The organism is Cryobacterium sp. TMB1-7 (assembly GCF_004402435.1).
In the GTDB taxonomy this organism is placed as follows: Bacteria; Actinomycetota; Actinomycetes; order Actinomycetales; family Microbacteriaceae; genus Cryobacterium; species Cryobacterium zongtaii.
Window position 1 is genome coordinate 1 of the sequence record NZ_SOFZ01000022.1, and the last position, 57,671, is coordinate 57,671.

Annotated in this window: 52 protein-coding genes (1 of these 52 running past the window's edge); 16 read left to right on the forward strand and 36 right to left on the reverse strand. The window is 67.9% G+C overall.

From position 1 onward, the window contains the following. The first annotated feature begins 172 nt into the window (after positions 1–172). Positions 173–1,801, forward strand: a complete 1,629-nt coding sequence (locus tag E3O60_RS08895; protein ID WP_134497834.1) for an HNH endonuclease signature motif containing protein — start codon at positions 173–175, stop codon at positions 1,799–1,801. Between the two features lie 40 nt (positions 1,802–1,841). Here E3O60_RS08895 and dnaE read toward each other — a convergent pair whose 3' ends face one another. The 21 genes from dnaE to E3O60_RS09000 all read right to left on the reverse strand — a co-directional run bounded on the left by dnaE (position 1,842) and on the right by E3O60_RS09000 (position 25,995). Beyond that, positions 1,842–5,309 (reverse strand): DNA polymerase III subunit alpha, encoded by a 3,468-nt coding sequence (dnaE, locus tag E3O60_RS08900; protein WP_134480862.1) that lies wholly within the window; start codon positions 5,307–5,309, stop codon positions 1,842–1,844. A 154-nt stretch (positions 5,310–5,463) separates the two neighbouring features. Next, positions 5,464–6,384, reverse strand: a complete 921-nt coding sequence (locus tag E3O60_RS08905; protein WP_134497836.1) for an RluA family pseudouridine synthase — start codon at positions 6,382–6,384, stop codon at positions 5,464–5,466. An 8-nt stretch (positions 6,385–6,392) separates the two neighbouring features. Then, positions 6,393–6,986 carry a signal peptidase II gene (gene lspA / locus E3O60_RS08910; protein ID WP_088456068.1) on the reverse strand — a complete coding sequence of 198 codons (594 nt, stop codon included), beginning with the start codon at positions 6,984–6,986 and terminating at the stop codon, positions 6,393–6,395. Then, entirely contained in the window at positions 6,976–7,656 is a 681-nt protein-coding gene (locus tag E3O60_RS08915) for a DivIVA domain-containing protein (RefSeq protein WP_088456067.1), read from the reverse strand. The genes lspA and E3O60_RS08915 overlap by 11 nt, the downstream gene beginning before the upstream one ends. A 136-nt stretch (positions 7,657–7,792) precedes the next feature. Beyond that, complete coding sequence (locus E3O60_RS08920; protein ID WP_088456066.1) at positions 7,793–8,089, reverse strand: YggT family protein; 297 nt, start codon at positions 8,087–8,089, stop codon at positions 7,793–7,795. Positions 8,090–8,095: 6 nt separating this feature from the next. Continuing rightward, positions 8,096–8,590: a cell division protein SepF gene (locus E3O60_RS08925; protein WP_088456065.1), complete on the reverse strand. Its 495-nt coding sequence runs from the start codon at positions 8,588–8,590 to the stop codon at positions 8,096–8,098. Between the two features lie 19 nt (positions 8,591–8,609). Further along, on the reverse strand, positions 8,610–9,332 hold the full coding sequence (locus tag E3O60_RS08930) for a YggS family pyridoxal phosphate-dependent enzyme (protein ID WP_134480804.1): 723 nt from the start codon (positions 9,330–9,332) through the stop codon (positions 8,610–8,612). Further along, positions 9,332–10,519: a cell division protein FtsZ gene (gene ftsZ / locus E3O60_RS08935; protein ID WP_088456063.1), complete on the reverse strand. Its 1,188-nt coding sequence runs from the start codon at positions 10,517–10,519 to the stop codon at positions 9,332–9,334. Before ftsZ ends, E3O60_RS08930 begins: the two co-directional genes overlap by 1 nt. Positions 10,520–10,657: 138 nt before the next feature. After that, positions 10,658–11,779, reverse strand: a complete 1,122-nt coding sequence (locus E3O60_RS08940; protein ID WP_134497838.1) for an FtsQ-type POTRA domain-containing protein — start codon at positions 11,777–11,779, stop codon at positions 10,658–10,660. Between the two features lie 22 nt (positions 11,780–11,801). After that, entirely contained in the window at positions 11,802–13,214 is a 1,413-nt protein-coding gene (gene murC / locus E3O60_RS08945) for a UDP-N-acetylmuramate--L-alanine ligase (protein WP_134480806.1), read from the reverse strand. 57 nt (positions 13,215–13,271) lie between these two features. Further along, positions 13,272–14,363 (reverse strand): glycosyltransferase, encoded by a 1,092-nt coding sequence (locus E3O60_RS08950; RefSeq protein ID WP_088456060.1) that lies wholly within the window; start codon positions 14,361–14,363, stop codon positions 13,272–13,274. Beyond that, positions 14,360–15,661: a putative lipid II flippase FtsW gene (ftsW, locus tag E3O60_RS08955; protein ID WP_103460619.1), complete on the reverse strand. Its 1,302-nt coding sequence runs from the start codon at positions 15,659–15,661 to the stop codon at positions 14,360–14,362. Before ftsW ends, E3O60_RS08950 begins: the two co-directional genes overlap by 4 nt. Further along, complete coding sequence (murD, locus tag E3O60_RS08960; protein ID WP_134480809.1) at positions 15,630–17,177, reverse strand: UDP-N-acetylmuramoyl-L-alanine--D-glutamate ligase; 1,548 nt, start codon at positions 17,175–17,177, stop codon at positions 15,630–15,632. Before murD ends, ftsW begins: the two co-directional genes overlap by 32 nt. Further along, positions 17,174–18,271 (reverse strand): phospho-N-acetylmuramoyl-pentapeptide-transferase, encoded by a 1,098-nt coding sequence (gene mraY / locus E3O60_RS08965; protein WP_088456057.1) that lies wholly within the window; start codon positions 18,269–18,271, stop codon positions 17,174–17,176. Before mraY ends, murD begins: the two co-directional genes overlap by 4 nt. Continuing rightward, positions 18,268–19,707 (reverse strand): UDP-N-acetylmuramoyl-tripeptide--D-alanyl-D-alanine ligase, encoded by a 1,440-nt coding sequence (murF, locus tag E3O60_RS08970; RefSeq protein WP_134497991.1) that lies wholly within the window; start codon positions 19,705–19,707, stop codon positions 18,268–18,270. Before murF ends, mraY begins: the two co-directional genes overlap by 4 nt. Further along, on the reverse strand, positions 19,707–21,281 hold the full coding sequence (locus E3O60_RS08975) for a Mur ligase family protein (protein WP_088457977.1): 1,575 nt from the start codon (positions 21,279–21,281) through the stop codon (positions 19,707–19,709). Before E3O60_RS08975 ends, murF begins: the two co-directional genes overlap by 1 nt. A gap of 13 nt (positions 21,282–21,294) precedes the next feature. Continuing rightward, entirely contained in the window at positions 21,295–23,073 is a 1,779-nt protein-coding gene (locus E3O60_RS08980; protein WP_240632446.1) for a penicillin-binding protein 2, read from the reverse strand. Between the two features lie 31 nt (positions 23,074–23,104). Continuing rightward, positions 23,105–23,695, reverse strand: a complete 591-nt coding sequence (locus tag E3O60_RS08985) for a hypothetical protein (RefSeq protein WP_134497840.1) — start codon at positions 23,693–23,695, stop codon at positions 23,105–23,107. Then, positions 23,692–24,684 carry a 16S rRNA (cytosine(1402)-N(4))-methyltransferase RsmH gene (gene rsmH / locus E3O60_RS08990; protein ID WP_088457976.1) on the reverse strand — a complete coding sequence of 331 codons (993 nt, stop codon included), beginning with the start codon at positions 24,682–24,684 and terminating at the stop codon, positions 23,692–23,694. The genes E3O60_RS08985 and rsmH overlap by 4 nt, the downstream gene beginning before the upstream one ends. 133 nt (positions 24,685–24,817) lie before the next feature. Then, on the reverse strand, positions 24,818–25,249 hold the full coding sequence (gene mraZ / locus E3O60_RS08995; protein ID WP_088456053.1) for a division/cell wall cluster transcriptional repressor MraZ: 432 nt from the start codon (positions 25,247–25,249) through the stop codon (positions 24,818–24,820). A 365-nt stretch (positions 25,250–25,614) separates the two neighbouring features. Next, the gene (locus E3O60_RS09000) at positions 25,615–25,995 is read right to left on the reverse strand and encodes a DUF3040 domain-containing protein (RefSeq protein WP_088456052.1); all 381 of its coding nucleotides are present in this window, start codon (positions 25,993–25,995) and stop codon (positions 25,615–25,617) included. Positions 25,996–26,068: 73 nt separating this feature from the next. Between E3O60_RS09000 and E3O60_RS09005 the strand changes: the two genes are divergently transcribed. Beyond that, complete coding sequence (locus E3O60_RS09005; protein WP_088456051.1) at positions 26,069–27,190, forward strand: polyprenyl synthetase family protein; 1,122 nt, start codon at positions 26,069–26,071, stop codon at positions 27,188–27,190. Between the two features lie 75 nt (positions 27,191–27,265). Here E3O60_RS09005 and E3O60_RS09010 read toward each other — a convergent pair whose 3' ends face one another. After that, a complete protein-coding gene (locus E3O60_RS09010; protein ID WP_103431709.1) occupies positions 27,266–27,625 on the reverse strand; it encodes an Rv2175c family DNA-binding protein in 360 nt (119 codons plus the stop codon). A 179-nt stretch (positions 27,626–27,804) separates the two neighbouring features. On the opposite strand from E3O60_RS09010, the gene E3O60_RS09015 reads away from it, so the two are divergent. After that, entirely contained in the window at positions 27,805–29,136 is a 1,332-nt protein-coding gene (locus E3O60_RS09015; RefSeq protein WP_241993232.1) for a LysM peptidoglycan-binding domain-containing protein, read from the forward strand. A gap of 92 nt (positions 29,137–29,228) precedes the next feature. Then, positions 29,229–31,175 (forward strand): Stk1 family PASTA domain-containing Ser/Thr kinase, encoded by a 1,947-nt coding sequence (pknB, locus tag E3O60_RS09020; protein ID WP_134497842.1) that lies wholly within the window; start codon positions 29,229–29,231, stop codon positions 31,173–31,175. Positions 31,176–31,290: 115 nt separating this feature from the next. Here pknB and E3O60_RS09025 read toward each other — a convergent pair whose 3' ends face one another. The 3 genes from E3O60_RS09025 to E3O60_RS09035 all read right to left on the reverse strand — a co-directional run bounded on the left by E3O60_RS09025 (position 31,291) and on the right by E3O60_RS09035 (position 34,435). Continuing rightward, entirely contained in the window at positions 31,291–32,634 is a 1,344-nt protein-coding gene (locus E3O60_RS09025; RefSeq protein ID WP_088456047.1) for a class II 3-deoxy-7-phosphoheptulonate synthase, read from the reverse strand. 94 nt (positions 32,635–32,728) lie between these two features. Continuing rightward, on the reverse strand, positions 32,729–33,418 hold the full coding sequence (locus E3O60_RS09030; RefSeq protein WP_088456046.1) for a 1-acyl-sn-glycerol-3-phosphate acyltransferase: 690 nt from the start codon (positions 33,416–33,418) through the stop codon (positions 32,729–32,731). A gap of 69 nt (positions 33,419–33,487) precedes the next feature. Continuing rightward, entirely contained in the window at positions 33,488–34,435 is a 948-nt protein-coding gene (locus tag E3O60_RS09035) for an ROK family glucokinase (RefSeq protein ID WP_088456045.1), read from the reverse strand. 203 nt (positions 34,436–34,638) lie between these two features. Here E3O60_RS09035 and E3O60_RS09040 point away from each other — a divergent pair, with 203 nt between their 5' ends. Further along, positions 34,639–36,483 carry a long-chain fatty acid--CoA ligase gene (locus E3O60_RS09040; protein ID WP_088456044.1) on the forward strand — a complete coding sequence of 615 codons (1,845 nt, stop codon included), beginning with the start codon at positions 34,639–34,641 and terminating at the stop codon, positions 36,481–36,483. A 75-nt stretch (positions 36,484–36,558) separates the two neighbouring features. Here the strand turns inward: E3O60_RS09040 and def are convergent, their stop codons facing one another. The 3 genes from def to E3O60_RS09055 all read right to left on the reverse strand — a co-directional run bounded on the left by def (position 36,559) and on the right by E3O60_RS09055 (position 41,980). Beyond that, the gene (gene def, locus E3O60_RS09045) at positions 36,559–37,050 is read right to left on the reverse strand and encodes a peptide deformylase (RefSeq protein WP_088456043.1); all 492 of its coding nucleotides are present in this window, start codon (positions 37,048–37,050) and stop codon (positions 36,559–36,561) included. An 87-nt stretch (positions 37,051–37,137) separates the two neighbouring features. Further along, positions 37,138–38,520 carry a MinD/ParA family protein gene (locus tag E3O60_RS09050; RefSeq protein ID WP_240632444.1) on the reverse strand — a complete coding sequence of 461 codons (1,383 nt, stop codon included), beginning with the start codon at positions 38,518–38,520 and terminating at the stop codon, positions 37,138–37,140. A gap of 55 nt (positions 38,521–38,575) precedes the next feature. Further along, positions 38,576–41,980 (reverse strand): pyruvate carboxylase, encoded by a 3,405-nt coding sequence (locus tag E3O60_RS09055; RefSeq protein WP_088456042.1) that lies wholly within the window; start codon positions 41,978–41,980, stop codon positions 38,576–38,578. A 77-nt stretch (positions 41,981–42,057) separates the two neighbouring features. On the opposite strand from E3O60_RS09055, the gene E3O60_RS09060 reads away from it, so the two are divergent. Continuing rightward, positions 42,058–42,870, forward strand: coding sequence for a ParA family protein (locus E3O60_RS09060; RefSeq protein ID WP_088456041.1), 813 nt, complete (start codon positions 42,058–42,060; stop codon positions 42,868–42,870). A gap of 67 nt (positions 42,871–42,937) precedes the next feature. On the opposite strand, the gene E3O60_RS09065 is transcribed toward E3O60_RS09060, so the two are convergent. From E3O60_RS09065 to E3O60_RS09085, 5 genes are all read right to left on the reverse strand, one after another. Next, positions 42,938–43,489 (reverse strand): MerR family transcriptional regulator, encoded by a 552-nt coding sequence (locus tag E3O60_RS09065; RefSeq protein ID WP_088456040.1) that lies wholly within the window; start codon positions 43,487–43,489, stop codon positions 42,938–42,940. 149 nt (positions 43,490–43,638) lie between these two features. Further along, positions 43,639–44,337 (reverse strand): MerR family transcriptional regulator, encoded by a 699-nt coding sequence (locus E3O60_RS09070; protein ID WP_088456039.1) that lies wholly within the window; start codon positions 44,335–44,337, stop codon positions 43,639–43,641. Continuing rightward, entirely contained in the window at positions 44,337–44,750 is a 414-nt protein-coding gene (locus E3O60_RS09075) for an FHA domain-containing protein (protein WP_088457974.1), read from the reverse strand. The genes E3O60_RS09070 and E3O60_RS09075 overlap by 1 nt, the downstream gene beginning before the upstream one ends. Before the next feature lie 122 nt (positions 44,751–44,872). Further along, positions 44,873–45,457: a CDP-alcohol phosphatidyltransferase family protein gene (locus E3O60_RS09080; protein ID WP_240632443.1), complete on the reverse strand. Its 585-nt coding sequence runs from the start codon at positions 45,455–45,457 to the stop codon at positions 44,873–44,875. Between the two features lie 33 nt (positions 45,458–45,490). Further along, complete coding sequence (locus E3O60_RS09085) at positions 45,491–46,399, reverse strand: Ku protein (protein WP_103460631.1); 909 nt, start codon at positions 46,397–46,399, stop codon at positions 45,491–45,493. Between the two features lie 82 nt (positions 46,400–46,481). Between E3O60_RS09085 and E3O60_RS09090 the strand changes: the two genes are divergently transcribed. Together E3O60_RS09090 and E3O60_RS09095 are read left to right on the forward strand one after the other, a co-directional pair. After that, positions 46,482–48,983 (forward strand): ATP-dependent DNA ligase, encoded by a 2,502-nt coding sequence (locus tag E3O60_RS09090; RefSeq protein WP_134497844.1) that lies wholly within the window; start codon positions 46,482–46,484, stop codon positions 48,981–48,983. Beyond that, positions 48,980–49,852: a DUF1295 domain-containing protein gene (locus E3O60_RS09095; protein WP_134497846.1), complete on the forward strand. Its 873-nt coding sequence runs from the start codon at positions 48,980–48,982 to the stop codon at positions 49,850–49,852. The genes E3O60_RS09090 and E3O60_RS09095 overlap by 4 nt, the downstream gene beginning before the upstream one ends. On the opposite strand, the gene E3O60_RS09100 is transcribed toward E3O60_RS09095, so the two are convergent. After that, positions 49,833–50,282, reverse strand: coding sequence for an NUDIX domain-containing protein (locus tag E3O60_RS09100; RefSeq protein ID WP_088456035.1), 450 nt, complete (start codon positions 50,280–50,282; stop codon positions 49,833–49,835). The two genes, E3O60_RS09095 and E3O60_RS09100, sit on opposite strands and share 20 nt — an antisense overlap. A gap of 99 nt (positions 50,283–50,381) precedes the next feature. On the opposite strand from E3O60_RS09100, the gene deoC reads away from it, so the two are divergent. Further along, positions 50,382–51,095, forward strand: coding sequence for a deoxyribose-phosphate aldolase (gene deoC / locus E3O60_RS09105; RefSeq protein WP_134497848.1), 714 nt, complete (start codon positions 50,382–50,384; stop codon positions 51,093–51,095). A 186-nt stretch (positions 51,096–51,281) separates the two neighbouring features. On the opposite strand, the gene E3O60_RS09110 is transcribed toward deoC, so the two are convergent. Continuing rightward, complete coding sequence (locus E3O60_RS09110) at positions 51,282–51,809, reverse strand: adenine phosphoribosyltransferase (RefSeq protein WP_088456033.1); 528 nt, start codon at positions 51,807–51,809, stop codon at positions 51,282–51,284. A 65-nt stretch (positions 51,810–51,874) separates the two neighbouring features. Next, a complete protein-coding gene (locus tag E3O60_RS09115) occupies positions 51,875–52,447 on the reverse strand; it encodes a MarR family winged helix-turn-helix transcriptional regulator (protein ID WP_166788875.1) in 573 nt (190 codons plus the stop codon). Between the two features lie 82 nt (positions 52,448–52,529). On the opposite strand from E3O60_RS09115, the gene idi reads away from it, so the two are divergent. The 7 genes in view from idi to E3O60_RS09150 are tightly spaced (each overlapping or abutting the next) and all read left to right on the forward strand, a layout consistent with a single transcriptional unit that may run on beyond the window. Continuing rightward, on the forward strand, positions 52,530–53,111 hold the full coding sequence (idi, locus tag E3O60_RS09120) for an isopentenyl-diphosphate Delta-isomerase (protein WP_088456031.1): 582 nt from the start codon (positions 52,530–52,532) through the stop codon (positions 53,109–53,111). Then, positions 53,104–54,150 carry a polyprenyl synthetase family protein gene (locus E3O60_RS09125; protein WP_088456030.1) on the forward strand — a complete coding sequence of 349 codons (1,047 nt, stop codon included), beginning with the start codon at positions 53,104–53,106 and terminating at the stop codon, positions 54,148–54,150. The genes idi and E3O60_RS09125 overlap by 8 nt, the downstream gene beginning before the upstream one ends. Further along, complete coding sequence (locus E3O60_RS09130; protein ID WP_088456029.1) at positions 54,147–55,055, forward strand: squalene/phytoene synthase family protein; 909 nt, start codon at positions 54,147–54,149, stop codon at positions 55,053–55,055. Before E3O60_RS09125 ends, E3O60_RS09130 begins: the two co-directional genes overlap by 4 nt. Continuing rightward, entirely contained in the window at positions 55,052–56,701 is a 1,650-nt protein-coding gene (crtI, locus tag E3O60_RS09135) for a phytoene desaturase family protein (RefSeq protein WP_370448640.1), read from the forward strand. The genes E3O60_RS09130 and crtI overlap by 4 nt, the downstream gene beginning before the upstream one ends. Next, positions 56,701–57,027: a lycopene cyclase domain-containing protein gene (locus E3O60_RS09140; RefSeq protein ID WP_370028239.1), complete on the forward strand. Its 327-nt coding sequence runs from the start codon at positions 56,701–56,703 to the stop codon at positions 57,025–57,027. The genes crtI and E3O60_RS09140 overlap by 1 nt, the downstream gene beginning before the upstream one ends. Further along, positions 57,024–57,374 (forward strand): lycopene cyclase domain-containing protein, encoded by a 351-nt coding sequence (locus tag E3O60_RS09145; protein WP_088456027.1) that lies wholly within the window; start codon positions 57,024–57,026, stop codon positions 57,372–57,374. The genes E3O60_RS09140 and E3O60_RS09145 overlap by 4 nt, the downstream gene beginning before the upstream one ends. Then, positions 57,371–57,671 carry the 5' portion of a prenyltransferase gene (locus tag E3O60_RS09150; protein ID WP_088456026.1) on the forward strand. 614 nt of this gene lie beyond the right edge of the window, so the window shows 301 of its 915 coding nt (coding positions 1–301); its start codon is at positions 57,371–57,373; its stop codon lies beyond the right edge, outside the window. The genes E3O60_RS09145 and E3O60_RS09150 overlap by 4 nt, the downstream gene beginning before the upstream one ends.

A 57,671-nucleotide genomic window follows, 5' to 3' on the forward strand; every position in this document is an offset into this window, starting at 1 on the left:
CCCGACCCACCCTCGGCCTCGAAACCCCAGCCAACCGGCTAGCCCAGCTGCTCACAGCAGCACAAACCACCGGCGTTGCTTAGACCGCTTGACTTTGCCCGCGATTTCTGGGGCTTTTCTCACAGCTCGCGGAACCTTTTACAGTGTCAGTGGTAGGTGAGACGATCTCATCATGAGTAACCCCGACCAGGCAGTACCGCCCGCTCCGGATGCTGACCACCGCTCTCCGGAGTCCGCTCCACCTGGCTCCACCCCCTCCCCTGTCGACCCGACCGCTTTCGGGCCGTACGTCCCCAACCCGGCCCTGGACGAGTTGGTCTGCTCGGAGCTGGCCCGCCGCACCGAGCTGATCGCGGCCGAGGCCCGCGCCATTGCGCAGGCGCAGGCCCGGCAGGCCGAGTTCTTCGTCGCCCTGCAGGGCTGGAGTGAGGACCCGCTCGTTTCCTCGCGCCTGCACGGCAACCCGGAGAGCATCCGGCTGGCCGACGTGAACGCGGCCACCCTGACCGAGGACCAAGCCCGCGCGGCCGCCTACAGCCGGTGGGACGACCGGGACGTGGCCCGCCGCACGATTGTCAGTGAGACCGCCTGCCTGCTGCGCCTGTCCGAGCGCACCGTGGAGCACCTGATGGATCAGTCCCTCTGGCTCCTGGCCGCCCCGGCGACCTTCGAGGCCCTCTCCGCCGGAGAGATCAGCTATCGACACGCCACCGCGCTCGTCGACCAGATGCGCACCCTGCCGATGGAGGACCAGGCGGCATTCGAAGAGAAGGTGCTGCCGGAGGCCAAGCGCCTGCCGGTGGGCCGGTTCATCGACAAGGCCCGCCGGCTACGGGAGCGGCTGCACCCGGAGTCGATCGTGACCCGCAGCACGAACGCCCTGGCCGAACGGCACAGCCGCTGGGAGGCCGCCCCGGACGGGATGGGCTGGTTGCATTGGTACGGCACCGCCCACGACACCAAGGCCGCCTACGACCGCATCAACGGCATGGCCGTGAAGCTCAAGCACCTCGGCGACCCCGCACCGAATGGGAACACCGCGTCCGACACCGCTGGCAGCGGAAGCGGCACCGCAGTCGGCCTCCGCCCAGACGCCACGGAAGAGCTCCCGACTCGCACCCTCGACCAACTCCGCGCCGACATCACCGCCGCCCTGCTGCTGGACGGAATCACGCCCGACGGGATGGGCGCCGGCATCCGCGGCACCGTCATGGTCACCGTGCCCGTGCTCACCCTGCTGGGCTTGGACGAGGAACCCGGCACCCTCGAAGGGTACGGGCCCATCTCCCCCGAGGCCGCGCGGGAGATCGCCGGGCACGCACCGAGCTTCACCCGGCTGCTCACCCACCCGGAGACCGGGGTGGTGCTCTCGCTCGGCAAAACCCAGCACAAGAACACCAAGGCCATGAAAAAGTACCTGCGGGTGCGCGATGAAACCTGCCGGTTCCCGGGCTGTTCCCGACCCGCGGTGACCAGCGACGTCGACCACACCGACCCCTGGGCCGGCGGCGGCAACACCGACTGCGACAACCTCGCCCACCTCTGCGAACCCCACCACCGACTCAAACACCTCAGCCAGTGGCGAGTCACGCAGGAAACCGGCGGGATCCTGCACTGGACCTCACCCGGCAAACGCAGCTACCGCACCGACCCCGCCAACCCGGTCGGACCACCCCGGCCACGGCCACCGGTCGTGGGGCCCAAGACCCGGAAGCGGCCCGCCGATGACAGTTACCTGATGCCCCGGCAGCGGCCGAGTCGGAAGCCGACCCCACCGGCACCCGAGAACCCACCGTTCTGACCGGGGCCTCCGCCCGAATCCATCTGGAGCGGGCAGAGGGTCAAGTCAGGCAGTACGGGCCCAGGAGGCTCTTGAGTTCGCCGAAGAGGTCGGCGGTCACGGTGACCCGGCTCGGCAGCTCGAAGACGCGGGCGGTGTCACCCTTGATCAACTTCAGGCGCACCTCTGAGGTACCGCCGTGTCTCTTGAGCACCTCGCCGAGCTGGGTGACGGTATCGGTGGTGGCTCGCGCCTCGAACAGAGTGATCGACAGGGTGCCGTGATCGGACGCCTGACCGAGCTCGGGCGCGAAGATGCTGTACGCGTGCAGGTTCATTCCGTCATCGCGCATGCTCACCCGGCCGCGCACCACCACGACGGAGTCGCTGACGAGGTCAAGGGAGAACTCTTGGTACGCCTTGCCCATGAACATGACGTCGATCTCGCCGCCGAAGTCCTCGACCGAGATGATGCCGTACTGGTTGCCCGACTTCTTGGCGATGCGATGCTGCACATTGGTGATGAGGCCGGCCACGGTGACGGTATCGGCATCCTGGGTGTGCTCGGAACTGATCAGATCGGTGATCGTGGTGCTGGCGTGCTTGGCCAGCGGAATCTCGAGGCCGGCCAGAGGGTGGTCGGAGACGTAGAGGCCGAGCATGTCGCGCTCCAGTGCGAGCTTCTCCTTCTTGCTCCACTCCGGCCGGTCCGGCACCTGATCGGTCTCCTGAGGGTCGTCGAAGAGGCTGTCGAAGTCGAAGCCGACCATGCCGTGCGACTCGTCACGTTTGATCTTGACGGCGGAGTCGACGGCGCCCTCGTGAATCTCGAACATGGCGCGGCGGGTGGCACCGAGGGAGTCGAAGGCGCCGGACTTGATCAGGGACTCGACGGTGCGCTTGTTGGTGACCTGCAGCGGGACCTTGCGGAGGAAATCGTGGAACGACTCGAAGTCGCCCTTCTCGGTGCGGGCGGCCCGGATGGCTTCCACCACGTTGAAACCGACGTTACGCACGGCGCCCAGGCCGAAGCGGATGTCGGTGCCGACGGCGGCGAAGAAGCCGATCGACTCGTTGACATCCGGCGGCAGCACCTGGATGCCCATCCGGCGGCACTCGTTGAGGTACAGCGCGAGCTTGTCGCGGGCATCGCCGACGCTGGTCAGCAGGGCGGCCATGTACTCAGCCGGATAGTGCGCCTTGAGGTATGCGGTCCAGTAGGACAGCACTCCGTAGGCCGCGGAGTGGGCTTTGTTGAAGGCGTAGTCAGAGAACGGTAGAAGGATGTTCCAGACGGTGGTAATGGCTTCCATTGAGTAGCCGTTGGCTATCATTCCGCCGGAGAAGCCCTCGAACTGCTTGTCCAGCTCGGACTTCTTCTTCTTGCCCATCGCGCGTCGCAGCAGGTCGGCCTGACCCAGGGTGAAGCCGGCCAGCTTCTGCGCGATCGACATCACCTGCTCCTGATAGACGATGAGGCCGTAGGTGCCGCCGATGATGTCTTTGAGGGGCTCCTCGAGCTCTTTGTGGATCGGGATGATCTCCTGCTGACCGGTCTTCCGCAGCGCGTAGTTGGTGTGCGAGTTCGCGCCCATGGGGCCGGGCCGGTAGAGCGCGATGACGGCGGAGATGTCTTCGAAGTTGTCGGGCTTCATGCTGCGCAGGAGCGCGCGCATCGGGCCGCCGTCCAGCTGGAACACCCCGAGGGTGTCGCCGCGGGCGAGCAGTTCGTAGGCGAGCACGTCGTCGAGGTCGAGGTCTTCGAGCACCGGGCGGTGGCCACGGTTCGCTTCGATGTTGTCGAGGGTGTCGTCGATGATGGTGAGGTTGCGCAGCCCCAGGAAGTCCATCTTGATCAAGCCCAGGCTCTCGCAGGCCGGGTAGTCGAACTGCGTGACGATCTGGCCGTCGGCCTCACGGCGCATGATCGGGATGATGTCGATGAGCGGGTCGGAGGACATGATCACGCCGGCGGCGTGCACACCCCACTGGCGCTTGAGGTTCTCGATACCGAGCGCGGTGTCGAAGACCGTGCGCGCCTCGGCATCCGTCTCGATGACGGCGCGGAAGTCGCCGGCCTCGCGGTAGCGGGGGTGGTCCTTGTCGAACATGCCGGTGAGCGGCATGTCCTTGCCCATGATGGGCTGCGGCATGGCCTTGGTGAGCTTGTCGCCCATGCCGAACGGGAAGCCGAGCACCCGGCTGGAGTCCTTCAGCGCCTGCTTGGCCTTGATGGTGCCGTAGGTGACGATCTGGGCGACGCGCTCGGAGCCGTACTTCTCGGTGACGTAGTGGATGACCTCGCCGCGGCGACGGTCGTCGAAGTCGACGTCGAAGTCGGGCATGGAGACACGGTCGGGGTTGAGGAAGCGCTCGAAGATCAGGCCGTGCACCAGCGGGTCGAGGTCGGTGATGCCCATGGCGTACGCGACCATCGAGCCGGCGCCGGAGCCACGACCGGGGCCGACCCGGATGCCGTTCTCCTTGGACCAGTTGATGAAGTCGGCGACGACCAGGAAGTAGCCGGGGAAGCCCATCTGGGTGATGACGCCGACCTCGTAGTCGGCCTGCTTGCGCACGGCCGCGGTGATCCCGTTCGGGTAGCGGCGGATGAGGCCGAGTTCGGTCTCCTTGATGAACCAGCTTTCCTCGTTCTCGCCCTCAGGGGTGGGGAACCGGGGCATGTAGTTGGCCGAGGTGTTGAACTTGACCTCGCACCGCTCGGCGATGAGCAGAGTGTTGTCGCACGCCTCCGGGTTGTCCCGGAACAGGTGCCGCATCTCGGCGGCGGTCTTGAGGTAGAACTCGTTCGAGTCGAATTTGAACCGGTTGGGGTCGTCCAGGGTGGATGCCGACTGCACGCAGAGCAGCGCCGCGTGCGCTGTCGCGTCGTGCGCGTGGGTGTAGTGCAGGTCGTTGGTGGCCACCAGCGGCAGATCGAGTTCCTTGGCCAACTTGAGCAGGTCCGTCATGGTGCGGCGCTCGATGTCGATGCCGTGGTCCATGATCTCGCAGAAGAAGTTGTCCTTCCCGAAGATGTCCCGCAGCTCCCCCGCGGCCTGCCTGGCCTCGTCGTACTGGCCGAGCCGGAGGCGGGTCTGCACCTCGCCACCCACGCATCCGGTCGTACCGATCAGACCCTTGGAATAGGTGCTGAGCAGTTCGCGGTCCATTCGCGGCTTGAAGTAGTAGCCCTCCAGCGACGCGAGGGACGAGAGCCTGAACAGGTTGTGCATTCCCTCGGTGTTCTCCGAGAGCAGGGTCATGTGGGTGTACGCACCGCTACCGCCGACGTCGTCGCGGTTTTGGGCGTTGGTGCCCCAGCGCACCCGGGTCTTGTCGCGACGGTCGGTGCCCGGCGTGATGTAAGCCTCGGTGCCGATGATCGGCTTGATCCCGGCATCCGTGGCGGTCTTCCAGAAATCGAACGCGCCGAAAACGTTGCCGTGGTCGGTGACGGCGATGGCCGGCATCTTCTGTTCAGCGGCCGCAGCGATCAACGGTTTGACCCGCGCGGCGCCGTCGAGCATGGAGTACTCGCTGTGCACGTGAAGGTGGACGAACGAATCATTCTGCGGCGACACGACTGCTCCAGCTGCTCTGGGGTTTATCTGATGACGAAGTGGGGGGTGCTGGTCTTCCAGCCTAAGCGCCGGAGGACGCCCCTGTCCTGATCAACGCAGCCTAATCGCCGCGCAGTAAGCGCAGAGCTTTGGCCAGGTCGTCCGGGTACTCGGCGTTGAAGGTGACCCATTCGCCGCTGGTCGGGTGATCGAAGGAGAGCTGCTTGGCGACCAGCCACTGCCGGGTGAGGCCGAGCCTGGCCGAGATCTTCGCGTCGGCCCCGTACATGGCGTCGCCGACACACGGATGCCGCTGGGCGGCCATGTGCACCCGGATCTGGTGGGTTCGACCGGTCTCCAGATGCACCTCGAGCAGGGACGCGGAGGGGAAGGCTTCCAGGGTCTCGTAGTGAGTGACGGAGTCCTTGCCTCCGGCGATCACAGCGAACTTCCAGTCGGAGCGCGGGTGGCGCCCGATCGGCGCGTCGATGGTGCCGCTGGACGGGTCTGGGTGGCCCTGCACGACGGCGTGGTAGATCTTGTCGACCTCCCGGTCGTGGAAGGCCCGTTTGAGGTGCGTGTACGCGTGCTCGGACTTCGCAACGACCATGAGGCCGCTGGTCCCGACGTCGAGACGGTGCACGATGCCGGCCCGTTCGGACGCACCTGAGGTGGCGATGCGGTAGCCGGCGGCGGCGAGGGCGCCGAGCACCGTCGGGCCGGTCCAGCCCACGCTGGGGTGCGCCGCGACGCCGGATGGCTTGTTGACGACGACGATGTCGTCGTCGTCGTGCACGATCGTGAGATCGGGTACCGCGATGGGCACGATGACGAGGTCCTGCTTGGGCGCCCAGCTCACGTCGAGCCAGGCCCCAGCACGCAGCTTGTCCGACTTGCCGACCACGACGCCGTCCTGGGTGACCCCGTCGGACTCGGCGATTTCGGCCGCGAAGCTGCGGGAGAAGCCGAACAGCTTGGCGATGCCCGCGTCAACGCGTACACCGTCCAAACCATCGGGCAGGGGAAGGGCTCGGTTTTCCATGATGCCGTTCAGTTGGAGGGGGTGAGGGGCGCGGCGCTGCCGGCGGGCACGGTGCTGACGGCCGGTTCGGCGGCATCCGGGTCGGATGTCGGGGTGCGACGGCCGTCGAGGCCGATGCCACGCAGGGTGAGCAGCATGAAGAGCGCCATGCTCACCACGATGCAGCAGTCCGCGATGTTGTAGATGGCCGGCATCATCCACGGGGTGTAAATGAAATCTACGACGTGCCCGAGGCCGAAAGACGGCTCCCGGAACAGTCGGTCGGTCAGGTTGCCGAGCACACCGCCGAGCAGGAGACCGAAGACGATCGCCCACAGGCTCGAGCGGATGCGTGGGGCGAACCACACGACAAACACGACGACACCGGCCGCAATGAGTGAGAACACCCAGGTGAGGCCGGTGGCGAAGGAGAAGGCCGCGCCGGGGTTCCGGATGAAGTGCAGTTGAAGCACATCACCCAGAACCCGGGCGGTCTGACCCTCGGTCATCGAGCTGACGACGAGGGCCTTGCTGATCTGATCAAACGCATACCCGCCCACAGCCACGAGGGCCAGGACGATAAGTGCGCGGTAGCTGACCTTCGACGGGTTGTTACGCGCCAAAGCCCTGGAAGCTCGCCTTCGGCGAGTTGCCCGAGTCCTTGCCCGCACCCGCGCCGACGGGCGACGTGGAGTCGAGGTCGCGCAGCTGACCCTCGATGTAGCTCTTCAGCTTCTGGCGGTACTCGCGCTCGAAGGTGCGCAGTTCCTCGATCTTGTTCTCGAGGACGGCACGCTCCTTGTCGAGGACGTTGATCTGGGCGCGCTGCTTGGCTTCGGACTCCGCGATCACGCGGGCAGCCGTGGCGTGGCCCTCAGCGATCAGGGCGTCACGCTTCTCGGCGCCTTCCTTGACGTGCTCCTCGTGCAGGCGGCGGGCCAGCTGCAACAGGTTCGTCGTGCCGGCGGTCTCGTCGATCGGCTCGGCAACCGGCGCCGGGGCGACGGGTGCTGCAGCGACGGGCTCGGGCACGACGGCAGCGACGGGCTCTGCGACGGGCTCAGGAGTGTTGACGGGCTCAGCGGTCTTGGCCGCGGCGGCACTGACCGGAGCAGCAGGTGCGACCTCGCCGCCGGAGAGACGGGCCTTGAGGTCCTCGTTCTCCTGGGTCAGGCGTCGCAGCTCGACAACGACCTCGTCGAGGAAGTCGTCAACCTCGTCCTGGTCATATCCCTCGCGGAACTTGGTCGACTGAAACCTCTTGTTGACTACATCTTCCGGAGTTAGCGCCATGGCTTTCCACCTCAAAACTTAATTGCGAACAGTTGTGCGAACACGTGCTTACGACCAACTGGCACTCGGTGTTGTACCGGGCCGGTTGGCCGTCATCGATCAAGAATACATGCCGAGGCCCTGGTGAGGCTGCGTGTCAGAACCGAATCGCCGTAATCCACATGCCGATGATGCAGCACAGCATGGTCAGGCTCCAGCCAAAGTCGAACGCGATCGGGCCGACGCGGAGCGGCGGGAAGATCCGACGGAAGAAATTGATCGGCGGGTCGGTGAGTGTGTAGACCAGCTCAATGAGAACCAGGACGAACCCGTGCGGCCGCCACGACCTGTTGATTCCCCGGACGAGGTCGACGATGAATCGGCCCCACATGACGAAGAAGTACAGCAGCAGGAAGTAGTAGGCGATCCCCAGGACCAGGTTGACTACGGACACGTCGGGTTATGACTGGGCGAAGAAGGAGGAATCGGCGTCCCCCTCCTCGACGGCGTTGTCGCCGGAGATGACGACGTGCGACGGCGACAGCAGGAAGACCTTGGCCGTTACGCGCTCGATCTTGCCGTAGAGGCCCTGAGACAGGCCGCTGGCGAAGTCGATGAGACGGCGCGCATCGGCATCGCTCATCTGGGAGAGGTTGATGATGACCGGAATTCCATCACGGAAGGACTCGGCGATCACCTGCGCGTCGCGGTACTGGCGCGGGTGGACGGTAAGGATCTCGTTCATTTCGGACACGACAACATTCTTGGGGGTGGAGGTCTTGTGCAACGGCGTGACCGGTGCGCGGCCGGCGTTCGCCGGAGCAGCGTGGGACGACGCGACATGGGCTGACTGGGTGGGGAGAGTGGAGACGGGAGCCGCTGCCGGCGCCTCATATTCCAGCTCTTCGTCTGCCAGACCCAGGTAGACCATGGTTTTCTTGAGCGGGTTGGACATCTCGACCTCCGTGTTGGTATTACGACGTTTTCAGATTAACCGCTGCCGGGCGATTCCCGGTGATTGCGGTGCCAATTCGCAGGTGTGTCGCGCCTTCGGCGATGGCGGCCGCGTAGTCCTGGGACATTCCCATCGACAGGTACCTGGCGTCGGGAGCGATGCCGCGCATCTGGGCGCCCAGCTCGCTGACCAGGGCGAAGGAGCGCTTCGGTTCCGCGCCGAGCGGCGCGACGGCCATGAGCCCGAGCAGCCTCAGGCCCGGGGCCGACAGAACCCGCTCCACCAACGGTGCGAGGTCCGGAATCGACACCCCGCCCCTGGCCGGGTCCTCGGTGAGGTTGACCTGCACGAAGCAGTCCACCTCGGCACCGGCCTCGAGGGCGCCCGTGTGCTCCGCCACCGGGGTGGCAAGGCCGGTCACGAGGGACTCCCGGTCCACCGAGTGGATCACCGACGAGTAGGCCCGCACCTGGCGGGCCTTCTTGCCCTGCACCTGACCGACAAAGTGCCAGCGGATGCCGGCTCCGGCCAGTTCGGCCGCCTTGGCCTGGGCCTCCTGGTGCCTGCTCTCGCCGAGGTCCCGCACCCCGAGCTCGAGGAGCTCCCGGATCAGGGACACCGGTTGGAACTTGGTCACCACGACCGTGGTGATGTCGTCCACCGAGCGACCGGCGAGCCGTGCGGCGTCGGCTATGCCGCCGCGCACGTTCGCCAGCCTTTGGGCGAGGTCCGGTTCGCTCATTACTTCAGGAAATCGGGGATGTCCAGGTCGTCTGAATCGTCCTCGAAGGCCGGGTCGGCGACCGGAGTGCTCGCAGCGGGGTCGCTGGACCAGACCGAGCCGCTGGGCTCGGCGACCGGGGCGTTGTCTGTTGCGGCAGAGGCACCGGCGATGGCACCGGCGGCGCCACCGGAGACTCCCGCTGCCACACCGGCAGCGACCAGGTCGGAACGACGGACCTCGGCAACCTTGGCACCGGGCTCACCGCCGTCGAAACCCGCGGCGATGACGGTGACGCGCACCTCGTCACCGAGGGTGTCGTCGATGACGGCACCGAAGATGATGTTGGCTTCGGGGTGCACGGCCTCCTGCACCAGGCGGGCGGCGTCGTTGATCTCGAAGATGCCGAGGTTCGAGCCACCCTGGATGGAGAGCAGCACGCCGTGGGCGCCATCGATCGACGCCTCGAGCAGAGGAGAGGCAACGGCGAGTTCCGCCGCCTTGATGGCCCGGTCCGCTCCGCGCGAGGAACCGATGCCCATGAGGGCGGAGCCGGCTCCCTGCATGACCGACTTGACGTCGGCGAAGTCGAGGTTGATCAGGCCGGGTGTGGTGATCAGGTCGGTGATTCCCTGCACGCCGGCGAGGAGCACCTGGTCAGCGGTGGCGAAGGCCTCGAGCATGCTGATGCCGCGGTCGCTGATTTCCAGCAGGCGGTCGTTCGGCACGACGATGAGGGTGTCGACCTCGTTCTTGAGCGAGGCGACACCGGTCTCGGCCTGAGCCTGACGACGCTTGCCCTCGAAGCCGAACGGCTTGGTGACGACACCGATGGTCAGAGCGCCGATGGACTTGGCGATCCGGGCGACGACGGGGGCGCCACCGGTACCGGTACCGCCGCCTTCGCCGGCGGTGACGAAGACCATGTCGGCTCCGGCCAGCGCTTCTTCGATTTCCTCGGCGTGGTCCTCGGCGGCGCGACGGCCGACCTCGGGGTCCGCTCCGGCGCCGAGACCCCTGGTGAGGTCGCGGCCGACGTCGAGCTTGACGTCTGCATCGCTCATCAGGAGTGCCTGGGCATCCGTATTGATGGCGATGAATTCGACCCCTCGGAGGCCGAGCTCGATCATGCGGTTGACGGCGTTCACGCCGCCGCCGCCAATTCCAACAACCTTGATGACTGCTAGGTAGTTCTGATTAGTTGACACGTCCGGCCTCCGGTGGAACCCTAAACCTCTACTCGAGGCTTAAAGTTATTCTGAGTATGCAATTCTAAATTCGAAGTTAGGTGCCACCGCTGATGGCTTGGGGAGGCGCGCCCGCGTGTCGCGAATACCCGGTCGGTTTCAGCGAACGACGGCGCTGTCCGGCGATGACACGTCGTATTCGGTCACGCTGCCGACGGGGTGGCTCACAAGGAGGGCCGCCAGAACGAGCGCCTTGTACTCGCTGCGCTCAGCGTTGCCCCAAAGGACCCGCGCTCCCCCACCCAGGGTGAGCGTCACGTCGTCCTTGGTGGCGGCTGTCACGCTGTCCAACTGGCCGCGGATGCCCTCTGGCAGTGCTCCGACCACGGCGACCGCGGCCTGGAAACCGGCGCCGCTGGCACCGCCAGCGGCGTCGATGAGGGGGTAGCCCTGCGGCCGGTCCGGTCCACTCTGGATGACCACACCGGCCGCGTCGACGAGGTCGAAGCCGGCGGCGGACGTGATAGCGCCGACGGGCTCCCGTTCGACGATGCGCACCACGAGGGTATCCGGCGGCCGGCTCTCCGTGACGTAGCTGCGGATGAGGCTGAATTCGCTCAGTTGCCCCTTCACCTCGGCGAGGTCGAGGAGCGGCAGCGGGGTACCCAGCTGCCCCTCGAGCGCCTGCGCCACGTCGGCGGCCGGGATGCGGTTGGTTCCGGTGATCTCGATGGTGCGCAACGCCATCAGCGGGGAGAACACGCCGACCAGGACGAAGGCCACCAGGGCGACCACGGTGCCGCCGGCGGCGAGCCAGAGATTGCGGCGGTGGCGGGAGCGGGAGGTGAAGCGACGCACCTCGTTGCGCTCGTACTGCTTCCGGGCTCGCCGCGCCGCTCGCAGCCGGGCCCGGGCCGCTCGCGCGGTCAGCGGGGGCTCCTGTCCCAACGATTGTGGAGTCGACGTCTCCGGAGCGTCCGGTGCGGCGGCGGCCTTGACGCCTCGTTGAGGCAGACTGAAGCCGCCGGGGCGCCGCCGTGTCGGTGGGGTATCCGTCGCTGGGGTGTCGGACGCAGCGCTGGCCGGCAGGACGATGGGCTCGGTCAGCGCCTCAGGCTCGGCACGGGTGGGCGCGGCGCCGGGGCCGGCGGCCGGCCGTTTAGGCCCGCGGGCAGGCTGCTGGCGCGGCTCAGGGGCACGCGGCGGTGTCGCCGCAGCTGGTTTCGCTGCAGCGGGCTTCGGTGCCGCTGGTCGCGCCGCAGGGCCTGCGGGACGCTTCATGCGCGAGCGCCTGGACGGTGACTCATCCGCGCGTACCCGCCGCCGACTCGTCCGCGAGAGATTCGAGCAGCTGCGGAACGATGCGGTACACGTCACCACAGCCGAGTGTCACGACGAAGTCGCCGTCTCTGGCGATGGTGCCGAGGTAGTCGGCAGCATCCTGCCACTCGGGGATATAGGCGACGTGGGCCGGGTCCTGGAAGCGTTCGGAGACCAGCGCACCGGTCACGCCGGGTTCGGGGTCTTCCCGTGCGCCGTAGACCGCCAGCACGATGGTCTCGTCGGCGTATTTCTCCAGGGTGTCGGCGAATTCCTGGGCGAACAGCCGGGTGCGGCTGTACAGGTGCGGCTGGTGCACGGCGATGATCCGGCCGGCTCCGACCACCGTGCGTGCGGCGGACAGCGCCGCGGCGACCTCGGTGGGGTGGTGGGCATAGTCGTCGTAGACGCTCACACCGCGCACGGTGCCGTGCAGCTCGAACCGGCGCTCGGTGCCGCCGAACGCCGAGATCGCCGCCAGGGAGGCGGCCGGCTCGAAGCCGAGCCCCACGAGTACGGCGAAGGCGCCCGCCGCGTTGATGGCGTTGTGCCGGCCGGGGATGCGCAGGGTGGCGGAGTAGTCGACGCCGTCCCAGGTCACGGTGAAACTCACCGGTCCGCTGGTGCCGATGGAGTGCACCCGCGCCGTGGCGCCCTCGGCCTCGCCGAAGGTGATGATGCGCTTGTCGGTGAGCCGGGCGGTGACGTGCACGGCGCCGGGGTCGTCCGAGGAGACCACGACGAATTCGTCGGCGTTCTGGGCGAATTCGACGAAGGCCGCTTCGAAGGCCTCGAGCGAGCCGTAGTGGTCGAGGTGGTCGGGGTCGACGTTGGTGATCAGCGCGACGCCGGTGTTGTAGAGCAGGAACGAGCCGTCGGACTCGTCGGCCTCCACGACAAAGAGGTCGTCGGCGCCGCTGCCGGCGCTGACGCCGAGGGATTCGATCACCCCGCCGTTGACGAAACTGGGGTCCTGGCCGATGCCGAGCAGGCCGGTGACGATCATGCCCGTCGAGGTGGTCTTGCCGTGCGCGCCGGCGACCGAGACAAGCCGGTGCGAGCGGATCAGCCAGGCCAGCGCCTGGGACCTGTGCAGCACCGGGAGACCGCGTTCGGTGGCGAGGACGTACTCGGGGTTGTCCTGCCAGAGTGCGCCGGTGACGACGAGGCTGTCCGCGTCGCCGACGTTGGCGGCGTCGTGACCGATGGTGATGGTTGCGCCCAGCTCGCGGAGCGCGTGCACATTATCGGAGTCGCGTGAGTCTGAGCCGGTCACGGTGTGGCCCGCGGCCAGGAACAGTCGGGCGATGCCGCTCATTCCCGAGCCGCCGATGCCCACGAAGTGCACAATGCCGAGGTCTTCGGGAACTATCAGGGTCAGGTCAGGCTTGATCACGTGAAGGTCTTTCTGGCTGGCGGTGCGCGGGGTGGTGCAGGTTCTGCGGGTTCAACGTTACGCGGAGTGCGGTGCGGTCGCACCCGCCGCCTCGTCGATGAGGTCGATCGTGCGCGCGGTGCCGTCGAGCACGCCCGCGGAGTGGGCGGCGACGCTCATGCCGTGGATGCGCTCGGGCTCGGCGAGGACCGGCAGCAATTCAGACCGGACCCAGCCCGGCAGGAAGGCGGCGTCATCGACGAGGATTCCGCCGCCGGCGGCCACGACGTCGGCGGCGTTGAACCGCTGTTCGCCGTTGCCGACCGGGTACGGCACGAACACGGCGGGGATCCCGAGGGCGCTCAATTCGCAGACCGTGGCAGCTCCGGCGCGGGAGACGGCGAAGTCGGCGACGGAGAGCGCCAGATCCATCCGGTCGCAGTACGCGATCATCCGGTAACCCGGCAGGTTCGGATCGTCGACCTCGGCGGAGTTACCGGTGATGTGGAGTACCTGCCAGCCGGCGTCGGTGAGGACAGCCGCGGAATCCACGACGGTGCGGTTGATGCGGCGGGCGCCGAGCGAGCCGCCGGTGACCAGCAGGATCGGCCGGTCGGCGTCGAGGCCGAAGAAGGCCAACCCGGCCGCGCGGGAGCCGGCCCGATCGAGAGTCTCGATTTCCCGGCGCAGCGGCATGCCGACGACCCTGGCGTGGCGCAGCCGGGTACCGGCGAAGGCGACCCCGACCGAACGGGTCAGTAGGGCGCCGACCCGGTTGGCCAGCCCGGGCTTGGCGTTGGCTTCGTGGATGGCGATCGGTACGCCGGCCCGGCGCGCGGCCAGGTAGGCCGGCGTGGCGACATAACCGCCGAAGCCGACGACGACATCGACGCGGCGGTCGCGCAGGATGGTGATCACGTCGTTGATGGCGCGATTGAATCTCGGCGGGAAGCCGAGCGCCGCGCGGTTGGGCCGCCGGGGGAAGGGCAGCCGCGGGACTATCAGCAGTTCGTAGCCGCGTTCGGGTACCAACCGGGCCTCGAGGCCCTCGGCCGTGCCGAGGACGAGGACCGTCGCGTCGGGCTCGCGCAGGCGGAGCGCGTCGGCGACCGCGAGCAGCGGGTTGACGTGGCCGGCGGTACCGCCCCCGGCCAGCAGATATGTGGTCATCGGGTGGTTCCTCGTTTCGGTGCGGCACCGACGGGCGCCGGGCGTGCGGGCGCGGCCGCAGGGTCGCGGGTCTTGGCGTCCTCGCTCAGGTTGTGGTCGCTTCTGGCGAAGGACAGCACCACCCCGATCGCCGCGAGGGTGGTCAGCAGCGCCGTGCCACCGGCGGAGATCAGCGGCAGGGGCACACCGAGGACCGGGAGGACTCCCAGCACGACACCGATGTTCACGAGGGCCTGGCCGATGATCCAGACCATGACGGCCGCGGTGGTGACCTTGATCTGCATGTTGGCCGTACCACGCATGATGCGGATGAATGCGAACGCCAGCAGGACGAACATCAGCAGGACGACGATGCAACCGATCAAGCCGAGTTCTTCGCCGATGATGGCGAAGATGTAGTCGTTGTCGGCGGCGGGCAGCCAAGACCACTTGGCCTTGGAGTTGCCCAACCCCACGCCGAACACTCCCCCGTTGGCCAGGGCCCAGGTGCCGTGCAGGGGCTGCCAGCACGCGGCGGAGATGGTGCCCTTCAGCTCGTCGCAGCCCTCCGCGGCGAAGCTGAGGATGCGGGTCATCCGGTTCTCGCTGCTGATGGCGAGCAGGATGCCGGCGACAGCACCGACGATCAGGGGCAGGGCGAGCATCCGCAGTCGCAGCCCGGCGAAGAACAGCGCGCCGAACAGGATGCCGGCCATGATGATCACGGTACCGAGGTCACCACCGATCATCACGAGCATGACCGCGCCGCCGCCGACGCCGAACACGGGGATGTACACGTGTCGCCAGTCGTCGAGCTTGTCTTTCTTCTGCGCGAGGATCACGCCGAGCCAGATCACCAGGGCCACCTTGATGGCTTCGGAGGGCTGGAACTGCACACCCGCGATGGAGAGCCAGTTGGTGTTTCCCGCCACGGTGACGCCGAGCGGGGTGAAGATCACCAGGCACTGGAAGAAACAGGAGATACCGAGGGCCGGCCAGGCGACACGTTTCCAGAACGTCACGGGTAGCCGGCTGATCACGAGCATCAGCGGGATTCCGAGCACCGCGAAGATTCCCTGCCGAAACAGCCCACCGAAGAATCCGGCGTCTTCCAGGTAGGAGTCCACCGACGAGGAGGACAGCACCATGACCAGGCCGAAGACGACCAGGAAGAGCGTGGTGCCCAGCAGGAGCAGGTAGTTGGTGGATTCGGCCCGGAACACCCGGCCGAGGTTGATCCGCGTCAGGCTACTGCCGCGGTCCTGGGAACTGTGGTTCTCGGCGGCCTCAGGCACCCGGGTACGAGGACGAGTCTTCATGCGACCCACCTCCCAAATAATCGTGTACGGCCTGGGCGAACTTCGACCCGCGTTCCGCGTAGCTGGCGAATTGGTCCATGGATGCGGCCGCCGGGGCCAGCAGGACCACGTCCCCGGCCGTGGCGAGGGATGCGGCCAGAACGACCGCGGACGGCATGACCTCCCCAGTGTCATCCGAGTCGATCTCGAAGACGCGCAGGGCGGGGGCGTGTCGTCTAAATGCCGCCAGCACTTCCTCGCGCTCGACGCCGATCACGACGGCGCCGCGCAGCCGGCCGGCGTGCTTGGCCACCAGGTCACCGATGTCGACGCCCTTCAGCAGGCCGCCGACCAGCCAGACGACGGAGTCGAACGCCGCCAGCGAGGCATCCGCCGCGTGGGGATTGGTCGCCTTGGAGTCGTCGACCCAGCTGATGCCGTCGCGAATCGCCACGACCTCGATGCGGTGCGCGTCGAGACTGAAGGTGGCCAGGGCCGCCCGGATGGCCTCCGGCGACACGTCGAAGGACCTGGCGAGGGCGGCGGCGGCCAGGATGTTGGCCACCACGTGCGGCGCGGCCAGCCCGGCGGCGGCGAGGTCGGTGATGGTGGTGAGCTCGATGGCGCTGTCGAAGCGGTCCTCGAGGAACGCCCGGTCGCAGAGGATCCCGTCGACGATTCCCAGGTCGCTGGGTCCCGGCACGCCCAGGCCGAAGCCGATGGCCCTGGCGCCGTCGCTGACGTCGGCGTCTTCGACCATCCGCATCGTGGCGAGGTCGGCCTTGTTGTACACGCAGGCGACGGTGGTGTTCGAGTAGACCTTGGCCTTCGCATCGCGGTACGCGCTCGCGGAGCCGTGCCAATCGATGTGGTCGTCGGCGATGTTGAGGCAGACGCTGGAGACCGGGACCAGGGCGCCGGGGCCGGTCAACGGCAGGTGGTGCAGCTGGTAGCTGGACAGCTCGACGACGAGCACGTCCCAGCCCTGGGGGTCGCGGATGGCGTCGAGCACGGGCACGCCGATGTTGCCGCAGGGGGCGACCCTGTGGCCGCCGGCAGCGAGCATCGTCGCGGTCATCTGCACTGTCGTGGTTTTGCCGTTGGTACCGGTGACGAGGATCCAGGGCGCGGCGGGACCGACCTTGTCGCGCAGCCGCCAGGCCAGTTCGATGTCGCCCCAGACCGGGATGCCCTGTTCGGCGGCCCACAGAAGCAGCGGGTGGTCAGGGTGGAATCCCGGCGACACGATGACCAGCTCGGGATTGTGCTGAACCAGGGCCGGGGGCGCGGCGTCAAGGTCGGCGGTGACCAGGGGGACGCCGAGGACCTCGAGCAGGCGCGCACGCTCGTCGGGGGCGCGGCCGGCGACGACGAGAACCTGCGCGCCGAGTTCGGCCAGGGTGTCCGCCGCGGCGAATCCGGTCATCCCGAGGCCGAGGACGGCTACCCGCAGGCCGGACCAGTCGGAGTGCCAGCTGGTCAGGGCGTTGAGGCGATCGGGTTCGGTGGCCGGGTCGTCGAAGGAGTGGGCACTCATACGCGGGCCAGCCACTCGAGGTAGAACGTTCCGACGCCGGCGGCCACGAGCAGCCCGCCGATGATCCAGAAACGCACCACGACGGTGACCTCTGCCCAGCCCTTGAGTTCGAAGTGGTGATGGATCGGGCTCATCAGGAAGATCCGTTTGCCGCGGGTGACCTTGAAGTACGCGCGCTGCACGATGACCGAGCCGGCCTCGATCACGAAGAGACCGCCGATGAGCACCAGCAGCAGTTCGGTGCGGCTGAGGATCGCCAGCGCGGCCAGCGCACCGCCCAGGCCGAGCGAACCGGTGTCACCGAGGAAGATCTTCGCCGGCGAGGTGTTCCACCAGAGGAAGCCGATGAGCCCTCCGACGATGGCGGCGGCCACGATGGCCAGGTCGAAGGAGTCCGGGCCGGCGTAACACTTGTACATGTCGGCGATGTCGGATCCGCCGGTGTTGCAGGACTGGTTGGACTGCCAGAAGCCGATGATGATGTACGAACCGATCGCGAAGACCAGGGAGCCGGTGGCGAGGCCGTCGAGACCGTCCGTGACGTTGACGCCGTTGGAGGTGGCGGCGACGATCAGGCAGATCCAGATGATGAACGCGGCGATGCCGATGAAGGTGCCCAGCTTCATGAAGTCCAGCGGCAGGTCCCGGATGAACGAGATGTGCGTGGAGGCCGGGGTCTGACCGTATTTGTCGGGGAACTGCAACGCCATCCAGCCGAATGCGCCGGCGACCACGACCTGGCCGGCGATCTTCTGCCAGCCGCCCAGGCCCAGGCTGCGTTGGTTGCGGGTTTTGAGGTAGTCGTCGAGGAAACCGACCAGGCCCAGGCCCACCATCATGAACAGCACGAGGAGGGGTGACGCCGTCAGCGGCCGTTGTTGCAACCACATCGCGAGGAAGTAGCTGACCAGGACGCCGACGATGATGATGATGCCGCCCATGGTGGCCGTGCCGCGCTTGGCGTGGTGGCTCTTGGGTCCGTCATCGCGGATGAACTGGCCCCAGCCGAGTTTGTGGAACAGCCTGATGAACAGCGGGGTGAGCAGCAGGGTGAAGACGAGGGACATCGCTCCGGCCAGGAGAAGGGCTATCACGAGTACAACTTTCCCAGTCGGTCTCCGAGGAAGCGGAGTCCGGCTGAATTTGATGATTTGACGAGCACGGTGTCGCCGGGTTTCACGGTGTCGCGCAGCAGGTCGAAGGCCTCGTCGGCGGTCTCGACGTAGGCCGATTCCCCGTCCCAGGAACCCTCGTTGATGGTGCTGATGTGCATGCGGCGGGCGGCACGGCCGACCACGATCAGTTGGGAGATGTTGAGGCGTACCGCCAGGAGTCCGATCCTGTCGTGTTCCTCGCCGGAGAGCTCCCCCAGCTCGCTCATCTCGCCGAGCACCGCGATGCTGCGGCCGTCGGATTTCCGGATCTGGGCGAGGGTCTTGAGGGCCGCGGTCATCGAGTCGGGGCTGGCGTTGTAGGCGTCGTTGATGACGGTGATGTCGTCCTGTCCACCCATGACCTCCATGCGCCAGCGTTCGGCGACGGTGACGGATTCGAGCGCGGTCACGATGTCGTCGATGGGAACCCCGAGGGCGTCGGCGGCCGCGGCGGCGGCCAGGGCGTTCATCACGTGGTGTTCGCCGAGGACCCTGAAGGACACCGGTCGGCTCTCGCCGCCGGGCAGGTGCAGGGTGAAGCTCGTTCCGGTTCGGCTGCCGTGGACGGCGGAGGCACGTACGGTGGCGCCGTCGCTCTCACCGAACCACACCACGCGGGCGGCGGTGACGGCGGCCATGCCGGCCACCCTGTCGTCGTCCCTGTTCAGGATTGCGATGTCGTCGGCGCCGAGGTCGGTGACCATCTCGGATTTGGTGCGCACCGTGGCTTCGATGCCGCCGAAACCGCCGGCGTGGGCCAGGCCGACCTTGAGCACGATGCCGATGTCCGGCCGGGCCATCCGGACCAGGCGCCGGATTTCACCCTCGGCACTGGCTCCCATCTCTGCGACGAGGAACTGGGTGTCGCCGGTGACTTCGAGCATGGTCAGCGGGGCGCCGACCTCGTTGTTGAAGGAGGCGCGCGCGGCGACGGTGGGGCCGACGCTTTCCAGGATGGCGCGCAGGAGGTTCTTGGTGGTGGTCTTGCCGTTGGATCCGGTGATGCCGATGATCTTCAGTCGGCCGGCGGCGCGGACTCTGGCGATCACCGTGGTGGCAAGGTCACCCAGGGCGACGACCGCGTCGGGAACCAGCACCTGGGCGACGGGCAGGTCGAGCACCCGCTCGACGATGATCACGGCGGCGCCGCTTGCGACGGCGGCCGGCGCGAAGAGATGGCCGTCGGTCTCCTCCCCCGGCTTGGCGACGAAGATGTCGCCGGCGGAGACCTCGCGGGAGTCGGTGTGCACGGCCCCGCTGACGACTGATTCGCTGGTCAGGGCGTCAGCGGCAGACGGGTCGACGAGGTGCCCGGCGTAAAGGTGCAGAGTGCCGTTCATGGCTGCGGCAATTTCCGCCAGGGTCAGGGCGATCATTACAGCCACCCGGCTTCCTGCAGTGCGAGTCGGGCGTCATCCCTGGCTGAATACGGGAGCTTCACTCCGGCTACCTCCTGGTAGTTCTCGTGGCCGGGCCCTGCGTAGAGCACGACATCGCCCTCCGCGGCCAACGATAGCGCGCGGCGGAAGGCTGTGGCGGGGTCGGGGACCTCGTAGAGTTCCCCCTCTGGCACGGCTTCCCGTGCCGCGGCGAGCAGGGTCGCCCTGATGGTGGCCGGGTCTTCGAATCGCGGATGGAAGTCGGTGATGACGACGGCATCCGCACCGCGGGCGGCAATCGCGCCCATAGCGGCGCGCTTGGTCTTGTCCCGGTCGCCGTCGGCGCCGAAGACCATGATGATGCGCCCGGCGGTGGAGTCGCGGATCGCCCCGAGGGTGTTGAGGAAGGCATCCGGGCTGTGGCCGTAGTCGATGTAGACCAGCGGGCCCCGGTCGCCGGAGATCAGTTCGGCACGCCCAGGGATGTAGGCGTTGATGCCGCCGTCGCGGGTGAGGGCATGCTCGATGGCGGCAAGGTCGAAGCCGCTCTCCACCAGCATCACGATGGCCAGGGCCGCGTTGGCGGCCATGTACCAGCCGAGCAGCGGCACTCGGGTCTGCAGCCGACGGCCATCGGGGCCGTCGAGGGTGAATTCGGTGAAGCGGGCACCGGTCCGCACGACGTTCATGCGCCAGTCAGCATCGGCCGGGCTGCGGTCGGCGTCGGCCGACCCGACCACGGGGTTGTTGCCGAGGGTAGTGACCGGGATCCGGCTCTCCGACGCGATGCGGCGGCCCCACTCGGAGTCCACCGTGACCACTCCGCGGCGGGAGCGGTCGGGCTGGAAGAGCTCCAACTTCGACTCGAAGTATTCCTCCATGGACGCGTAGTCGTCGAGGTGATCGTGGGAGAGGTTTGTGAACCCGGCGACATCGAAGACCAGGCCGTCGACCCGGTGGCGGCTGATCGCCTGGGCGGAGACCTCGATGCCGACGGCCCGGACCTCGGCTTCGCGCATCCGGGCCAGCAGTGCGTGCAGTTCGCTGGCCTCCGGAGTGGTCAGGGAGCTGGTCACGGCGATGTCGCCGATCCGGCGTTCCGCTGTGGAGGTGAGCCCGGCGACGACACCGAGCTGACTGAGGATGGCGAACAGCAGATAGACGACGCTGGTCTTGCCGTTGGTGCCGGTGACGGCGAACAGGTCCGCAGGGTTATCGACTGTGCGGTGGATCCAGGCCGCCACGGTGCCCAGCGCGGCGCGGACATCCGCCGTCACGAGGATCGGGAGGCCGCAATCGGCGGCCAGCAGTGCACCGGCCTCGTCGGTCAGTACGGCAACGGCCCCGGCTTCGCGGGCCGCCCCTATGTGGGATGCCCCGTGGATCATCCGTCCGGGCACGCCGACGAACAGGTCGCCGGGCTGCACCGTGCGCGAGCTGAGGCTCACGCCGGTCAGTTCTACGCCCGCGGTGTCGCCGCGGACGTCAAGCTCAAATTCATCGACCAGTCCGGACAACGATCGCGGGACCGGATGCTGAGGACGGAGAGCCGAGGGTGCCAAATCGGTCACGAGGCTCACTTTCTTACCAGGTACCGGGGAGATCAGGCGCGGCGGCGCCCGAGGGAACTGCCCGGTACTTTTTCAGCACCTGACTCATGACCTCTTGAAAGACCGGAGCGGGGGCTGCTGACGAATTCATGTTAACAGGGTCGGCCAGACTCACCGAAACGACGTACTGCGGATCGTCGGCCGGAGCGAAGCCTGAGACCGATACCAGGTAGCCCTTGGAGTACCCGCCGTTGCCGTCTGGCATCTGTGCGGTACCGGTCTTGGCGGCGGCCCGGTAGCCCGGGATTTCCCAGGTGTCGGCCAGCCAGGCCTTCTGGTACACCATTTCGAGGATGTCCGCAGTGTCGCGGGCCGCCTCGGCTGACACGACCTGGGTGCCCTCCGCCGCGGGAACGTCGGTGAGGGTGCCGTCTGCGGCGCGGCAGCCGGAGACCAGCTGCACGGGCATCCGGACGCCGCCGTTGGCGATGGTCTGGTAGATGCTCGACACCTGCAGGGCCGTCGTGGTCAGGCCCTGGCCGAACATTGTGGCGTATTGGGTCTGGTTGTCCCACTCGTCGGCCGGGTGCAGAATGCCGGGGTCTTCGCCGGGGAAGCCGGTCTCGGTTTCGGTGCCGACCCCGAACTTGGTCATGTAGTCGTAGCGCTGCTGATTGGTCAGACGCTCGCCGAACTGCGATGTGCCGGTGTTGGACGACTCGATCAGTACCCCGGTGAGGGTGAGGTTGAGGTCGGGGTGTGATGAGCTGTCATTGATGTTGGCGCCGTTTTCCGGCAGGTAACGGTAGGGGGCGACGACCTGGGATTCGGGCGTCGCCACGCCGGCGTCGATCACGGATGCCGCGGTGAGGGCTTTGAAGGTGGAGCCGGGCTCGTAAGAGGCCGTGAAGGCGCGGGAGCCGCGATCCTCTGGGTTGGTCGTGGCGCTGACATCGTTGGGGTCGACACTCGGGTAGTCGGCCACGGCGACGAGCTTGCCGGTCTTGACCTCCTGCACGATGACGTTGCCCCACGCTGCTCCGGTCTTCTGGGCCTGCTCGGCGAGCACCTTCTGCACAAAAAATTGCAGGTCGGAGTCGATGGTGGTGATGACGTCGCTGCCGTCGGAGGCGGGCTCGGTGGTCACGGTGCTTTCCGGCAGCCGCACGCCGTCGGCGCCGCGCTCGTAGGTCTCCGAGCCGTTGTTGCTGGCGAGGCAGGAATCCTGGCCCACTTCCAGGCCTGCCTGAGCCTCGCCCGCCGACGAGACGAAGCCGACGAGGTTGCCGGCGACGGCGCCGTTGGGGTAGACCCGGCCCGGGTTCTGCTGGAAGGTGAGCCACGGGATATCGAGGGCGGACAGAGCCCGGAACGCATCGACGCCGACCTGCCTGGCGACGAGCGCGTAGTCCGATTTAGGGTTGTCGGCGAGGGCCTCGGTGATGAGGGCCTGGACCTTCTCGGTGGGCATACCCACGATGGCGCCGATGTCCGCCACGGACTGTGCCAGTGGCACCGTGGTTTCGACCCCGTCGACGGTGCGGGTGAACGGCGAGGCGTTCTTGGGCGACAGTGCCACGTCGTACCGCATCACGGTCCCGGCCAGCACCACGCCGTTGGCGTCGAGGATCTCACCGCGCGAGCCGTAGACGGTTCTCTCGACCGACCGGTTGCCGAGGGAGTCGGCGCTGAGGGTGTCAGCGCGCACCACCTGGATATCGACGAGGCGAACGACGAACACGCCGATGATGGCGACGAGTACAACGATGGTCGCCGCGATCCTGCGCTTGCTGGACATGTGTGTTCTCGCCACGTGGTGGTCCTCCCGTATCGGACTGCCGTGTCTATCGAGTGGTCGGCGACGGCAGGCCGTCGGCTACCGTAACCGCCGCAGGGGCGGTTCCGGCGGCAGGCGCGCCGGAGGCGACGCTGGTTCCCTGGCCGCCGGCGGGCAGCTGGGTGACGAGGGGAACCCCGGTGAGCAGGGAGTTGGGAACGAGGCTGGCGGCGCCGGCCGCTCCGCCGCTGGCGGAGGTCGGCGCCCCGAGAACGGCGCCGTCGGACAGCCGCAGGTAGGCCGGGGTGGAGTTGCTGACCATGCCGAGTGCTTCGGCGTTGGCGGCGAGGCTCTGCGGCGAGGACACGCGGATGAGGTCTTCACTCACGCTGTCGGCGGTGCGGCCGAGTTCGACCTGGCTGGCTCGCAGGGCCGAGATCTCATAGGCACCCTGAGAGATCCCCACGCTCAGCAACAGCTGAGCCACGATGACGGCACCGACACAGGCCACCGCCGACAGCGCGTAGACGACGCGGGGACGCGTGTGAGTGCTGGGGCTCACGACCTCGATGTGGCGGCGTTCGTCGGCGCCGCTGCGTTCGGTGAAGTCGGGGCGCAGCGGTTCTGTTGTCAGCACCCGGGCCAGGTTGTCGCTCATTCGGCTCTCCTCAGTCGTTCGGCGGCACGCAGGCGAACCGATGTTGCACGGGGGTTGATGGCTTTTTCTTCTTCGGAGGCCAGTTCGGCGCCCCGGATCAGCAGGGTGAACAGCGGTTTGTGCTCCGGGAGTTCCACGGGGAGGCCGGCAGGGGCGCTCGACTGCGATGCGGCAGCGAACATCCGCTTGACGATGCGGTCTTCGAGCGACTGGTAGGCCATCGAGACGATGCGGCCGCCGACGGCCACCGCCTCCATCGCGGCGGGGATGGCGCGTTCGAGGACGGCCAGTTCCTGGTTGACCTCGATGCGGAGCGCCTGGAAGACCCGCTTGGCGGGGTGCCCCATGCGCTGCACGGCAACCGGAGTGACCTTGGTGATCACCTCGACAAGCTGGGCGGAGCGCACGAACGGGGTCGTCGCCCTGGCCTCCACGATCGCTTTGGCGTATCGGCCGGCAAGTTTCTCTTCGCCGTACTCCTGGAAGATGCGGCGGAGGTCGCCCTCGCTGTAGTCGGCGAGGATCCGCTCGGCGGTGAGCGGCGACGTGCTGTCCATGCGCATGTCCAGCGGAGCATCCTTGGAGTACGAGAAGCCGCGTTCGACCTGGTCGAGCTGCATGCTGGAGACGCCGAGGTCGAAGAGGATGCCCTGCACCTCGCTGATACCGAGGCCGGCCAGCGCGTCGAGGATTCCGTCGTAGACGGTGTGCACGAGGTGGATGCGGTCTCGGAACGGCTTGAGGCGTTCCTCGGCGATGGCCAGGGCGTCGAGGTCGCGGTCCAGGCCCACCAGGGTGAGACCGGGGAACCGGGTCAGCATGGCCTCGGCGTGACCGCCCATGCCGAGGGTGGCGTCGACGAGGATCGCGCCGGGCGCGGCCAGGACCGGGCCGAGCAACTCGATGCTGCGCTCGAGCAGCACCGGGGTGTGGATCTCGTTGAGCTGCGGCCGTTCGGCCGAGGCATCGGGGGTCTTGTCGCTGTTCATCTCGTTGTTCGTGTCGTTGTTGTTGTTGTTCATGGCTACCGGGGCCGGATCCTGGAGCCTGATCCCCATCCGTTCCGCCTGGCACCGGGGAAGTGTGTCAGGAGGGCAACGGCTGGGAGTCAGGAACCAGGAGCTAGAAGAGTCCCGGAATCACCTCCTCCGTGATGTTGGCGAACGAGGCTTCCTGCTCGATGAGGTAGAGGTCCCAGACCTCGGTGTCCCAGATCTCCACGCGGTTGCCCACGCCGATCACCGTGAGGTCGCGGCCCAGGCCCGCGTAGGCCCTGAGGTTGGCGGGGATGGTCACCCGGTTCTGCTTGTCGGGTGTTTCGGCGCTGGCTCCGGACAGGAAGACACGAAAGAAGTCGCGCCCTTCTTTGCTCGTGATGGGCGCCTGGCGGATCTTTTCGTGCACCTCATCAAAATCACGCGAGGTGAAGACGTACAGGCACCGTTCCTGGCCGCGCGTCATGACGATGCCGGTCGAGAGTTCCTCGCGGAACTTGGCCGGCAGGATGACGCGTCCTTTTTCGTCGAGCTTGGGGGCATAGGTCCCGAGGAACATTCATCACCCCTCTCTTCCGGCCAAGGTCAGGTGTTGCTCCACTTTACTCCACTATCAACCACCGCGTCTGGAAAATGCGCGATATTGTTGCGAACTTGCTTGATTATTCCCTGAAAACATTGGGAATGATCGGGTGGAGGAAAATCCCACGCTTTGGGGCCGTTTGGGGACATTTTGGGCGCAAAAAAGGACCGACCTGGTGGCCGGTCCTGTTTGGTGAGACGAAGTGGGTGAAAAGGGAGGGTTCGGGGTGGCGGGCGACGGGAGCCGGGAGCCGGGGAATGCAGAACGCCCGCCGTCTGGGTGAGGGCGGGCGTTGCTGGTTATCGCTGAGTGGTTACTGCTGAGTGGTTACTGCTGAGTGATTACTGCTGGCCGTCCTGTCGACGGTCCCAGCGGTCATTGAGCTTGTCCATGAAGCCCTGCTGGCTGCGAGCTTGAGCCGGACGGCGGGGCTGGCTGGACGACGGCCTCGTCGCCCGAGCTGTGCGGCCAGGCGTGATGGCCAGGAGCACACCTCCGAACATGATGATGAATCCGACGATACCCAGCCACAGCTGTTGCACCGCGACACCGGCGACAAGAGTCGCTATCCCGACGACGCCGGCGAGTACTCCGAGCACAATAGAACGGTAGTTGGGGCGGAGGCGGGTGCCTCCAACGCTCGCCACGAATTCGGCATCGTTGTGATAGAGACTGCGCTCCATCTCTTCGAGGAGTCGCTGCTCTTGTTCTGAAAGCGGCATCTCATTCCTCCAATTGGGGATCGAGCGGATTAGACCCTAATTCTAGTCCCGCCGAGATGGCTAGGCTAGGCAGGTGACCGAAAGCACTCGACTGGTCGATCTGGTTCATTCTCGTATCGACGAATTCATCAATACGCGTGAGTCAATTGTGACGACCATCAGCGGCGACCTGGCTGTGCTGGTCGACTTCTCACGGCAGTTTCTCAGCGGCGGAAAGCGCTTCCGGGCCCAGTTCGCCCACCTCGGTTGGCAGAGCGTTACGGCCTCCCCCGGGCACCCCGCGGCGGGCGCTCCCGCCGGCGTGCAGGGCGGGACCGCAGGCATCGTGTCGGTCGCCTCGGCGTTGGAGGTTTTCCACGCCGCGGCGCTCGTGCACGATGACATCATCGACAATTCCGACACCCGCCGCGGTGCGCCATCCGCTCACCGCCGCTTCGAGAGCCTGCACGGCGCCGAAGGATGGGCGGGCAGCCCCGGTGACTTCGGCCGGGCCTCGGCGATCCTGCTCGGCGACCTCCTGCTGGGCTGGAGCGACGAGCTACTCGACGAGGGCCTCGACGACGCCCCCGACCGGGTCAGCGCCCGTCGCGCGCGGCGGGAGTTCAACCTGATGCGCACCGAGGTCACGGCCGGCCAGTATCTGGACATCCTCGAGGAACGCGCCTGGCTCACCCAGCCGGAGGCGGAGCTCCTCGACCGCGCCGTGCGGGTGATCATCTTCAAATCGGCCAAGTACAGCGTTCAGGCTCCCCTCGTGATCGGCGCCGCTCTCGCTGGAGCCACCGACGACCAGCTGGACACCCTGCGTGCTTTCGGCCTGCCGCTCGGCATCGCCTATCAGCTGAGGGACGACCTGCTCGGAGTCTTCGGGGACGCAGCAGTGACCGGCAAGCCCAGCGGGGACGACCTGCGCGAGGGCAAGCGCACAGTCCTGATCGCTCTGGCGAGGGAGCGCCTGGACACGTCCTCGCTGCACACCGTCGACCGGCTGCTCGGCCGGCCCGACCTGACGCCGGATCAGATCTTGTCGTTGCAACAGATCATCGTGGACAGCGGAGCCGTCGACAGGGTGGAGACCCTCATCCAGCAGAACGTCGGCCAGGCGCTGGAGGCGTTGACCGGTTCGGACGTGGCGGCCGGGGTCGCGGCAGAGCTGACCGACTTTGCCGGGACGGTGACGCGGCGCGTCTTCTAGTAGCGCGGCGCGTGTCTCAGCACCCCGCCACCTCGTCTAACGACGGGGGCGCGGGGGCGTGGATCGAAAGTGCGATCAGGCCAGGGCTTGAGCGACGCGACGGACCTCGGCCTTGCGGCCGGCCAGAAGTGCGTCGATCGGGGGAACTCCGAGGCTGTCGTCCACCTCGAGCAGCCACTCCATGGCCTGGTCGTCGGTGAAACCGTCGTCGGCGAGCACGATCAGGGTGCCGCGAAGCTCACCGACCGGCGCGCCGTCACGGATGAAGGAGGCGGGCACGCTGACCTTGCCGTCGCGGCGGACGGCCAGCAGGTGCTTGTCCTCGATGAGCTGCCGAACCCGGCTGTGGCTGATACCGAGGACCTCTACGAGGTCGGGAATGTCGAGCCAGTCTGGGCCGGAGGCGGATGTTTGAACAGAAGACGATTCGGTCACTCCTCAAGCTTCCCATGATTCGTCATCGCCGACAAACCCCTGCTTCGTCGCCAATTCCTGACACTTCCTGCGGCGTACCCGCGTGGTTAATTGACTCGGCATTCCATCTGTGTCAGCGTTGAGGACACGTCAGCTCTCACGGAGACAGCTGTCGACGAGTAGTCAACGAGCGGAGCGTCATGTCGGTTAGAGCCAGCAAGATCGAAACGGGGACGGTCCGACCGGACTCCCCCGTCGAGACCAGCTCAGCACGGCACCGTCCGGCTCCGACCGGAATGCGGCGGTCCATCGGCGCCTTCGCCAGCATTCCCCTTGTTGTGGTGAGCACCCTCGCGATCGTGCTCAACCTGGCATCACCGGCCCAGGCCGCCACCGCCCTCAAGAAGCCGTTGAAGAGCCGCACCACGGTGCCGCAGGTCGCCGTGAAGCCGGCGCAGGCCGTTCAGCCGGCCACGGCGACGCCCGCACCCAGCCAGTACACCGTCGTCGACGGGGACACCATCAGCGCCATCGCCGGCAAGTTCGGCCTGTCGACGGCCTCGGTCCTGGCCCTGAACGGGCTGGGCTGGTCCGCCGTGATCTTCCCCGGCCAGGTTCTCACCCTGTCCACGGCGCCGATCGCCGTCGCCGCCACCCCTGCCCCTGTCGCGACCGAACTCACCAGGTACACCATCAAGTCCGGCGACACGCTCAGCGGCGTCGCGGCCGCCCACGGGGTGCCCACCGACGCCCTGTTCAGCGTGAACGGTCTCGGCCGCAACAGCATCATCTTCCCCGGCCAGGTCATCGTGCTGCCCGCCTCCGGTTCGGCCGCTGCCCCCGTCACGACGGTCGCCTCGACAACTGTCAGGGCCTCGACGCCCGGCAGCCACACTGTGGTGGCCGGCGACACCGTGGACAAGGTCGCCACCGGCGCCGGCGTTTCGGTGCAGGCGATCCTCGAAGCCAACGGCCTGGGCTACTCGAGCATCATCTACCCCGGCCAGGTGCTGACCCTCCCCGGCGCCGCATCCGCGAGCCCAGCACCCACAAGCACCGCACCGGTCCTCAACGCTGTCCCCGCCGTGGTCATCACACCCGCTCCGGCCCGCGGTACCGTGACGCCCCTCACAGCGGACATGGCCGCGAACGCCCGCCTGATCATCTCCGTCGGACGGGACGCCGGCGCGAGCGATGCCGCCCTCGTCGTGGCTCTGGCCGCCGCCGCGCAGGAATCCGGCATGCGCAACATCGACTACGGCGACCGCGATTCGCTCGGCCTCTTCCAGCAGCGCCCCAGTTCCGGTTGGGGCACCGAGGAGCAGGTCATGGACGCGGAGCGGGCCACCCGGGCCTTCTTCGGCGGATCGGTGAACCCGAACCCCGGCATCACCCGTGGGCTCCTGGACATCCCGGGCTGGGAGGCCATGACGGTCACCCAGGCGGCACAGGCCGTTCAGCTGTCCGGACACCCCGACCTCTACGCCAACTGGGAAGCATCCGCCCGCAGGTGGCTTGCCGACCTCGGCTGAAACCGGCGATCCGAAGGATCAGTGACCGAATCGTGTCACGCCGCGCTGCGGGCCGTCCAGAGGAACGCCCGACTTTTCCGTAGACTCATCGGGTGACCGAAAGCCCCACAGACCCCATGATCGGCCGTCTCATCGACGGCCGCTATCAGGTGCGCTCCCGGATCGCCCGCGGCGGTATGGCCACCGTGTACCTCGCCACCGACCTGCGCCTCGAGCGCCGGGTGGCCATCAAGATCATGCACGGCCACCTGGCCGACGACAATGCGTTCCGCAGTCGCTTCATCCAGGAGGCCCGCTCCGCGGCCCGACTCGCCCACCCCAACGTGGTGAACGTGTTCGACCAGGGCCAGGATGCCGACATCGCCTACCTGGTGATGGAGCACCTGCCCGGCATCACGCTGCGTGACCTGCTCAAGGACTACGGCAAGCTCACGCCCGAGCAGACCATGGACATCCTCGAGGCGGTGCTCTCGGGTCTCGCAGCCGCACACAAGGCCGGCATCGTGCACAGGGACGTCAAGCCTGAGAACGTGTTGCTCGCTGACGACGGTCGCATCAAGATCGGTGACTTCGGCCTCGCCCGCGCCGTGAACAACAACACCGCCACCGGTCAGGCCCTGCTCGGCACCGTGGCCTACCTCTCCCCCGAACTCGTCACCCGCGGCATCGCCGACGCCCGCAGCGACATCTACGCCCTGGGCATCATGACCTACGAGATGCTCACGGGCGAGCAGCCGTATGTCGGTGAGGCTCCCATGCAGGTGGCGTACCAGCACGCCAACGACACCGTGCCGATGCCCAGCCTGGTCGCGCCCGGCACTCCCACCGAGCTCGACGAACTCGTGCTCTGGGCGACGGCACGCGACCCCGAAGAGCGTCCCCGTGATGCCAGAGTGATGCTCGACCAGCTTCTCGACGTGGAAAAACTCGTGAGGCCCCAAGGCGACACAGCCATGCAGGCCACCATGGTGCTCCCCCGGGGCATCGCGGCCGCATCGGCCGACGCCGAAACCCAAATCCTCGGCCGCAGCCCTCTGGCTGTCGCGCCCGCCGCCGCAGTCACGCCAGCAGACGACGACGAACCCGACAACACCGCCCAGCTCGCGGGCAGTGCCACGAAGCGCCGCCGCCGGGGTTACTGGTTGTTCGCCCTGATCGTGTTCCTGGCCGCCCTGGCCGGCGGTGTCGGCTGGTACTTCGGTGCCGGTCCAGGTTCGGAGGTCCAGGTTCCTTCCCTGGTTTCGGTGAGCCCGGAGGAGGCTACGGCGACACTCGAAGGGCTCGGCCTCGTCGCCGAGCAGGGCACCGAATACAGCACCGAGATCCCGGCCGGGCTGATCGTCAGCACCGACCCCGGCGACGGGGCCCGAGTTGCCCAGGGCAGCACGGTGACCCTCAACGTCTCGCAGGGACCCGCGCCGATCACGCTGCCGCCGCTGGCCGGTCTCAGCGCGGATGCCGCCGCCTCGGCCATCGCCGAAGCGAAGGCCGTTCCCGGTGAGGTCGACGAGGTGTTCAACGGCGACGTCGAGGAGGGCCTGGTGCTCTCGGCCAGCCGGGAGAGCGACGGCAGCGACATCTCGGCGGGCGGTGACTACTTCGAGGGGCTCAACGTCAATCTCGTGGTGTCGCTCGGACCCATCCCCGACGTCGGTGGGGAGTCGCTCGATGACGCCGTCAGCATCCTCGAAGACAAGGGCCTCGTCGCCACAGCAGGCGAGGAAACCTACAGCGACACCATCGCAGAGGGCGACGTCATCTCGGTCGCCGCTGCCGAGGAGGGTCCGATTCGGGCAGGCTCGACTCTCATCCTCACGGTGTCCCGCGGCCCAGAGCCGGTGGAGATCCCTAATGTGGTGGGGATGGCCTGGAGCGAGGGCAAGCAGGTGCTCACCGACCTCGGCTTCAAGCTGAACTACAACCTGGCCGCGGATGCCATTGCGGCGATCATCAGCATCAAGTCGACGGATCCGGCGGCAGGTACCCTCGCGGCCAAGGGCAGCTCCATCACCCTGACCCCCACCAACCCCTTCGGCTAGACCTACCGTCTCCTGCTGGCGTCAGATGCGAGATGCCCCGCTACGGACGAGTTGCCCCGGGATACGGGAGCAGCTCGTCCGGAACGGGGCAGCTCGGTGGTGCTGGTCGTGCGGGTTAGCGTGCCGCGAGCTCCTCGGCGACCAGGAACGCCAGTTCGAGCGACTGCATGTGGTTGAGCCGCGGGTCGCAGAGCGACTCGTAGCGGGTCGCCAGGGCGGCCTCGTCGATGTGTTCCGAGCCACCGAGGCACTCGGTGACGTCGTCGCCGGTGAGCTCCACGTGGATGCCGCCGGGGTGCGTCCCCACGGCGCGGTGCGCCTCGAAGAAGCCCTTGACCTCGTCGACGACGTCGTCGAAACGACGGGTCTTGTAGCCGGTGGGCGTGGTGACGCCGTTGCCGTGCATCGGGTCGGTGACCCAGAGCGGCATGGCGTCGCTGGCCTTGATCGCCTCGAGCAGCGGCGGCAGGGCGTCGCGGATCTTGCCGGCGCCCATCCGGGTGATGAAGGTCAACCGGCCGGGCTCGCGGTTCGGGTCGAGCTTGTCGATCAGGCGCAGCATGTCGTCGATCGAGGTGCTCGGGCCGAGCTTGACGCCGATCGGATTGCGCACGCGGGACAGGAAGTCCACGTGGGCGCCGTCGATCTCCCGGGTGCGTTCGCCGATCCAGACGAAGTGCGCCGAGGTGTTGTACGGCGTTCCGGTGCGTGAGTCGATCCGCGTCATGGGGCGCTCGTAGTCCATCAGCAGGCCCTCGTGGCTGGTGTAGAACTCGGTGCGACGCATGGCCTCGAAATCGGCCCCGCAAGCGATCATGAACTTGATGGCGCGGTCGATGTCCTTGGCCAGGCCCTCGTAACGCTGGTTGGCCGGGTTCTTGGCGAAGCCCTGGTTCCAGCTGTGCACCTGGCGGAGGTCCGCGAAGCCGCCCTGGGTGAAGGCGCGAATGAGATTGAGGGTGGACGCCGACGTGTGGTACGCCTTCACCAGCCGGTCGGGGTCGGCCTCGCGGGACTCCGGGGTGAAGTCGTAGCCGTTCACGATGTCGCCGCGGTAGGCCGGCAGGGTGACGCCGCCGCGGGTTTCGAAGTCGCTGGAGCGGGGCTTGGCGAACTGACCGGCCATGCGGCCCATCTTCACCACGGGCATCGACGCACCGTAGGTGAGCACGACAGCCATCTGCAGCACTGTCTTCACCCGGTTGCGGATCTGCTCCGCTGTGGCGCCGCCGAAGGTCTCGGCGCAGTCGCCGCCCTGCAGCAGGAAGGCCTCGCCGCGGGCCGCCTCGGCCAGGCGGTCGCGCAGGATGTCCACCTCGCCGGCGAAGACCAACGGCGGCTGGGTGGCCAGCTCGGCGGAGGCGGCCGCGACGGCATCGGCATCCGGCCAGGCCGGCTGCTGCTTGATGGGAAGGGTGCGCCAATAGTCCAGTCCGGCGATCACAGATTTGTCTGCCATTACAACCGGTTCGGTGGGGTCTACCACGGGACTGAGCCTGTTTTCTCTAATGCGGCCCGCACGAGCGCGGGTCTGGGATGAACGATATTCGAGCCTAGCGTGAAAGGCTGGCGCGCTTCTCTTTGACACTGGTGGCGTACACGTCGACGTACTCCTGGGTACTGAGGCGGCGCAGTTCGTACATCAGCTCGTCCGTCACGGAGCGCAACACGAATCTGTCACCCTCCATTCCCTCGAACCGGCTGAAGTCCAGCGGCTCCCCGATGACGATGCCGATCCGGCGCACCTTGGGGATGCGGGTGCCGGTGGGCATGGCCTTCTCGGTGTCGATCATGGCCACGGGGATGACGGGGACGCCGGCCTCCAACACCATGCGGGCCACACCCGTGCGACCCCGGTACATCCGGGCGTCCGGGCTGCGGGTGCCCTCGGGATAAATACCGAGCGCTCCCCCGCCGTTCAGGACCGCGAGGCCTGTGTTCAGGGAGTCCTCCGACGCCTTGCCCCCGGAGCGGTCGATGGGCAGCTGGCCGGTGGCCTTGAAGAACTGCTTGGTCGCCCAGCCCTTGAGGCCGGTGCCGGTGAAGTACTCGCTCTTGGCGAGGAAGACCACCCGGCGCGGCACCACCAGAGGCAGGAAGACCGAGTCGATGAAGGACAGGTGATTGCTCGCCAGAACGACACCGCCCTCCTTGGGGATGTTGTCCAGCCCGATCACCCAGGGCCGAAACAGGCCGAGCAGCAGCGGTCCGGCCACAACATTCTTCATGAACCAGTAGAACATCGGTGTCCTTAGATAAGCGGATGCCGGCCGGCGCAGTCGCGCAACACGCGGTGGAGAAACACAGCCAGCCTACTCACCGGTGACGTGTCGGCGGGCGAGGTCGGCGGCACCGACGACGCCGGCGTCGTTGACGAGTTCCGCGATCGCGAACTCTGCCTCGGGGTGATAGCCGCGGGCGGGCAGGTTGGCCAGGTAGGCGGTGCGGATGGGCTCCAGGAGCTGCTCGCCTGCCGCGGCGACACCGCCGCCGAAGACGAACACCTGCGGGTCGAGCACCGCGGCGAGGCTGGCGCAGGCCTGGCCGAGAGAGGTGCCCAACTGGCGCAGCGCCGCGAGGGCGCCCGGGTCGCCGTCCTGGATCAGCCGGCCGATGTCCTTGCCGGTGAGCTTGCCGCGCTTGCCACGGGCGGCGGCCAGGCCCAGGCCGATGCCGCCGGCATCCGCGAACTCGTTGGCGATGCGGGCCAACGCACGGCCGGAGCCGTACTGTTCGATGCACCCGTGCGCGCCGCAGCCGCAGGGCAGGCCGTCGGGAACGACGCGCATGTGGCCCAGCTCGGCGCCCACGCCGAAGCCACCGCGGAACAGGCGGTCGTTGGAGACGATGGCGCCGCCGACGCCGGTGCCGATGGTGAGGGTGACCATGTCGCTGTACAGGCGGCCGGCGCCGAAGCAGAATTCGGCCCATCCGGCGGCGTTGGCGTCGTTCTCGACGATGATCGGCAGCGACAGGCGCGACTCGAGCTTCTCGCGCATCGGTTCGTTGCGCCAGTTGATGTTCGGGGCGTAGTACACGGTCGACTGGGCGGCGTCGATGAACCCGGCAGCGGCGACACCCGCAGCGATGACGTCTTCGCCGGCGGAGAGATCCTTGATCATCTCCACGACAGCGTTTTCGATCTCGCTCGGGTTGGCGGCGTCGGTCGGTCGACGATCCGATTTGATGATGGTTCCGAATTCGTCGACGAGGGCACCAGCGATCTTGGTTCCGCCGATGTCAATCCCAATGGCGTGCACGAGCGCACCTTTCGTTGGTGGAGCAACAGGAAGTTCTTCAGGTCGGCTCAAAAAAGGGAACGGGGCACGCAGCGACCTGATCGACCACGCAAGGCACCCCCTAGAGTGTAGTAAATGACTACGCCGCCGGGAGAATCGCAGGTTCGTGTCGATTCAGCGGCTAGAGTGGTCGCACTTACCCGTCCGGTGCCAAAGGAGTTACCGTGAAACAGTTCGATGAGCCCGCCGTCGTTCCCTCAGACCCGAACGCGAACGTCACCGACCTGTTGGTCGACCGTCTCGCCTTGACCCCGCAGCTGGTTCTGTTCTCCCGGCCCGAGAACGGCGGTTGGCTTCCGGTTACGACCGCCGCCTTCCACGCCCAGGTCGTCGCCCTGGCCAAGGGGTTCGTCGCCGCCGGTATTCAGCCCGGCGACAAGATCGGCCTGACCTGCAAAACCCGCTATGAATGGACCCTGATCGACTTCGCCGTCTGGTTCGCCGGCGCGGTGCTCGTGCCGGTCTACGAGACGAGTTCGCCCAGCCAGGTGCAGTGGATCCTCAGCGATTCCGGCGCGACTTCGTTGATCGTGGAGACCGCGGACCACTTCGCCCGTTTCGATGAGGTGCACCCCGACCTGCCCGACGTTGAGACGGTCTGGCAGATCGACCTGGGCGACCTGGACAAGCTCGCCGCCAGGGGCGTCGATGTTCCGGATGCCGAAATCGAGCGACGCCGTCGTCTGGCCGTCGGCTCCGACATCGCCACCCTGATCTACACGTCAGGCTCCACCGGCCGGCCCAAGGGCTGCGTGCTCAGCCACGCCAACTTCGTTGAGACCAGCCGCAACGCCGGGATCGCCCTCAAGCCCGTTCTCACCGACGAGAACGGCGCATCCACCCTGTTGTTCATCACCACGGCGCACGTCTTCGCCCGCTTCATCGCGGTGCTCTGCGTGCACGGTGGCGTCCGGGTGGGTCACCAGCCGGACACTCGGCAGCTGCTGCCGTCGTTGGGCAGCTTCAAGCCGACCTTCCTCCTCGCCGTCCCCCGGGTCTTCGAGAAGGTCTACAACTCCGCCGAGCAGAAGGCCGAGGCCGGCGGCAAGGGGAAGATCTTCGAGGCCGCCTCCGAGGTCGCCGTGGCGCACTCCAAGCTGGTCGAGGCCGGCGAGCGGATCCCGCTGGGCATGAAGATCAAGTTCGCGCTGTTCGACAGGCTGGTCTACAGCAAGCTGCGGACCGCGATGGGCGGCAACGTCAAATTCGCCGTCTCCGGCTCCGCGCCGCTCGGTGCTCACCTGGGCCACTTCTTCCACAGCCTGGGCATCGTCATCCTCGAGGGCTATGGCCTGACCGAGACCACGGCCCCCGCCACGGTGAACCTGGCCACCAAGTCCAAGATCGGCAGTGTCGGCCCGGCGCTGCCCGGTGTCTCGGTGCGGGTGATGGACGACGGTGAGATCGAGGTCAAGGGTGTCAACGTCTTCACCGAGTACTGGAAGAACCCGGAAGCCACCGCCGCCGTCTTCGACGACGGCTGGCTGAAGACCGGTGATATCGGTGCCCTCGACGACGACGGGTTCCTCTCGATCACCGGGCGCAAGAAAGAGATCATCGTGACCGCCGGCGGCAAGAACGTCGCTCCGGCAGCCCTCGAAGACCCGATCCGGTCGAACCCGCTGGTCGGCCAGGTCGTCGTGGTCGGCGACCAGAAACCGTTCATCGCGGCGCTGGTCACCCTCGACCCCGAGATGTTGCCGGTCTGGTTGAACAACAACCACGAAGACGCCGGGATGTCCCTCATGGACGCGTCGGTGCACCCGAAGGTCCTTGCCGAGGTCCAACGGGCGATCGACCACGCCAACGAGACGGTGTCCAGGGCGGAGTCCATCCGCAAGTTCGTGGTGCTGCCCATCGAACTCACCGAGGCGGCCGGCTACCTCACGCCGAAGATGAGCATCAAGCGGGACGTGATCCTCCGGGACTTCGCCGCCGAGATCCAGAACCTCTACGGTGCGAACCCGATGACGGCAGCCGTGCCGGTGCGCGAGACCGCACAAGACTAGGCGCGCACACACGAACGAGCTGCCCGGCTACAGCGGGGCAGCTCGTTCGTCTGTGTCGGCTACAACCTCTACAGGTTAGAACCAGTCGGACTCGCGCACTTCCTTCATCGCCGCACGGCGGTTTTCCTTGTCGAGCCGGTCCAGGTAGAGCAGCCCGTCGAGGTGGTCGGTCTCGTGCTGCAGAGCCTGCGCCATCAGGCCCTCGCCGGATACCGCGACGGGGTTGCCGGCCAGGTCGATGCCGGTAACCCTGGCGAACGGGTAGCGCTTGGTCGGGTACCACAGGCCGGGCACCGACAGGCAACCCTCGTCGACCATCGCCGGCTCCCCCGCCAGCTCCACCAGAACCGGGTTGAGGATATAGCCGATGTCCCCGTCGATGTTGTAGCTGAAGGCACGCAGGTTCACGCCGATCTGGGCCGCGGCAACGCCGGCCCGGCCCGGCAGCTTCACGCTGTCCACCAGGTCTTCGACGAGGCTGCGCACCCGGGCGTCGATGGTGCCGATCGGCTCTGAGCGGGTCTTGAGGACGGGATCGCCCAGCAGGCGGATCTGGCGTTCGGGCACGGGGAAACTCTCTTCAGGATGAACGGATGGATCAGATGGATCGGATGGAACGGATGGAACGGATGGAACGGATACTGTGCGAGGGAGTCAGGCGCGGCGCTCGGCCGGCAACCCTTCGACGACGAGGGCAGCGAGGGTACGCGCGGCCAGTCGGGTGATCGGCTTGAGGTCCTTGAAGGACACCACACTGCCGGCGGCCAACTGCGGGTCGTACGGGATCCGCACGATCTCGCGAACCCGGGACCGGAAGTGCGACTCGATCTCCTCGAGCTTGACCAGGTTGGTGCCCTGGGTCGCGGTATTGAGGGCGACGATCGCGTTGCGAACGAGTTCACCGTAGCCGTTGGCCTCGAGCCAGGTCAGCGTTTCGGAGGCCAACCGGGCCTCATCGACACTGCCGCCGGACACGATCACGATGGAATCGGCGCGCTGCAGGGTCGCGCGCATGACCGAGTGCACGATCCCGGTGCCGCAGTCGGTCAGGACGATCGAGTAGAACCGGGCCGCCAGGTCGGCGACGACGTTGTAGTCGTTCTCGTCGAACGCTTCGGACAGGAGCGGGTCGGTGTCGCTGGCCAGGATGTCCAGACGGGTCTCGTCCCTGGATACCAACGCCGAGAAATCGGTGAAGCCGCCGATGGAGGCGGCCTTGGTCACGACGTCGCGCACCGTCGACCTAGTCTGCTTGGACACCCGTTCGCTCAGGGTGCCCCGGTCGGGGTTGGCGTCGACGGCGATGATCCGGTCTTCCCTGGCGTCGGCCATGGCCATGCCGAGCAGTGCGGTGACGGTGGTCTTGCCCACGCCGCCCTTGCGGGTGAGGATCGGGACGAACCTCGCGCCGCCCTCGAACTGCTTCTGGATGCGTTCGTCCATGGCCCGGTGCGCGCGCACGGCGGCCGAATCGCCCAGGTTGACCAGGTGGAAGGTGGCGTTGTAGACGAACCGGTTCCAGCTGCCGTTCGGCGGGCGCCGGGTCTTGCGGTTGATCTCCAGCAGCCGGTCGGAGGTGAGCATCGATGCGGATTCCGGGGCGACGGCGTCCGTTCGGGTGCGGTCGCGCCGGCTGGCCGTTGCCGCGCTCGTGGGTCCGGTGTTGCGGGACAGCGCTGCCGCTGCGGTGCCGCTCGCGCCCAGCGGAGCTGTGACGCCCCGCGCCGGCTGCGGGGTGACGATCTCGATGGTGTGAGTGCCGGGGTGTGCGCCCGCCGTCGGGGTGGCCGGGTCGTGCGCGGCGCGGGGCGCTACCGCGGACCTGGGCAGGCCGGCGGCGCCGAGCGAGACGAAGCTCTCCGGCAAGGCGGCGGCGAGGTTGTCGAAGGTGTGCGGCGGGAGTTCGCTGTGGTACTCGTCACCCGGTCGCGCTCTGGCAGCACCGGACTCCGGCGACCCGGCCCCTGCCGGGGCCGGGCTCAGCTGGCCGTCGCCTTCATCGTGCGGTTGGGCATCGTCTGTCCGTCGATCTGTCACAGCAGACTCCTCGTTTTTTCGCGGGCCACGAATGGGCCCCAAATCAGGCCTCAGCCTAGCGTGGCCGCACCACTACGAGCAGGTCTCCCGCGTCGACCTGCTGGGTGGCGGGGATCGCGACCCTTTCGACGACGCCGGCGATGGGTGAGGTGATGGCTGCTTCCATCTTCATGGCCTCGATCGACGCGACGCTCTGGCCGGCGGTCACGTGGTCGCCATCGGCGACCTGCAGGGTGACCACACCGGAGAACGGTGCGGCGATCTGGCCGGGCTGGTTGGCGTCGGCCTTCTCGGCCGCCTTACTGACCACGGCGATGCTGCGGTCACGCACGAAGACCGGACGCAGCTGCCCGTTGAGAATGGTCATGACGGTGCGCATGCCCTTCTCGTCGGCCTCGCCGATCGCCTCGAGCCCGACGTAGAGCCGCACACCCTTGTCGATCTCGACCGAGTGTTCGGTGCCCTGCCGCAGACCGTAAAGGTAGTCGACAGTGTCGACCACGGACAGGTCGCCGAAGAGTTCGCGGATCTGTTGGAAGGTCCGGGTGGGAGCCGGGAAGAGCAGCTGGTTGAGCATGGCGCGTCGAGTGGGGCTGTCGGCGTCGAGGGCGGTACGTTCCTCGTCGGTCAGCTCGGTCGTGCTCACCCGGATGCTGCGGCCCTCGAGCACCTTGCTGCGGAAGGGCTCCGGCCAGCCGCCCGGCAGGTCGCCGAGTTCGCCGGCCATGAAGCCCACCACGGAGTCCGGCACGTCGTACTTGGAAGGGTTGGCTTCGAAATCGGCCGGGTCGGCGTTCACGGCCGCGAGGTACAGGGCCAGGTCACCGACGACCTTGGAGGACGGAGTCACCTTGGGCACGCGGCCCAGGATCTCGTTCGCTGCCGCGTACATGTCTTCGATGAGCTCGAAGTCATCGGCGAGGCCGAGCGCGATGGCCTGGGTGCGCAGGTTGGACAGCTGCCCGCCCGGGATCTCGTGCTTGTACACCCGGCCGGTGGGGGCGCGGAGGCCCGATTCGAAGGGGTGGTAGACCCGGCGCACGTCTTCCCAGTACGGCTCGAGGTCGCAGACGTTCTGGAGGGAGATGCCGGTGTCCCGTTCGGTGTGAGCGAGCGCGGCCACGAGGGAGGACGCCGACGGCTGGCTGGTGGTGCCGCCCATCGGGGCGCTGGCCACGTCCACGGCGTCGGCTCCGGCCTGGGAGGCCGCCAGCAGGGTCGCCAGCTGGCCGCCGGGGGTGTCGTGCGTGTGCACGTGCACCGGCAGGTCGAAGCGTTCGCGGAACGCGGTGACGAGCTTCGCGGCGGCGGCGGGCCGCAGCAGCCCGGCCATGTCCTTGATGGCCAGGATGTGCGCGCCGGACGCCACGATCTGGTCGGCCAGGCGCAGGTAGTAGTCGAGCGTGTAGAGGTCCTCGGCAGGATCGAGCAGGTCGCCGGTGTAGCAGAGCGCCACCTCGGCAACGCTGTCGCCGGTGTTCAGCACGGCGTCGATGGCCGGACGCATCTGGTTGACGTCGTTGAGAGCGTCGAAGATGCGGAAGATGTCAACACCTGAATCGCTGGCCTCGCGGACGAACGCATCCGTCACCTCGGTGGGGTACGGGGTGTAGCCCACGGTGTTGCGGCCGCGCAGCAGCATCTGGATGTTGATGTTCGGCAGGGCCTCGCGCAGGGCGCCGAGACGCTCCCACGGGTCTTCGCCGAGGAAGCGGAGGGCCACGTCGTAGGTGGCACCGCCCCAGGCCTCGACCGAGAGCAGTTCGGGGGTGAGCCTGGCCACGTAGGGAGCCACGGCGACGAGGTCCTTGGTGCGCACCCGGGTGGCCAGCAGCGACTGGTGGGCGTCACGGAAGGTCGTGTCGGTGACGGCCAGCGCCGTTTGGGCGCGCAGGGCGCTGGCGAAGCCGACCGGGCCGAGCAGCTGCAGCTTCTGCCGCGAACCCTCCGGCGCCGGAATGGACAGGTCGAGCTTGGGCAGCTTCTCTGCGGGGTTCAGCAGGGTCAGGGGCACACCGTTGGGCTGGTTCACGGTGACGTCGGCGAGCCAGTTGAGGATCTTCGTGCCGCGGTCCTTGGAGGCCCGGCCACGCAGCAGCTGCGGACGCTCGTCGATGAAGGAGGTGCTCAGGTCGCCGTTGGCGAAGTCGGGGTCTTCCAGCACGGCCTGCAGGAAGGCGATGTTGGTGGAGACGCCGCGGATGCGGAACTCGGCCAGCGCGCGCTTGGAGCGGGTGACGGCGGACGCGTAGTCGCGGCCGCGGCAGGTGAGCTTGGCGAGCATCGAGTCGAAGTGCGGGCTGATCTGCGCGCCGGGGTTGATGGTTCCGCCGTCCAGGCGGATGCCGGCGCCGCCGGGCGAGCGGTAGGTGGTGATCTTGCCGGTGTCCGGGCGGAATCCCGCGGTGGGGTCCTCTGTGGTGATGCGGCACTGCAGGGCGAAGCCGCGCAGTTTGATCGTGTCCTGGCCCAGGCCGAGGTCGGCCAGGGTCTCCCCTGCGGCGATGCGGATCTGGGACTGCACGAGGTCGACGTCGGTGACTTCCTCGGTCACGGTGTGCTCCACCTGGATGCGCGGGTTCATCTCGATGAACACGTGCTGGCCGGCGCGTTCGCCGACGGTGTCGAGCAGGAATTCGACGGTGCCGGCGTTGACGTAACCGATCGACCTGGCGAAGGCCACGGCGTCGGCGTGCAGTCGCTGACGGATCTCCTCCGGCAGGTTGGGGGCCGGTGCGATCTCGATGACCTTCTGGTGGCGGCGCTGCACCGAGCAGTCGCGCTCGAACAGGTGCACGGTCTCGCCCGTGGCGTCCGCAAGGATCTGCACCTCGATGTGGCGGGGCCGGAGCACCGCCTGCTCGAGGAACATGGTGGGGTCACCGAAGGCGCTGTTGGCCTCGCGCATGGCCTCTTCGAGGGAACCGCGCAGGTCGGCCATGGAGGCGACGCGGCGCATGCCGCGTCCACCGCCGCCGGCGACGGCCTTGGCGAAGATGGGGAAGCCGATCTCCTCTGCGGCCGCGATGAGCTCCTCGACGTCTCGCGACGGCGCGCTGGACTTGAGGACGGGCACACCGGCAGCGATGGCGTGTTCCTTGGCGGTGACCTTGTTGCCGGCCATCTCGAGCACGTGCGAGCCCGGCCCGATGAAGGTGATGCCGGCGGCCTTGGCCGCTTCGGCGAGCTCGGGGTTCTCGGAGAGGAATCCGTAGCCGGGGTAGATGGCGTCTGCGCCGCTCTCCTTGGCCACCCGGATGATCTCGGACACATCGAGGTAGGCGCGGACGGGGTGTCCGGGTTCGCCGATCTCGTAAGCCTCGTCGGCCTTCAGCCTGTGCAGTGAATTGCGGTCTTCGAACGGGAAGACGGCGACGGTTTTCGCGCCCAGTTCATAGGCGGCGCGGAACGCGCGGATTGCTATCTCTCCACGGTTGGCGACGAGGATTTTGGTGAACATAGAGACCTTTCGATCCGGGAGCGGCACACAGCTGACGGTTAGGTTCTCTAAGACTAGTGAAGGTAACGTATCTACTTGTGCACGTACTTAGCGTTAGCTCCCTCAAGGGAGGGGTAGGCAAGACCACGGTAACCCTTGGTCTGGCTTCTGCCGCCTTCGCCCGCGGTGTTCGGACCCTCGTGGTCGACCTCGATCCGCAATCAGATGTCTCTACCGGGCTCGACATCCAGCTCGCCGGCCACCTCAACGTCGCCGACGTGCTGGCTTCGCCGAAGGAAAAAGTCGTTCGGGCCGCCATCGCGCCCAGCGGCTGGACCCGCGGTCGCCCCGGCACGATCGACGTCATGATCGGCAGCCCCTCCGCCATTAATTTCGACGGCCCGCACCCCAGCATCCGGGACATCTGGAAGCTCGAGGAGGCCCTCTCCACGGTGGAGAAGGACTACGACCTCGTGCTGATCGACTGTGCCCCCTCGCTGAACGCGCTCACCCGCACCGCGTGGGCCGCCAGCGACCGGGTTGCCGTGGTCACCGAGCCCGGCCTGTTCTCGGTGGCCGCCGCCGACCGTGCCCTGCGCGCGATCGAGGAAATCCGTCGTGGCCTCAGCCCCCGGCTGCAGCCGTTGGGCATCATCGTCAACCGCGCCCGCACCGCGTCACTGGAGCACCAGTTCCGGATCAAGGAACTGCGCGACATGTTCGGACCGCTGGTGCTCAGCCCGCAGCTTCCGGAGCGCACCAGCCTGCAGCAGGCCCAGGGCGCCGCGAAGCCCCTGCACACCTGGCCGGGCGACAGCGCCCAGGAGATGGCGCACTACTTCGACCAGCTGCTGGACCGGGTCCTGCGCACCGCACGCATCGGCGAGTACGCGGAAGTCCCCGCGCGCTAAGAGCTCTCGAGCTGTGAGAAAGCCCCGAAACGCGAGCGTTTCGGGGCTTTTCTCACAGTTCCTGCGGCTAGGAGACCTTGCGGGAGACGCGACGGGCGGCGAGCTCGTCGGACGGGTCGGCCGTCTGGGTGTCGAGTTCGACGAGGGTGGTTTCCACCTCGCGCAGGACCTTGCCGACGGCGATGCCGAAGACACCCTGGCCGCGGCTGACGAGGTCGATGACCTCGTCGTTGGAGGTGCAGAGGTAGACGCTGGCGCCGTCGCTCATGAGGGTGGTCTGGGCCAGGTCGTTGACGCCTGATTCGCGCAGCTGGTTGACCGCGGTGCGGATCTGCTGCAGGGAGATGCCGGTGTCGAGCAGACGTTTGACGAGCTTGAGTACCAGGATGTCGCGGAAGCCGTAGAGTCGCTGCGAGCCGGAGCCGGCCGCACCGCGAACCGTGGGCTCCACGAGTTCGGTGCGGGCCCAGTAGTCGAGCTGGCGGTAGCTGATACCCGCGGCGCGCGCCGCGACGGCGCCCCGGTAGCCGGAGTTCTCGTCGAGCTCGGGCATCCCGTCGGTGAAGAGCAGCCCCTGACCGTACCGAGACGAATCATCTCGGGGATTGAGTTCACTCATACAGAACGCCTCTCGGGGGTGGATGCGAACCTTCAGGCCGCACTTCAACGTTAGCGAGACCGGCGGCCCCTAGCGATGACATCCGCCCGAACGTGTCGGCGTGTCGAGAGAACGCTGGTTCTCGGTGCGTTGAACTTTCAGTCTACGACTTATTTGGTCAGGCGGCCCAGGGCGGAGCGGATCAGGCTGCCACGGATCACTTCGAGCTGCCCGGCGATCTCCACGGCCATTTCGGCCGCCTTGGCGCGGCTGGAGGCGTCTTTGCGGCGGGCCAGCGGAACCAGGGCGCTCTCGATCAGGCCGAGCTCGCGTTCGGCCGCACCGCGGAAGCCGCGGAGGTGCCTGGGTTCGATCCCGCTCTGCTGCAGGTCGACCAGGGCGCGGAGCACCTTGAGGGCGTCGTCGCCGTAGTGTTCGGCCGGCACGATGATCGACGCGGTGACGGCGTCGTGCAGAAGAGTGGAGGAGGCTCCGGACTCGCGCAGGAGGTCCTCGCGGGTGAAGCGTCGCGCGATCACGAGCATGCTCGGACCGGGTGCCCCGCCGCCGGGAAGAACCGGTGACAGGCCCGCGTCGAGGTCGTCGAGGTAGGCGCGGATCACCTTCAGCGGCAGGTAGTGGTCGCGCTGCATCGACAGAATCAGGCGCAGCCTGTCAACGTCGCCGCCGTTGAACTTGCGGTAGCCGGACTCCGTGCGTGCCGGGGAGACAAGCCCCTGTTCCTCAAGGAACCGCAGTTTGGACGGGGTCAGGTCCGGGAATTCCGGTGTCAACCGGGCCAGGACCTGGCCGATACTCAAGAGTGACGTCGCGCCCGGCAGTCTGGCCTGGGCGGAGGACGCCGACACTAGTCGCTCGCCAGGTGAACGAGGTCGAGCCGCGAGGCGTAGAACGTGAGGCGGAATTTGCCGACCTGAACTTCGGATCCGTCGGTGAGGACGGCCAGGTCGATGCGTTCGCCGTCAAAATACGTGCCGTTGAGCGATCCCAGGTCTTTCACCTGGAAGATGCGGCCGTTGCGCAGGAATTCGGCATGGCGACGCGACACCGTGACGTCATCGAGGAAGATGTCGGCATTCGGGTGTCGTCCCACCGTGGTGACATCGGCATCCAGGAGGAAACGCGCACCCGAATTGGGACCGCGGCGCACCACCAGGAGGGCTGACCCTGAGGGCAGCGCCGCAATGGCCTCCTGCTCCTCGACGGTGACGTTGGCGTCGAGCGCGGCCAAGGACGCCGCGAACTCCTGGCTGAACGTCATCGTCGTGTCGACGTTGCCCGTGGCATTCTCAGGCGCCACCTTACGCACGGGTTCTTTCTTGTCGTCGGGATCGACCACGGTGCACCTCCTACTGGGTAAATCGTATCGGATGGAACGGACCTTCAAGCGCGCGGAAGCCGAATCACCCGAACCGTTTCAATCGCGTAGATGGCCCCGGCCCACCAGTAGAGGTAGGCGCCCCAGAGACCGAACGCCCAGCCGACGGGCTGCGACCACCAGGACAGCTCGGGGAACGCCTGGCCGAGCATGATCATCGGGAGGGCATAAAAGAGGCAGAACGTGGCCACCTTGCCCAGCTGATGCACAGGAAGCGGGCCGAAACCGTGGTTGGCCAGCACAACTCCCAGTCCGAGCAGGAACACATCGCGACCGACGACGACGGCAACGATCCACCACGGCACCAGATCGCGACAGGCGAGCCCGACGAGTGCGGCAAAGATGTAGAGCCGGTCCGCGGCCGGGTCGAGCAGTTGGCCGAGCCGGGTGATCTGGTTGAACCTTCTCGCGATCACGCCATCGAGGTAGTCGGTGAGGCTGGCCACCGCGAGGACCAGGAGCGCCCAGGCGTCTTCACCGCTCACCAGCAGGGTGAGGAAGACCGGGACGAGCGCCAGTCGCAGGAAACTGAGCAGATTCGGCACCGTCAGCACCCTGGAGCTGAGGTGAGGTGGAACGGGCCCGGTCACGACACGAGTCTATCGAGCGGCCACGGAAGAGGCTCAGGCTTCTTTCCTGGCGGCGGGCTTCTTCGTGGCGGCCTTGGTCTTGGTGGCACCGGTCTTGGTTGCTGCCGTCTTGGTTGCTGCGGTCTTGGCGGCACCGGTCTTGGCGGCACCGTCCCCGGACCGGCTGCGGTCGACGCTGCGGCGCAGCGCCTCCATCAGGTCGAGCACCTCTCCCCCGCCGGCCTCCTCGTCGGCGCCGCCGAAGGTGGCCTCGGTGTCGATCGCGTCACCCTTCTCGAGCTTCTCTTCGATGAGGCGGCGCAGTTGGGCCTGGTACTCATCGGTGTAGTCGCCCGGGCTGAAATCGGCGGCGAAGGAGTCCACCAGGGCCGCGGAGAGGTCCAGCTCACGGTCGGAGATCTTCACGGCCTGCTCAAGCGCCGGGAACTCGGCCACCCGCACCTCGTCGTCCCAGAGCAGGGTCTGCAGCATCAGAACGCCGTCGCGCACCCGGAGTGCGGCGAGCCGCGTTTTCTGCCGCAACGCGAAGTGCACGATGGCGGTGCGGTCGGTCTGCTCCAGGGTGCGCCGCAGCAGCACGTAGGCCTTGGGCGAGGAACCGTCTGGCTCGAGGAAGTAGCTGCGGTCGAACATGATCGGGTCGAGCTGGTCGCTGGGCACGAATTCGACGACGTCGATCTCGCGGCTGCGTTCCTCGGGCAGGGACTTGAGATCGGCATCGGTGATCACGACGGTCTTGTCGCCGTCGGTGAAGGCCTTGTCGATGTGCGCGTAGTCGACGACCTTGCCGCAGACCTCACAGCGGCGCTGGTAGCGGATGCGTCCGCCGTCAGCGTCGTGCACCTGGTGCAGTTCGACGTCGTGGTCTTCGGTGGCGCTGTAGACCTTGACCGGCACGTTGACCAGCCCGAACGTGATGGCGCCCTTCCAGATTGATCGCATCGTTCGTCCTCCAGAGCCCAGTACACACCCGTCCTATGGGGTGAGGCTAGACCGGTGGGCGGGCGTGGAGCAAGCTGGGCACATGGCAACTGGCGCGGGGGCTGCGGGGAATGGCGCTGTGAGCGCCGACGGCGCTCAGCGGGAGGTCGTGACGGTGGGTGGCCGCCGGGTCACCCTCACCCATCTGGACAAGGTGATGTACCCGGAGACCGGCACCACCAAGGCCGACATCCTGGGCTACTACGCGGCGGTCGCGGATGAGCTCATCCGCCATGCGCGGGACCGGCCGGCGACCCGCAAGCGCTGGGTGCACGGCGTGGGCACGCCCCAGGAGCCCGGGCAGGTGTTCTTCCAGAAGAACCTGGCCGAGGGCACGCCGGACTGGGTGGAGCGCCGGGAACTCGCTCACAAGGCGCGCACCACCGTGTACCCGCTGGTGAACGACCTGGCCACCCTCACCTGGCTCGCCCAGATCGGCACCCTGGAGATCCACGTGCCGCAGTGGCGGTTCGACGTGGCGGGCGCCCCGGCCCGCCCCGACCGGCTGGTGCTGGACCTGGACCCCGGCGAGGGCGTCGGCCTCGCCGAGTGCGCGGAGGTGGCCCGGTGGGCCAGGGCCCTGCTGCTGGACATGGGCCTGGACACCCTGCCGGTGACCAGCGGGAGCAAGGGCATCCACCTGTATGCGGCGCTGGACGGTAGCCACACCTCTGAGCAGGTGGGCCAGGTGGCGCATGAACTCGCGCGGGCGTTGGAAGCGGACCATCCAGGAGAGGTGCTCAGCGCGATGACCCGGTCGCTGCGGGACGGGAAGGTCTTCGTGGACTGGAGCCAGAACAGCGCGAACAAGACCACCATCGCGCCGTACAGCCTGCGCGGACTGCTGCGGCCGCTGGTGGCGGCACCGCGAACCTGGCGGGAGCTGGAGTCGCCCGGACTGGAGCAGCTGGATTACCGGCAGGTGCTGAAACGACTGGAACGACGCTCCGACCTGCTGGGCCCGGTGGCGGACGCCATCGACGCGGGCGCCGGCTCGGCCTCACGGACCGACGAGGACCGCCTGCACCAGTACCGCAGCAAGCGCGACGCCCGGCGCACCCCTGAGCCCGTGCCGACGGCGACACCGCCGGCGCCCTCCGGTGGTGGCGGGGCATCGTTTGTGATCCAGGAGCACCACGCCAGGGCCCTGCACTTCGACCTGCGCCTGGAACAGGGCGGCGTGCTGGTCTCGTGGGCGCTGCCCAAGGGCGTGCCGGCCGACCCCACCCACAACCACCTGGCCGTGCACACCGAGGATCACCCGCTGGAGTATCTCGAGTTCCAGGGTGATATTCCGGCGGGAGAGTACGGCGCCGGCACCATGTCGATCTGGGATTCCGGCACCTATTCGCTGCAGAAATGGCGGGACGATGAGGTAATCGTCACCCTGCACGGCAAACCGGACGGCGGTCTGGGCGGTGCCGAACACGAGTTCGCGCTCATCCGGACCGGCGGTGCGGGGTCGCGCAACTGGCTGATCCACCTGATGAAACCGAAACGATCGATCCCGGCCGGCTGGGGTCCTGCCGAGGCCCGATACTCCCCCATGCTCGCCAGGCTGGGCAGCCTGCGCGAGCTGTCTGCGGAGTCCGACTGGGCCTACGAGATGAAGTGGGATGGCATCCGGATGCTGGCCTACCTCGACGGCGGCGGGAAGGTGCGCTTCCTCACCCGGAACGGCAACGACGTCACGGCATCCTTCCCCGAGCTCGTGGACGACCTGCGAACGGCCGTGGGAACCGTCGGCGCCGTGCTCGACGGGGAGGTCGTGGCCCTGGACACCACAAACCGGCCCGACTTCTCACTGCTGCAGACCAGGCTCGGGCTCACCGATGAGGGTGATGTGCGCCGGGCGCAGCGGCGGGCCCCCGTGCACTATTTCGTCTTCGACCTGCTCGAGAACGACGGCGCTGCTCTGGTCGACCAGCCGTACGCGGAGCGCCGGGCGGCTTTGGAGGCCGGTGTGACGGCCACCGGAACCGTGCAGGTGCCGCCGTCCTTCTCCGGCGACGCCGCCACGGTGCTGGCCACCAGCCGGCAACTCGGCCTGGAGGGACTGATCGCCAAGGAGACCGGCAGTACCTACACGAGCGGACGCCGCACCGACCGGTGGGTGAAGATCAAACACGTCAGGGCACAGGAGGTCGTGATCGGCGGCTGGCGGCCCGGAAACGGGCACCGCGGCGACACCTTCGGCTCGCTTCTCGTGGGCGTGCCGACGGCCGGCGACACAGCCCGGCTGCGGTACGCCGGGCGGATCGGCACCGGCTTCCGCGACCGCGACCTGACGAGCCTGCGCCGCCGGCTCGACGAGCTGCCCACGACGGACACCCCGTTCGACGACGTTCCGTCGGAGGAGGCGTCCGACGCCGTGTGGGTGCGCCCGGTGCTCGTGGGCGAAGTGGAGTTCGCCGGGTGGACACCGGCCGGCCGGCTGCGGCACCCGAGCTGGCGGGGCCTGCGCCCAGACAAAGCGCCCAGCGATGTGGTGCTCGACGAGGCGATGCCGGCGGACGCGGTGCCGGAGGGGACGGCGCCCCGATGACCGCCGCCGCATCCGCCCTGCTGGTGTGCCAGAGCCTGTGTGCGGCCGCCATCGCCACAACCTGGCTGCTATCGGTTCTGACCCGGGAATACTCCTGGGTGGACCGGGCCTGGTCGGTGCTGCCGCCGGTCTATCTGTGGGTGTTCGCCGTCGCCGGCGGGCTCACCGATCCCCGGCTGGTCGTCATGGCCGTGCTCGGCACGCTGTGGGGCCTGCGACTGACCTTCAATTTCGCGCGGAAGGGCGGCTACCGGCCCGGCGGCGAGGACTATCGGTGGGTGGCGCTGGGGCGCAGGATGAGCCGGCGCCAGTTCGCCCTGTTCAACCTGGCGTTCATCTCCGGCTACCAGAACCTGTTGCTGCTGCTCATCACCCTGCCCGCGTGGATCGGGCTGCAGCACCCACAGACACCGTTCGGCGCCGCCGACCTGGTCGCCACCGTGCTGTTCCTCGCCTTCCTCGCCGGGGAGACCGTGGCCGATCAGCAGCAGTGGGACTTCCAACGCTCCCGCACCGTGCTCCGTGCGCGGGGCGGGGCCGACCCGGGGTTTCTGCGGAGCGGACTCTTCGGGTTCTCCCGGCATCCGAACTATTTCTGCGAGATCGCCCAGTGGTGGGTGATCGCCGGCTTCGGCGCCATCGCCGCCGGCACCTGGCTGCAGCCGGGTGCACTCGGCGCGGTGTTGCTGACCCTGCTCTTCGCGGGATCGACCGCCTTCACCGAGAGCATCTCGGTCTCCAGGTATCCCGACTATCGGGCCTATCAGCGCGAGGTCTCCGCCCTCGTGCAGTGGCCGCCGCGCCGACCGGCGCCCGACTCGGTGGGCGCATCCGCCGGCGACGGCCCGGTCAGACCAGGCGGTCCCTGAGCGCGGGCCAGCTGGCCGCGAAACCCGGATGCAGCGGCAGCTGCTGCACCTCGGCCGGCGCCACCCAGCGCAGCGCGATGCTCTCGGTGTCGCTGATGATCGGGTCGAACGGTTCCAGCGCTCGGACGACCACCGTGGTGTACGACCAGAAGCCGAGGTCGACCACCGAACTGAAGCTCAGCCTGAGCAGGTGCGCGGGAACACCGGCCTCTTCACCGGCCTCCCGGATCGCGGCGTCGAGGGCGCTCTCGTTCTCGTGCCTGGCGCCGCCCGGGACTCCCCAGGTGTCGCCCTGATGGCTCCACAGGGCACGGTGCTGCAGAAGGACCCCGAGGTCCGGATGGTGCACGAGCAGACCGGCCGCCCCGTACCGGCCCCAGAACCTGGCACCGTCGGGGCCGTAGACCCACGCATCACCGCTCCCGCTCATAACTCAAGCATGCCGCACCCGCCAGGGAACATCATCCGCTCGCCGGGTAAGATCGAGCCAGGCGGACACCTCGCCGCCCCTCCCAAAGGACTTACGAGCATGACCTCTTCCACACCCTCCCCCGCACTCGACGCCGCCGGCCTCGCCCGCTATATCGACCACACCCTGCTGAAGCCCGAGGCCACCCAGGCCGACGTGGCCGGCCTCATCGCCGAGGCCGTTGAGCTTGGCGTCTACTCGGTCTGCGTGTCGCCGTCGATGTTGCCGCTGACCCTTCCCGCGGATGCCGACCTCAAGGTCGCCGTGGTCTGCGGTTTCCCGAGCGGCAAGCACGCCAGCTCGATCAAGGCTGCCGAGGCCGCCCTGTCGGTGTCGCAGGGCACCGACGAGGTGGACATGGTCATCGACATCGGTGCGGCCAAGGCCGGCCGGTTCGATCTCGTCGAAGCCGACATCAGCGCCGTGCGCGCCGAGATCCCCGCACCCCTGATCCTCAAGGTGATCATCGAGTCCGCCGCCCTCACCGACGACGAGATCGTCGGCGTGTGCCGCGCGGCCGTGGCCGCGGGCGCCGATTTCGTCAAGACCTCGACAGGGTTCCACCCGGCCGGCGGCGCCACCGTGCACGCCGTGCGCCTGATGCGCGAAACCGTCGGCGATGCCCTCGGCGTCAAGGCCTCCGGCGGGGTGCGCAGCCACGCCGACGCCCTCGCCATGATCGAGGCCGGCGCGAGCCGTCTCGGCGTGTCGGGCAGCAAGGCCGTGCTCTCCGGCGCAGCCGTCGAGCCCTCGGCCAACCCCGCCGCCTACTAGCGGTACCCGGACCTGACCCCGCCACGAGCGTCGTGGCGCGGGTTAGCCCCGGCGGCACGTGGCAATCGCGGCGGCCTGCGTTCTATCCCGGGCCGCCGGAAATACCACGTGCCGCGAGCAACAACTGTGCCATCGGAGACGACCCGTGCCGAAGGAACCGTGCGACACGGGTCACAAAGCGCGCGCCTAGACCGAGACGATGGTGTGCACGGGTGCGTCGCCGATACGGCTACGCCCGTCGAGCTCGGCCAGTTCAAGCACCACGCCGACACCGATCGTCAGGTAGCCGGCCCGTTCGATGAGGCGCGCGGTGGCCGCGACGGTGCCGCCGGTGGCCAGCACGTCATCCACGATGAGCACCCGGGACCCGGCGGGCAGCTGCCCGACCTCCAGTTCGAGGCGTGCCGAGCCGTACTCCAGGTCGTACTCCTCCGTCAGCACCGTGCCGGGGAGCTTTCCGCCCTTGCGCACCGCGAGGACCGCGCACTGGGCGGCGTAACCGATCCCGGCCGCGAGCAGGAACCCGCGGGCCTCGATGCCGGCCACGGCGTCGAACTGGCCCCGGTAGCGCTCACTCAGGTCGTCGATGATCGCTCGGAAGGCCACGGCATCGGCAAAAACCGGGTTGAGGTCACGGAACAGGATCCCGGGTTGGGGGAAGTCCGGATACGAGGCGAGGAGGGTGTGCACGTGCTGGGCGGCGGGAATAATCACGTACTCAAGGGTACCGCCCGGCTTCCTAGCCCCTCGGCCACCGGCAGCCGCCGCAAACCCGCGAGTCAGGGTGCGGTGGGGGCGTCGGTGTCGGGCGCGGCCGAGTCGGCCGGCTCGTCCATCGCTCCGCTGAGCTCGTCGAGGAAACGCACCACGGCGAGCTGCTCCGGCGCGGTGAGCTTCTCGGCGGCGGCCAGCATCCGCTGGTGTGCCGCTCCCAGGGTTCGCCGCATCTCGTCGTGAGCGCGCCGGGTGGCGTGCAGCACCTGCGCACGCCGGTCGCTGGGGTGCGGCTCCCGGCGCAGCCGACCGGATGCCTCCAGCCGCGAGAGCAGCTTGGCCGTGGCTGCCGAGGTGATGCCGAGAACGGCACTGAGGTCCTTCGGGCCGATCGGCTCCGAGCGCTCCTCTGCCGCGATCAGGTGCCGTAGGGCGACCAGGTCGGAGTCGTTCATGTCCATGTCGGAGCGCGCCCGGATGCGCATCGCCACGTCGGCCGCGCGGAACCTGCGCACGGCGCGGAGCACGTCGACCGCGGTGACCGGCTCCGGGCCGGCACCGGCGGCGGCATCCGGGTACCAGTACGCGTCGGAACCGACTCGACTCGGCTCCGCGGCGGGTATGACGGCGGGAGGCATAGGCACCATGCTAGCCTCGAATATCGCTAACTCGGTTAGGTACTTTTTCGGGTATCTTGGCTGCACGAGAGGAAGTCCCGTGATGCACACAGCAGAACACACGATCGAATTCGACACCATCGAATCTCGGCACGCCGCCCCTGCCGACGATCTGGTTGTTCTGCTGAACGAGGAGGGTCGCGAGATCGGCACCGCCGCCAAGAGCAGCGTGCACGGCGCCGACACCTCCCTGCACCTGGCGTTCTCCTGCTACGTGTTCAACGCTCGCGGTGAGGTCCTGGTGACCCGGCGGGCACTGGCCAAGAAGACCTGGCCCGGCGTCTGGACCAACTCCTTCTGCGGCCACCCGGCCCCGGCCGAGACTCTCACCGACGCCGTGCACCGGCGCGCCGACTTCGAACTCGGCCTCGACATCGACCGCATCGACCTGGCCCTGCCCCTGTTCCGCTACCGCGCGACCGACAGCAGCGGCATCGTCGAGAACGAGGTGTGCCCGGTCTACCTGGCGCGGGCATCCGCGGATCCGGTGCCCAACCCCGACGAGGTCATGGAATTCACCTGGACCCAGCCCGAGACCCTGCGACGCTCGGTGCTGGCCAGTCCGTTCGCTTTCAGTCCCTGGATGGTGTTGCAGATGCGCGAACTGGAGACCTTCCGTGCATGAGATCGCGACGCTGGGCGTCGAAACCGAACTGCACAGGTTTTTCGCCGCGGCCCGGTTGCGCGCCAGCGACTACGGCGACCACTACGTCGCGCTCTGGGATTCCCTGGACCAGGCCAGCCGCGGCGGCAAACGGGTCCGGCCCGCCCTGGTGCTGGCCGCCTACGACGGCTTCGGCGGCACCGACCGCACCCTGTCCACACCCGTCGCGGTGAGCTTCGAGCTCCTGCACACGGCGTTCCTTATCCACGACGACGTGATCGACCGCGACCTGTCCCGCCGCGGGATGGCCAACATCGCCGGCCGGTTCACCGAACGTGCCATCGCGCACGGTGCGGCAACCGGGCAGGCCGAGGCCTGGGCCGCCACAGCGGCCATCCTCGCCGGCGACCTGGCCCTGAGCGAGGCGCATCGCGCTCTGGCCCTGCTGCCGGTGCCCGCCGAACTGCGCGGCCGGCTGCTCGATCTGCTCGACCGGGCCGTGTTCGTCTCCGCAGCCGGCGAACTCGCGGATGTGACCAACACCGTCAGCCGGGACCCCCTCACGATCGACCAGGTCGTCACCACGCTCGAACACAAAACGGCGATCTACTCCTTCGAGGCTCCCCTGCAGGCCGGCGCGGTCCTGGCCGGCGCGCCGGAGGAGGCCATCGACGCCCTCGGCCGGTTCGGCCGCCTGATCGGTGTCGCCTTCCAGCTCACCGACGACCTGCTGGGCGTGTTCGGCGACCCCGCCAGGACCGGCAAGAGCGTTCTCGCGGACCTCCGCGAGGGCAAGCAGACCGCCCTGATCGCGCACGCCGGCGCCACCGACCGGTGGCCCCTGATCGCGCCGTTCCTGGGCAAGGACGACCTCACCGAGGCCGAGGCCGAACTGGTGCGCGGGCACCTCCGCGACTGCGGAGCCCCTGACACCGCGGATGCTCTCGCCCGGGAGTACGCCAGCCGTGCGGTTGAGGCCCTGCAGGGCCCGCTCATGCCCGACGAGCTGCGCGCCACCCTCACCCAGCTCGCCCTCAGCGCCGTGACGCGGCAGAAATGAGCCGCGACACGGCCGGTTCCCTGGTCGGCGCGGAGACTACGGGCCTGGACAGCTACAACGCCGCCGCGCTGGCCAGCGCGAATACGGTGATCGCCCAGTACTCCACCTCGTTCGGCCTGGCCGCCCGACTGCTCGCCCCGGCACGGCGCGACGAGGTGCGCAGCATCTACGCGCTCGTGCGCATCGCCGACGAGATTGTCGACGGCGCCGCCAGCGGGGCAGGCATCGACCTGGCCGGACAGCGCGAGCTGCTCGACGATCTCGAGCACGAAACCGAGCGCGCGATGGCGCGCGGCTTCAGCACCAACCTGGTGGTGCACGCGTTCGCCGTCACCGCCCGCCGGGTCGGCATCGACCCGGCCCTGACCCGCCCGTTCTTCTCCTCGATGCGTCGAGACCTCGACCCGGCCCCGTTCACCGAGGCGGGTGTCGCCGAGTACATCTACGGGTCCGCGGAGGTCGTCGGGCTGATGTGCCTGCGCAGCTTTCTGCGCGAGTCCCCCCGGACACCGCAGGAGCGGGCCGTCCTCGAACACGGTGCCCGCAGCCTCGGCGCCGCGTTCCAGAAGGTGAATTTTCTGCGCGATCTGGCCGCCGACCGGGATGCGCTGGGGCGCAACTACTTCCCGGGTATCGACCTCACCCGGCTCACCGAATCGCAGAAAAACCTGCTGCTGGACGACATGGATGCCGACCTCGACGCCGCCGCGCGGGTGCTGCCGCTCCTGCCTCCTGGCAGCCGCCGCGCCGTCACCGCCGCCCACCGGCTATTCGCCCGGTTGTCTGCGAAACTGCGGGAGACCCCCGCCCAGAGTTTGATGAGCACCCGCGTTCGGGTGCCGGATCCGGAGAAACTGATGATCGCCCTCTCGTCCTCGCTCGGCCCGCAGGCGTGGCGACGGTGAGCGGCCAGACCGGCCAGCCCCGCCCCGCCCCGACCAGAACAGCGCCGGCCACACACGCGCCGACCAGGACTGTGGTGATCGGGGGCGGCATCGCGGGCCTGGCCAGCGCGGCACTCCTGGCCAGGGAGGGCCACCAGGTCACCCTGCTGGAGGCCCACGACACGCTCGGCGGCCGGGCCGGCTTCTGGGAGGCCGAAGGTTTCCGCTTCGAAACCGGTCCGTCCTGGTACCTCATGCCGGAGGTGTTCGAGCACTTCTACCGGCTGATGGGCACGAGCGCGGCCGAGCAGTTGCAGCTGACCCGCCTCGACCCCGGCTATCGGGTGTTCTTCGAATCGGACACCGAGCCCGTGGATGTGCGCGCGGAGCGGGCCGACAACATCCGTCTGTTCGAGAGCCTCGAACCCGGTGCCGGCGCCCGCCTGGAGAAGTACCTGGCCAGCGCCAAGGAAACCTACGACATGGCCGTGGACAGGTTCCTGTACACGAGCTTCGCCTCGTTCAAGCCCCTGCTGGTGCAAGACGTGCTCTCCAGGATGGGCCGGCTCGGCCGCCTCCTGCTGCAGCCGCTGGACAAATTCGTTGCCGGCTACTTCCGCGACCCGCGCATCCGCCAGATCCTCGGCTACCCGGCTGTGTTCCTCGGCTCCTCGCCCGACCGGACCCCGTCGATGTACCACCTGATGAGCCACCTCGACCTGGCCGACGGTGTGCTCTACCCGCAGGGCGGCTTCAGCCGGCTCATCCAGAGCATCGTGGATCTGGCCCGAGCGGAGGGCGTCACCATCGAAACCGGTGCCACCGTGCAGGCCATCCGCAGCGGGCCCACCCCTGCCGGCCGGCGCGCCAAGGCCGCCGTCGAGGGTGTCACATACACCAACGCGGCCGGTGCGACGGTGCGACTGGATGCCGATCTGGTCGTCTCGGCCGCCGACCTGCACCACACCGAAACCGAGCTGGTCGAACCGGCCAAGCAGACCTACCCGGAGCGCTGGTGGCAGAAGCGCACCTCGGGCCCCGGCGCCGTGCTGGTGCTGCTCGGCGTGAGCGGCGAGCTGCCCAAGCTCGCTCATCACACCCTGTTCTTCACCGAGGACTGGGCCGACAATTTCGACCGCATCTTCGGCAAGGAGACCTCGGTGCCCAACCCGGCGTCGTTCTACGCCTGCCTGCCGAGCGCTACCGACCCCGGGGTGGCGCCCGACGGTGCCAGCAACATGTTCCTACTCATCCCGGTGCCCGCCGACACCGGCATCGGCCACGGTGGTATCGACGGCGCCGGTTCGGCCGGTGTCGAGGGCATCGCGGATGCCGCGATCGGCCAGCTGGCCGAGTGGGCCGGCATCCCCGACCTCGCCGAGCGCATCCTGGTGCGGCGCACCATCGGGCCGGCCGACTTCGCCGACGACCTCAACTCGTGGAAGGGCGGGGCGCTGGGACCGGCGCACACCCTCAAGCAGAGCGCGTTCTTCCGCGGCACCAATGTGTCCAAGCACATCGACGGCCTGTACTACGCCGGTGGCACCACCATCCCCGGCATCGGCCTGCCGATGTGCCTGATCAGCGCCGAGATTCTGCTCAAGCGGATTCGTGGGGACGTGAGCACCGGGCCGTTGCCCGAGCCCCTGGCCGCCGTTCTGCACTGATGCTGGGTTTCGCGTATCTGCTTGCGCTGCTGGTGTCGTTGACCGGGATGGTCGTGCTCGACCGCCGGTTCGGCCTGTTCTTCTGGCGGGCGCCCCGCGCCGCGGCCGTCGTGCTCGCGGCGGGGGTGGTGTTCTTCCTGGCCTGGGACCTGGTCGGTATCGGTACCGGCATCTTCTACCGCGGCGAGACCGTCTTCATGACCGGTCTGCAGGTGGCCCCCGAGCTGCCGATCGAAGAGGTCTTCTTCCTGACCTTCCTCTGCTACCTGTTCATGAATGCCCTGCAGGGCGCTCGGATGCTGCTGGAGCGGCGGCACCCCGCGTGAACTACCTGACGCTGAACACGATCTTCCTCGGCCTCGCGGTGCTGGCGGCTGCCGCGGCCTTGTGGCGGCGGCCGGCCTCCAGACGGCTCTACGCCGCATCCGGGCTCGCCCTGGTCGCTGTGCTCGTGCTCACCGCGGTCTTCGATAACATCATGATCGGGGTGGGGCTCGTCGCGTACGACCCGGCCCTGATCTCCGGAGTGTTCGTGGGAATCGCGCCAGTGGAAGACTTTGCGTATCCGGTGGCAGCGGCCCTGCTGCTTCCGGCCGTCTGGTCGCTGCTCGGCGGCGACACCCGGCCGCCCATACGCCGCCGGACCACCCCACGATCGGAGCAGGACGAATGACCGAGTCGATTCCCCCCACCGGCGCCGCGGCGGCCGGACTCGGCCACACCTTTCGGCAGGTGCTGCTGTCGTCCCGCCCGCTGAGCTGGATCAACACGGCCTTCCCGTTCGCCGCCGCCTACGTCGTCACGACGGGCCGCATCGACGCGCTGCTGGTGGTGGGGACCCTGTTTTTCCTGATTCCCTACAACCTGCTCATGTATGGCATCAACGACGTCTTCGACTACGAATCCGACCTGCGCAACCCCCGGAAGGGCGGCGTCGAGGGCGCCATGCTCGAACAGAGCCTGCACCGCA

Excerpts from the sequence above, each read along its gene's own strand:
- E3O60_RS08895 (WP_134497834.1), top strand. The coding sequence starts at position 173 with ATGAGTAACCCCGACCAGGCAGTACCGCCCGCTCCGGATGCTGACCAC.
- dnaE (WP_134480862.1), bottom strand. The coding sequence starts at position 5,309 with ATGCTCGACGGCGCCGCGCGGGTCAAACCGTTGATCGCTGCGGCCGCT.
- E3O60_RS08905 (WP_134497836.1), bottom strand. The coding sequence starts at position 6,384 with ATGGAAAACCGAGCCCTTCCCCTGCCCGATGGTTTGGACGGTGTACGC.
- E3O60_RS08915 (WP_088456067.1), bottom strand. The coding sequence starts at position 7,656 with ATGGCGCTAACTCCGGAAGATGTAGTCAACAAGAGGTTTCAGTCGACC.
- E3O60_RS08925 (WP_088456065.1), bottom strand. The coding sequence starts at position 8,590 with ATGTCCAACCCGCTCAAGAAAACCATGGTCTACCTGGGTCTGGCAGAC.
- E3O60_RS08930 (WP_134480804.1), bottom strand. The coding sequence starts at position 9,332 with ATGAGCGAACCGGACCTCGCCCAAAGGCTGGCGAACGTGCGCGGCGGC.
- E3O60_RS08940 (WP_134497838.1), bottom strand. The coding sequence starts at position 11,779 with ATGAAGCGTCCCGCAGGCCCTGCGGCGCGACCAGCGGCACCGAAGCCC.
- E3O60_RS08950 (WP_088456060.1), bottom strand. The coding sequence starts at position 14,363 with ATGACCACATATCTGCTGGCCGGGGGCGGTACCGCCGGCCACGTCAAC.
- ftsW (WP_103460619.1), bottom strand. The coding sequence starts at position 15,661 with ATGAAGACTCGTCCTCGTACCCGGGTGCCTGAGGCCGCCGAGAACCAC.
- murD (WP_134480809.1), bottom strand. The coding sequence starts at position 17,177 with ATGAGTGCCCACTCCTTCGACGACCCGGCCACCGAACCCGATCGCCTC.
- murF (WP_134497991.1), bottom strand. The coding sequence starts at position 19,707 with ATGATCGCCCTGACCCTGGCGGAAATTGCCGCAGCCATGAACGGCACT.
- E3O60_RS08985 (WP_134497840.1), bottom strand. The coding sequence starts at position 23,695 with ATGAGCGACAACCTGGCCCGGGTGCTGACAACAGAACCGCTGCGCCCC.
- rsmH (WP_088457976.1), bottom strand. The coding sequence starts at position 24,684 with ATGAACAGCGACAAGACCCCCGATGCCTCGGCCGAACGGCCGCAGCTC.
- mraZ (WP_088456053.1), bottom strand. The coding sequence starts at position 25,249 with ATGTTCCTCGGGACCTATGCCCCCAAGCTCGACGAAAAAGGACGCGTC.
- E3O60_RS09000 (WP_088456052.1), bottom strand. The coding sequence starts at position 25,995 with ATGCCGCTTTCAGAACAAGAGCAGCGACTCCTCGAAGAGATGGAGCGC.
- E3O60_RS09015 (WP_241993232.1), top strand. The coding sequence starts at position 27,805 with ATGTCGGTTAGAGCCAGCAAGATCGAAACGGGGACGGTCCGACCGGAC.
- E3O60_RS09025 (WP_088456047.1), bottom strand. The coding sequence starts at position 32,634 with ATGGCAGACAAATCTGTGATCGCCGGACTGGACTATTGGCGCACCCTT.
- E3O60_RS09030 (WP_088456046.1), bottom strand. The coding sequence starts at position 33,418 with ATGTTCTACTGGTTCATGAAGAATGTTGTGGCCGGACCGCTGCTGCTC.
- E3O60_RS09055 (WP_088456042.1), bottom strand. The coding sequence starts at position 41,980 with ATGTTCACCAAAATCCTCGTCGCCAACCGTGGAGAGATAGCAATCCGC.
- E3O60_RS09065 (WP_088456040.1), bottom strand. The coding sequence starts at position 43,489 with ATGAGTGAACTCAATCCCCGAGATGATTCGTCTCGGTACGGTCAGGGG.
- E3O60_RS09075 (WP_088457974.1), bottom strand. The coding sequence starts at position 44,750 with ATGACGTTCAGCCAGGAGTTCGCGGCGTCCTTGGCCGCGCTCGACGCC.
- E3O60_RS09085 (WP_103460631.1), bottom strand. The coding sequence starts at position 46,399 with ATGCGATCAATCTGGAAGGGCGCCATCACGTTCGGGCTGGTCAACGTG.
- E3O60_RS09090 (WP_134497844.1), top strand. The coding sequence starts at position 46,482 with ATGGCAACTGGCGCGGGGGCTGCGGGGAATGGCGCTGTGAGCGCCGAC.
- E3O60_RS09095 (WP_134497846.1), top strand. The coding sequence starts at position 48,980 with ATGACCGCCGCCGCATCCGCCCTGCTGGTGTGCCAGAGCCTGTGTGCG.
- E3O60_RS09100 (WP_088456035.1), bottom strand. The coding sequence starts at position 50,282 with ATGAGCGGGAGCGGTGATGCGTGGGTCTACGGCCCCGACGGTGCCAGG.
- deoC (WP_134497848.1), top strand. The coding sequence starts at position 50,382 with ATGACCTCTTCCACACCCTCCCCCGCACTCGACGCCGCCGGCCTCGCC.
- E3O60_RS09115 (WP_166788875.1), bottom strand. The coding sequence starts at position 52,447 with ATGCCTCCCGCCGTCATACCCGCCGCGGAGCCGAGTCGAGTCGGTTCC.
- idi (WP_088456031.1), top strand. The coding sequence starts at position 52,530 with ATGCACACAGCAGAACACACGATCGAATTCGACACCATCGAATCTCGG.
- E3O60_RS09130 (WP_088456029.1), top strand. The coding sequence starts at position 54,147 with ATGAGCCGCGACACGGCCGGTTCCCTGGTCGGCGCGGAGACTACGGGC.
- E3O60_RS09140 (WP_370028239.1), top strand. The coding sequence starts at position 56,701 with ATGCTGGGTTTCGCGTATCTGCTTGCGCTGCTGGTGTCGTTGACCGGG.